Consider the following 57671-nt stretch of genomic DNA (forward strand, 5'->3'; position numbering starts at 1 on the left):
CGATTCGAGCACGGTTTCAATGATTGACGGTGAGTTAGATGATCTCGGCCGAGCGGTACAAGAGGTACTGGAGGGCTACCTCGAACGGAACGACGAAGCGTCAGACTATGGTTGGGGTGAGGAAACGTACAGTAAACGCGAGGAGTGACTCCAGTCACTCCACCCTGTTCGACGGCGTCCGAGATACAGATTTTCTCGGTAGTAAGCAATCGGCTCTGCTCCTCGATTGCGATCGGAACGTGCTGACTATGCGCTCTGTATCTTGGACGGTCGCTCCTGACCTACCCGGCTCCTTCACTATAGTGTGACTGGTGAAAATCCGCAGCAATACCCGAATGTTATCTGAATGACGCCAAAATCGACTCGGTATATTGCCTCAACTCCTGCTCAATATCCGACGTACGCCACCCAAGCGGTGATAACACACTCGCCGCAGCACGAATCAGCAACTCCCGATAAAATCCAGTATCATACTCGTCTAGCTCCTCACTCGCCAACCTCACCCGCTCTCGCGACTGCTTTGCATCGTCAACCACAACATACGACACACTCTGACCAGGGGCACGCCCCAATCCCAAATCAGCCGCTCGCTCTAGTGCTGCCACACTCCGCGTCGACTGCGTGTAGTCCTCCTTCTTTTTCGAAACGCGATTCGTGATCACCAACTCATTTGGATCGACCGCCCCACGCTCAAGCCGATCGACCCACGACCGCAATTCCTCACAAACTGCTTCCGGATCCCGATACGCATCCACCGTTCGAATCAACGCTTTCTGCGCCTCATCGATATACGACGGCGTGCTTCGCTGCCGACACTCGATGCCCCGATACTTGTACTCATCTTCCCCAGCGACCTTCCCGAAGTACTTCGTCAACGCACCAGCATCCGAATCACGTAACGGCACAAACGATATCCAGTCGTAGTGGGCTTCAAGCTCAAGCCGAATCTCTACCTCTTCAGAAATCTCTGAGACAAGCTCGGACAGTGACGTCTGCTCCTCCCCTTCGATCGGCGTCACCCACACGCTATCGACGATACCATGTACAATCCGCCACCCATGCTCCTCGAGCACTGCTTTCGTCTCCAACAAAATCTCCCGAGCATACGCGTTGATCGCTTCGTGGCACTCAATTCGTCCGAACTTCGCATTCGAGAATCCCTGGTAGCCGAAACAGGAGACTAAAATCCACTTGATCGCGCTCGATTGGCCTTCCAATTCTTCGCGATTCTCTTCATCCTCAGTCTCCCGTATCTCGGCTTTGATCGCATCACGGTCCTCGATCAACGGCTCAAGCACGTCTGGCAGATAGCCACGCTCGTCACAAATCGAATACCCAATGCCCGGCACATCCTCCCTCTCAGCGTGACACTCACATCGAATCTTTTCCGGACTCACGTTCCGCGTGACGATGATATTCGGATACAACGATGAGAAGTCGAGTTCGTGCACGTCCTCGTGCAATCCGACGTCCGGGGCAAAGGTGAACCCACCTCGGTCGGCATCGTGCAGCTGGCGCATCGTTTTGAACTCCTCGTGCCGCCACGAACGCCAGGGCACAAGCACGTCTCGCTTCCGTGCTTCCTGTATCTGAATCCCAGTCAAAATGTTCCCGATCGACGACCAGGCCAACTCTTGGAGTGGTTTCCCCGACTGTTCGACGAGATACAAACAGCCGTCGAGGTTCGTCTGGTTCCACATGAACGTATTCGAGCCGTCGATGATCACCCGACCCGGGAGATTGTACCGTGCCGGGGAGTACCCGACTTGGCCGTAGCTTTCGTAGGTTGATTCGCCCGCCAGTTGCTGCCATCCGGGTCGTCGTCCAAGCTGGAACTCTACGTCAAGTCGATCGGCCTGCTGGAACAGGACTGGAATGAGGTCGCTCGTATTCAAGGAGAGAACGTCAGGGTCAACCGACTCAACATGACTCGATAGTGTAGTTAACACGTCTTCCCCACTCCCGGTCACCGTCTCATCGTCGATCGTGAGTTCAGTAACCCTCTCACTCGCCAATTCTGTTTCCGAGACAGCAATCTGCATCTGTGAGAGTTCGCGGGTCGGGAGTGGGTCAATCCCCGTTTCGAGACAGTAGCGGAACTCACGCGAGAAGTCGACGTTGTAGCAGCGATACTCACCAGGCGAGCCCCACTTACTCACCATTCGGGCTACTGAATTCACCGCCTTGAGGTCAACCACACCAACCTGGAGTACTTGCTCGGGGTCGTGGCGAAAACTCACGCGTTCTTCGACGATAGCAACCCGAACAACGGCAGGATGGTCACGAAGTGCAGCACGCGCCGTCGAAAAATCGCCGTTACCATGCACCGACACGTAGATCGTCGGCGTATACGACTCATCGACTTCACACTCCACCCCCGTCTCAGTCACCGACCATCTGAGCACGTCGCCGTCGACGTAGTCGATTTTGTACACCAAGATCTCATCCCTGACCGTTCAAATCGTCCTCTAAGTGATCGAGCCGATCCACTAAGTCGTCGAGTTGTCGCTGCTGTTCGATTAGGATCGAGATTAGAATGGGCGTCTCAACGAACAGGGGCTTGTGAACCGTGCTGGGATCGGTATGTAACTGGGCATACTCGAAGAGCCGATCAAAGACTGCTTGGTCGGTCGGTCGAAGTGCTCGGCGATACTCGTCCCATCCCGTCTTGATTTGGCTGCTTTGCATCATTGCAAGTAAACACGACCACCAAGATCCTCTTAGGCAAGCCAGGGTCGCTTCCGAATATTCCAATAGATGAAATGTCGATGGAAATCAGTGTGAGTACTGGTCATACTGGCCACCAACTATGAAGTAAGACTCGAGGTTCTGCTATCGTCAGTTTGGAGCGAATCAGTACGTCTCTCTCCAGAACGTTCTCTACGAGATGAGTCTCAAAAAGCTCCGAGAGAATCGGTCGTCAGTAGCCCGATCAGATTGTTTCCGATTGAATTTTCCGAAAACGCAGTTCCTACTCACGTTCACTGGGAGAAAGGCAAGGAAAGCCGATCGCAGGCTCCCACAGCCAGCCAGTCGCAGGAGCGTCGCATGATGGCGTCTGAAATCCACCTTGCCCAGCTGTGAGAGTTCGGCTAGAATATTAGATGCGGGATAAAACGCGTTCCGATAACACAAATGCTGACTGTAGTAACCCACATACGCAACTGATGGCATCAGGTCGCGCCTCCCGACAGCTGCTCATTTTGAGATCAACCACGACTACCTGGACTCAATAAGTTATAGGTAGCATTTTTAGTTATTATATGGTTATAATAGAGAACCTCTAAAGTAGCTATGCAGAACTCTTATGTGCCTACGCCCCATTTTATAGGATAGATTATGACAGGATATTATGATCTCATTCTCGGTTTGATCCCACTCGCATTGATCGGTGTCACCGGCGCGGTCAGTGCTGCTGGGCTTTCGATGACAGCTGCAGTTCCTGTCGGTGCAACTGTCTCCGTCCTCCTGATCGGGCATGCACTCTTCGTGAATGGGCCTGTTGGTTCTGCTCCTGAATCGACATCCACGACTCCATCTCCTCAGATAAACTCGGCGGACTAAGTGCGCATCTCTGCGGTCTAGCTTTCGGCATAAATATTCACAACCTGCTTGGAGGGCAGCATGATAACAGCAGAAAACTCATGCTCGGCTAATTAATTAAGAGAAGCAAGTCAACTGATAGGGCATATCAATCAGAATCCCAACAGTTCTAGTGGGCCCCGACACACTCTATCAGTTCCCGAAGTTTTAGTTCCGACAGACAAGTCATCGAACGAGACCGAGTTAGTATATTATACTAACCAGCGTAATGCTGCTTGATTCCTAAGAGAAGCCAGACATGATTCGTAGTCTGGAGTCTATAGTGACCATCTAGCAAATCTTTTTGGTCTAGTAGACTAATAGAGTAGTGGGCATCATGAGTGATTCTCCACGAGACTTAGCATCGGAGTGGGAAGCCGAGCTCGAGAGTCGGACGACTGTCGAGAAGGTCTACGATGTGCTCCTCCAGTTGAACGATCCACTTCGGGTCTCCGAGATCGCAGACCGAGCAGGAGTTGCGCCAGATACCGCACGGAAATATCTGGAGATCCTTGGAGAGATGGGAGTCGCGAAGAAGATCGGCAATGAGCCAGTGACGTATGGTCGGAACGACTCGTATCTCGAATGGCGGAATATCGATCGCCTTCAACGAGAGTACACCATCGAGGAGCTAAACAATCGACTATCGGAACTCAGTGACACTATCTCGTCATTCCAAGAGACCTATGAGGCCGAAACACCTGGTGAGGTTATCCCGCAGGAGCACGGCTACGAGAAGCTTGATGAGACGATGGACGATCTTCGGCAGTGGAACGCAGCGTGTGAAGAAGTCGATAGGCTCGTCGAGGCACTCGGGCACGGTACATCTGGCGCACAAACGGGGACGGTGAAAGTTGCAGATATGGTTCGGTTCTTCCAGCGACTTCAGTCCGGCCACTCAAATTCTCCTGCAGATACACGGTCAGAAAATCACTCGTGATTAGATGGACGGGACGTCGCCGAACAAGGGGATTCTGCGAAGAGTTGCACGGAAACTCGGGAATATAAGTCTCGTTTTACAAGTTAACCCGTTTCCATCGAACAAACCTGCGACCGTCGGGGTCGTCTTTGATGAGACTGCGTATCCTGAGCAGATCTCGCGTGTGTATGTCGATATCGAGTTACAGCTCAATGGCAATTTCTATATTCACTATGTGGAAGAGTGGGAAAATGACCGGGAAGAGTGTCGCTGGGATCGACACGAAAATCCACATAACGCTCGCGATCACTATCATCTGTTTCCAGCAGCGACTACTGATGATGCAGAAGATCGACGGTATCCCGAGGACTTCTTCGACGTAATTGGAGAGGTCATCGCAGATATTCAGGCACGATGGGGCGACACATTCGAAATCATTGACTGAACAATAAACCGTGTTCATCCTGTCGAAAAGGATGGATAGGGGGAAAGGGAACTCTCACAACCAGGCACGACGACACTGCCGGGTGATGGCGCCAGACAATGGCATCGTGCTGGCCTCTGTGAGAGCGTATCTCCACCAATGGTACGAAGAATCAAATAAGCTCGTCAGACATAGGTTGAGCTCATTATATAATCCTATTAAATAACCAGACAGCGTTCATCACACTCGTTTCATACTGCCGCTTTCTTTCAATACAATGGATTCTGGGGTAAGCGGCCGTTACTCAAGTTTCTGGAGAGCTAGCAGAAAGTATGAACAGCGACACAATGAGAACGAAAAGGATCAGCTGGTTCGGCTCCACCACAGAGCACTCTGGACCGAGTCCACCACCGCAATATGCATTGGTCGCCTCCGAGACAATTAACCGCGAAGCATCGGGTTCTGAGATCGTTACAGGTGTCGTTGATGTACTCATCGACGTGATTGAGCCGACTGGTGCTCAAACCACACTCTCGTTGTACGAATACGTGAACCCAGATGCGCTCGAAGACATCATCAAAGCAAGTGCGTCGAAAAAGAGTGACGTTGAGGTCCGATTCACAGTCGAGGACTATCTCGTCACTGTTCGGAGCGACAATACCATCCTCATCTACGAACCGCTCGGAGCACAACGCGATACTGGTGGAAATCCATGCTCGGCTAGCTGATCAATAAAATCGTTCCATACTTCGTGATGTAGTAATGACGCTTTCTTCTCCCGAGACTGACGTCGCTATTCAGAACCGTAATCGGTGAGCCGGAGCTTCCCCTCGACCTCGTAGAGATGGCCGTTCATGTAGAGTCGTTCGATGATATCTTCGGCAGCTGGTCGTCCAAGATCCTCTTCATCGTCTAAAATCGAATAGGCTTGCTCGTAGGTGAGCTCGCGCTCTTCTGGGAGATTTCTCGCGAGCGCGTCAAGCGCGTCTTGCGCAAGTGGGGAGAGTGGCGATTTCCCATTTGGAACCATTCGTACTCTCCAATTCACCTACCTCACAAGTAAACCCTCGGTCAGATTTTGTTCGTACCACTAGTTAGTGTAGTAAGGGGAATAAGCAGTCGATGTGGGAGTATGGGTTGGGATGAGTACGAGAACCCACGTCGCCTGCTGGGTTACGCTGACTGCACTTGGTGCTTGGTACCCGACGGATAAAGAATTCAGCCAACCAGAGTGGAAGTGAAACTGAAGACATGTGAGAGGATACGTGGCCCAACGCTTCTCACCAACAACGCCGAGTCGAGAGCGAATCCGCCGAGACGAATATTCTTGGGGTAGTATACGATACTAACCACTAATGCCCAACACAATCAAACGATCCGGCGATGGCCTTGCTCTCCAGGTCACAAAGCCTGCCCGATCCGCTGAACTCGTTGAAGAGACTGACGACGAACTCGCTCGTCTCGCCGACATCCGCGTGTTTGCATTCGACGGTCTCCTTCTTGTCGTCGACATCGACCGAATCACCGACGAGAACATCGTCGAACTCGCAACGTCAGCCGCTTTAGACACCGTCTCGATTCATCGAGTTGCAAACGCCTCACTCCAAATCGCAGGAAATGGCTATCAAGTACAACTCCCCGGTGCGGCAGATGCCGGTTTTCACGTCGGTGATCGAGCGCCTTGTACACCAGCACCGAACATGCTTGTAATTGCAGCAGAAGGATCGGGACGAGTAGCAGCGGATATCGTGACGATTCGAAAAGAGCAGATCTGAAAATGGTTGCGTCGTGTGTTAGTAACACATGCTAACAAAATCTCAACCTGTTTCGGTGCATGTCCTCACCGATACCCACGTCCCTAACCGAGTGGTTTCTATATAAAGTTTTTATAGTTGTGGTTACATAGGGTATCTATGAGGAGCGAAAGTAGCCAACAAGCGGTATCAACGGGAGGTGAAGAAACATCTGCAGCGACGATACAGGTGCCAGTGCCAGCAAACAATCCGAATCTCTATCGCCACAAAGCAACAGATAAATTACTCCAATTTTTAATCGATCGTCCTTTCAAGGAGTATACGATCCGAACACTGGCGTCCATTGTGGACGTAACACATCGGACCGTCGGAAAAGCAGTCGACGTGCTTGCATCAAATGACCTCGTCCACATTCGACACGAAGGGAACAAGAAGCTCGTCAGTATCAATCGAGAGCGGGTGACCATTCCAGACAATCCCTTGCTTCGTATCCCACAGGCAGAATTCCACGCACCGGTACGAACCGCTGTCGAGACACTCAATAGTGACCTCGATGATGTCCTCGGAATTCTCGTCTACGGAAGTGTCGCACGTGGTGAAGCAGATCGACAAAGTGACATTGATCTCTGGGTGCTCGTTCGCGAACACCGAGGACGAAACCAACGACGCGCAGCGCAAATCGGGAAAGAGCTCGCATCGGAGCAATTCAACGGTGAGCGATACGACTTTCATATCGTTGTTGAATCCCCTGCGTCTGTGCCCGCACATACAGAAGATATCGCTGAAACAGTCGTCTCTGGGATTACGCTTTCCAAGACCGAAGAGTTCGAGAAATTCCAATCGATAATGGAGGGCCTAGTCGATGAGTGACGATCCGAAGGTGGTCACAGATGTACTCGAAGAGGCCCATCGGTCTTTTGAGCGAGGGGGAACACCGGAAGAAGGACTTGCCGAACTGACTGAAGAGGAAGCACAGCTCAAGAAGGCATGCCGTCTGATTGCCGCTGCACAGACGCTTCAAGATCAAAACGGCTACCATACAGCGGTCGTCGAACTCGCGTTTGGGGCGATCGAACGCTCATTCGAATTCTACGCTATCGCGATGAGCGACGATGCAGTTCACGATTTTATGGACCATGAGTATGCGTATCAACGCGCGTTTGAACTAGGAGTAATCAGCGACCATTTGAAAGAAGACTTCCAAGCACTGTACAACGAGAACCGAGCGGCATCGTACTATTCTGGGCGGGCAGTTACCGCCGAGCAAGCGGATGCTATGTTCAAACTTGCGATAACGATACATGAGTTCCTGCGGGATCACCCACGAAACCACTTCAATTGTCTCTGTGACCGATGACGGTCAATTACCAGTTAGTCCGGGTAGAGCACTTGTAGAGAAAGAAAGGATGCCATCTTGGAACGCATTGACTTCATTGAGCACATTGAACTAATTGACGTCTTGGAACGCATTGAACAACAGGAACGATTGGAAGTCAATGTGATCTTTTAGTGGCTAAGGGATCTAGCACACGCTCAAGGGCTACAAAAGCACCTGAGTGATACTAGCGAATGGAAGTCACAGAAGAGAAAGCGTTCAAAGAACGCATTGAACGAGCCGAAGGTAAAGAAGGAATGGAAAAGTGATCAAACAAAGGGTGGGGTCAGAAGGCTACTCGTCAACTGACGAAAGGAAGTCACTGATGCGAGAATCTTGCTCAAGAACGGATTTGGCGATGTCGGGTTCTTCAAGGAGACGGTGCTTTGCGTGAACCCCTTGGCCACGCCCACGCCCTCGACGTTCTGATTGAATCACGTTCAGGAAATCATGCTCTTTCAAAATTTCTTGAGTACGGCGTTCAGAGAGCATATCGAGACCAGTACCACGCGCGATTTGCTGGTACCGGCGATAAATTTCCTTCGTGGAGAACTCATCGGCTTGCTGTGACTCGGTAAGATTGGTAAGCGCCAGCAGAATCGTCTTTGCTTGTGTCGGAGCACCAGCGATCAATTCGGCAAATCGGTCGGCTTCTGTCTTTTTCTTTGCTTGGCGAACGTGTTCATCGGTTACGGGCACAGTATCTGATTGAGTAGCGAGACGGCCAGCATTTCGAAGAATATCGATTGCTTTGCGAGCATCTCCGTGTTCCTGGGCCGCAAGAGCCGCGGTTAGTGGAATAACATCGCCTTCGAGGACATCCTCACGGAAGGCGTCACGGCGATTTTCGAGAATATCGACGAGCTGGGTCGCATCGTAGGCAGGAAAAACCAGTTCGTCGCGTGCAAAACTGGATTTGACGCGTTCACCGAGTTCGTCAGCGAAATTGATCTTGTTAGAAATGCCGATGATGCCAATGTTCGATTCGGAGATTTGCTGATTTTCACCTGCTCGCGAGAGCTTTCGGAGGACTTCATCGTCCTCGAGGAGGTCAATTTCATCGAGAATGAGAATTGCGACGTCACAACATGTATCGAGAACATTCCAGAGCCGACGATAATAATCACCGGTTGCAAGCCCTCGTTCAGGAATCGTAATATTGCTCTGTGCTGGATCGTTGATCTCACGTCCAATGGTTTTGACGACGCCTGCCTCGGTGTTCTGCTCGCCACAATCAACGTATGCAGCCTTCACCGTGATATCGTCTCGCCGAGCTTCGTCAATAACGCGCTCGGTCACACTTCGCGAAATCAAACTCTTTCCCGTTCCAGTTTCCCCGAAGATGAGAAGATGAGTCGGTTCACGGCCGAAAATAGCAGGGTTGAGTGCTTCTGCAACCTGTTTCATATGCTCATCTCGGCCAACGATACGGTCTGATCCGGGTATGTGCTTGATTTTCAAAAGCTCTTCCCGAGCGAAAACAGGATCGTCATACCGGAAGAGTGGGTCACGATTATCTGACTCATCGGATGTCATGCGATTGGCTACTACATATCCCCCATTCGTAATAAAGGGCAGGGGAGTCGCGGATGTAAGTCGGTGAAAATCGCCACTCAAAGCTGTCGAAATCGTTGTTTGTCTTATTCCGATGAATTGGGTGGTGTCGCGGATGAAGCAGCGGGAGACAGCTGGAAATTTCAGCGTCGGACACCCATGTCGCGAATGTAAAGATGGGAAAAACCGCCGGTAGAAGGCTCAAATCCATTGGCGGAGAAGTACTCAAGTCGACAAAGCAAGCTGAGGCACACACCATCGTCGCGGATGTAACGGATCCTGCAAAAGGGTAGGAGGTAGTCTCTACTCACGGGATTGGACAAATAAGAAGAACGAAGAGTGGTCGAAAAAGACGACCACTCTTTCAAGCAGTCGAAATTAACTTAGCGGACTTTACGTCTATAAGCTATAAATGTGTTTTGGGGATAATACAGAAAACGTATGAAAATTCGCCAAATGGCTGGGGGTTGATCAACAGTTACATCCGCGATGGTGGTGTGTCTCCTGTCGATCTGAACAAGCGACACACTCGTCTTCCCGTTACATCCGCGATGGTGGTGTGTCTGTACCTGGTTCTGGCACTTGCGATCGAGATCCCCCACAGAAAAACACAGCGAGAGTGCCTCGGGGTCAAGCCTCGAGGGTGAATCGCGTAAGTTTGATTCAGACATGCTCCGTGCGGTTGATATCCCGTTCCACATGCAGAATATGATTGAGTATCTGGGAGTTGATTTTGCCATAGTGCATCTGTCGGTGGATACTCCAAATCAATTCGTCTGACATAGATTTATTTTCTATGCGTTCTTGGAACGACTTGCGTTCCATGAGCGAAATACAAACCATTGGGATTACAAACCAGAAAGGTGGTGTGGCGAAGTCGACGAACACGATCAATCTCGCGGGCGCGTTAGCATACCGGGGCAATCGAGTGCTTGCGGCAGACCTTGACCCGCAAGGGTATCTCACGAACAAACTCAACTTACGAGACGCATACAAAGCTGATCCTCCCTCGTTGTTCGATGCGATGAAAGAACCGACTGAGCACGATGTAAATGACCTCGCTGTCGAGCATGCTGAGTTCGACGTCCTTCCTGGGAACATCGATATGTTCCGCCTAGAGCAGGATCTAATTGCATCAGGATGGCGACCGCGGGAACGACTTCAGATGCTTTTCGACGATCTGGAGGGCTATGATTTTGTTCTTGTCGATGCTCCGCCGAGTCTCGGCCCAATTAACGACAACGTCCTCCTTGCCTGTGGTGATATCATCGTGCCAGTCGAAGCTGAAGATACATCGATTCTTGCGCTTGACCACCTCCTCACACAGATTGAGACGCTAGAGAAACGATACGAAGTCACCGTCTCTGAGCGTGGGGTCATTATATCAAACGTCAACTATCCGCTTGACAACGAACAACGAGAAATGATTCAGTGGTTTGAGGATACCTTTGACAATCGATGTCCGGTATACGAAGTTCGGCATCGAGCCGCAATCAAACGAGCAATGAATGCTGGCGGTTCCATTTTCGCGCCAGATGCCGAGGAATGTGACATGATTGAGGTCTATGATCGAATTGCGGCAGACCTGGAGGAGAACCATGAGTGACCACCGTGACGACGCAACTAACCGGATCGCCGCACGTTTCGATGGGGAAGGGACAGAGAAGAACGACGAGAACGCAAAGAATGCAAAGACTAGTGGGAACGCACAGTCCGCTCAATCCGATGGGAAGGCAGATTCTTCTGGGAACGAAAAGAATGGTGGGAAAGCAAAGAACGTAAAGAAGGATTGGAACGCACGGAGTGTCTATCTATCTGATGACCTTGATCGGAAGGTATCGACTGGATACAAGCGTCTTGATTTAGAACTTGAGATGCAGTTTGGAGAGACGGTTAAGAAGACTCGCCATTTCTACCCACTGGTTTTCGAACTTGGATTGGAACGCATGGAAGAATTGGAACCACAAGAACTCAAAGAACGCATTGAACGAATGGAACTCTAAGCACGGCTGAAAACGTGCTCGTTGAACGGTGGTCCTTTGGAGAGAAGTTGATCAGGCAGTGTGAAGCTGTTCTAACTGGTTCAAAACGGTATTAATCTGGGTGTCCAATTCTTGCTGTAGCCACTCTGTGGTTTCTGCGAGTGGTTGAGCGACATGCAAATACTTGACACCTCCATTGGAGACGGTGCGCGGATACCGAGTGACCAACTCCTGGTCATACAGCGGTTGCAGTTGCTTTCCTACCGTACTCTGATCACGGTTGAGAATTTCAGCGATTTCAGCGATCGTGCTATGTGGAGAATCGAGTACGGTCAGATATACACAGAATGATGCTTTATGCACTCCACAGACCGTGGCCATCGTCTCTGTGAGCTCCAACTCGGATTTTTCATCCAGCAATTGCTCGAATCTCGCTACGCGTTCATCTGGGAGTACTGTCCCTTCTGTCAACTCACTACTTTCTGTCTTCATATATGAAGGGACTAGTGATTGACAATAGGTCTTTCTCACACACCGACCGAATCTACCGACAGAAGAGCCGACGAGTATACTTACCGTGGCCGAAGTTGCATCGGGAGCCCATTTTGTGTCTTCATCGTCATTTCTGGTTCGATTGAAACCGCCTCTTCTCCTATTCTCCCGTGAGAAGCGATAGCCACGCCGGAGGTCATTTCCCGACCCGCTGGTCTGGATGTCTCATCACTTGATGCTATCCGGGCGACGAAAGCGAATCGAATGGCTCTCGGGTCGGTATCACTGGTGCGCAAAGCAGCGAACGTACGTGGGCTCTAATCACTCGTTCGCAGGCGCACCGGCCATCTCTGGCACAGAACACACCCAAGCATCACGCTTAGATTATGTCCCAGAGTACCCAAAGCTTCGAAACGAGTTCTTGTAAAGGTTCCCCGCTACCGGACACGCAGTGCCGACTAGATCAGTGGACAGACACGACAGACAAGTGTAGTTCGAGTTCGTCCGACCAATCCGCCTCGCATTCTTCTGGCTTTCCAAAGTCGCTATCCTCGCTGACGACTGCTGACGAACTCAAGCAGCATCCGTACCGTGATCTAGATCGGTTGCGGACCACCTACGAGCAAGCAGGAACAATTGCGGGTACGGCCGCCCACCTCGACGTCTCAGAAACGGCAGTCCGCATGTGGCTGATCCATTACGAGATATATGACCCCGGGACTGAGGGGCTTTCCAACGCTGCTGACCGACTGGAGGAGCTGTCGCCCGAGGATCTCGGACTTCCCCCACTAGGTGAGCGTCGATGAGCACAACGGATACAACAAGCACAGCAACATGCGACTGCGCACGTGCAGTCGTCGAACTCCGTGAAGAACTAGCTACTCTCCGAGACGAAGTGGCCGACCTTCAACGAGAAAACGCTGCTCTCCATGACGCAAATGAGCGCAAAGCAGAGCGAATTGAGACACTTGAAACACACGTCACGCAAGAACTCGCACGACGTCTCTTGCTATCAATAGTGTTGATCAATGAGTGGGTTGCAGGTTGAATAAGGACCAATGAGTAGCCCATCTTGCTTATATTGCTGCTGGATTGAAGGGCTGTCGAAATTCATCGTCGGGATTCTAAGAATACGTATACGCCACTTCTCAAACTACAAAAATTAACAAGAAATACACCAATCACTGCTATATTGTTTTTAGACTGGATGTGAAGGGCGGTGGCAACAGTGTTTGGAATTCTAGTTTTTCAGAAATATCTTTTCCATCATTAATTGGATATATTAGGGGTATTCTCACTGGATGAAAACGCTAGTGGCGAACTATACCCCATCGCGGTCAACAGCCACTCATGAAGCCCAACTGGCAACGAATTGGACGCGTACTCCTCATACTGAGTATCGTCTTTCTGGTCGCTTCACCAGGCTTTGCAATGGCGAGTAGTGAAGACCATACGACAACGTCGACAACATCGAACCAAGACGATGGCCATCATGATGGGGGACAACATGGAACAGAGACGACAACTGAATCTGGACATAGCCATGGAACAGAGACCACTGTTGAATCGGGAGGCGGTCATGGAACCGAAACAACCACTGCATCAGGACATGATCATAATGGAGAGACTGACAAAGGGAATGATCACGCGGGGGAAAGCCAGACCGAATCAGGCCACAGCCACGAAGGAGAGGGCCACAGTGGGGATGAAGAAGGATTCGTGAATGGCTGGCTGATGATGGTCGGTGGACTGTTCCTGTTAGGGACAGTTGTAACGGCACCAGCGTATAGGTACACCAGTACACGCCGGCAGAATTTCACGGTCTCTCCGATTCACTTTGGCGTCGCGTTACTTGCACTCTTTACTGCTGCCGTGCACTTTTATCTCTATTTCGAACATGGCGAACAAATCATGGCTCTTGCCGGACTCGGATTTCTCGGTGGTATCGGTCTGTTCTTTATTGGCGTCAATCGATTGTATCTCTATGGCGTGGGAATTCTCTATACGGCTGTTCAAATCCTCTTGTGGCTCAATGATGGAATGCCCCACGTCGGAAGTTTCGGTCTGATCGATAAAGTGGTACAGGTGCTTCTCATCATCACTCTTGGTTTCCTAATTCTGCGTCACAGACAACGCGCCCAACACTGAGCTAAGTAATAGGTGAGTTTTCTTGCGACTGTTCAGCTTCTCAGTAGAGACTTGAACCGCTGTGAACAACTGATGTCATAGGTGATGTCGATCAAGGTCTCCAAATCAGCACTTATGAGCCTCCGTTGTTGCCACTTTTGTCTCCGTGGCCGTGATTATCGTTGTTACCTTGACCGCTTTCTCCACGATGATTCCCGCTGTCACCGCTTTGTTGTGTCATACTCACCTTGCCGACCATCGTTGTCGGATGAACGGTACAAAGATACTGATTAATATCACGGGTCGCTACGAATGCTAGCATCTGAACCGCCCCTTTCTTCGCAAGTTGAGGTGTGACTTTGATTGCATCCTTCGGAGGTGTCCCTCCGTTTTGGTGCTCACCCATCATCGGGCCGTTTTCCCCGCCCATCATGTGGCCATCCTGTCTCTCAATCATTGTTCCATTTTGGCCACCCATCATTGGACCACCGTTCTGCATTGTTCGAACATTCGGAAGTATTACGGGAAGATTCTTCCCGTTCGAATCTCGCAACGCGAATGTGTGCGGCTGTCCATCCAGATTCTGCCACATTACTCCGTATGTCCGGCCTGGTTCGAGTTGGAGTGTTGGATTCTTTTTTCCTGCGATGGATTGTGGACCTCGTCCTTGCCAGCCAGAGACTCGACCACCAAGAGCAAAGCAGCACATGCCTTGATGGTTATCTCCCGATGATGTTTCTTGTGCGGCCACGGTGGATGTCAATCCAATCGTAGCACCGCCCACAACACCGAGGAACTGTCTGCGTGTCTGTTTCGTAACTCGTGGTTCGTTGGGCATGGAAGTTCTCTCAGTGGGACAACAACCGAACTGACAATAAAACAAATTATTTGTTGATTATATGATCTCTATTATAAATCATTTTCCCAGAAACGATAAAAAGAGGGCACTCGTTGATTCAGTTCTGTCGGCCCTGTTTTCACACCGGAACTATTGCTGAACCTGTAACCTCACGCTCTTGTCGAGACTTATAGATTTGTCATACGGATTCGACACTCCGTCCAGAGGGCCCAGCATCTCGTTTTCAAACTCCACTCTTCAGCTCATCATATCGATCTCGAAAGAGAGATTCACATGACGTACAACAGAGATAGTATTGCTGCTCTTCGGTTTCAAGTGTTATACCATCTCCTTGGATTGGCTTTCCACATTCGATGCATTCGATCGCAAGATCAGATCGGTTGATCTGTGGCTTCCATACGGAATTCGCTATCTTTCGTATCTCGTAATTCTGAATGTGCTGATCATCAAGCGTTTCAGAGAAGAGTTGTTTGATTTCTTGATCGTTCATATACGCGTGAGAACTGATTCGCATATCGACTGCTTGCAGGATGCACTCGACTGCATCCACATTCGACAATGACTCTACAATAGCCTCTTCACTGCCCGGCTGTGCTTCGATTTCGATTAAGATATCATCACCCGTGGCCAGCATTGAGCGGTCGATATTCACAGTAAAGCCGTTGATTACCCCGAGTTCTTTAAGCTGGTTAATACGGTTCGAAACGCTCGGGGCTGACAGCCCAACTTGATCGCCGATGTCGGTGTACGAACGACGTGCATCGTCCATTAACAGTTGCAGAATATCGGTATCTGTTTGGTCGAGTTCTACCATGATCTCTAACGCTCCTGCTTAACATCCACTAGCGATTATGTAAAGCGTGTTGGCAACCCACGCCAAAAACGCTAGGTGCTTTTTATATTCCTTCTTTGCCTCTCTTTTCTTTCGGCGGTTCGTCCCTATACTCTGTTAGCAACAAATGGGGAAAAGAGAGACGTTGAAGTAATGAATGCGATGGCACTATCAGAACTCGAACTGAACGACACCGGAGAAAAGTGTATGAACGACTGCTTTGAGGCTATTCAGGCGTGCGAATGGTGCGCCGACGAATGTCTGGACGAAGAGATGGACATGTCGCGGTGTATTCGCCTGTGTCGAGATGTGGCCGACCTCGCCGCCGATCACGCTCGATTCATGGCGCGTAACTCCAACTATAGCCCGCAACTTGCCGAGGCCACTGCTGGTGCAGCCGAAGAATGTGCCGAAGAATGTTCCCGACACGATCACGAGCACTGTCAGGTCTGTGCCGAGGTTCTCGAAGAGTGTGCAGAGAGCTGCCGTGACATGGCATCCGCGTAAATCGGAATTCGAACGTTTCCCCGAAGCCCGATACGATTTTTTGGAGCGTGCATTCGTACGCAGGTAGAACAATTCGATGGGGAAGAACCAACCATACGTCCTTTACGCTCGATGACGTAGGTAACTCTTCGAGGTTCAGTTATGGATAAGCACGACGACTCGACAGAGGATGGAGAAAAAATTGAGGACCATACTAGTCACCACAGGCATCCAAATAACGAAGAGCAATCTAAGCAGGGACGGGAGGTGTCTCATGTAGAGCGTTCGCTCTTAGAGGAAGAAGCACGTGACGCGAAGGAACCAAAGCACGAAACTCACAATCAACACAAAGACGGAGACCAGGACCACGGTGGTCATGGAGGGATGCACGCTGGCCACGAGCAGATGTTCCGCCGGCGGTTTTTCGTATCGACGCTCCTTTCGATCCCAGTTCTCCTCTATAGTGAGGCCCTCCAGCAGTGGCTTGGGTTCTCGGTTCCCGCGTTTCCGGGGAGTGAATGGATCAATCCCGTGTTTGCCATAATTGTGTTCGCCTATGGTGGTGTCCCGTTCCTCAAAATGGCACTCCCGGAACTACGAGATCGTTCACCAGGCATGATGACGCTCATCTCGATGGCGATCACCGTTGCCTTCGTCTACAGTCTTGCGAGCGTCATTCTCCCGACAACATCAGCATTCTTCTGGGAGCTAGTGACACTGATCGACATCATGCTGTTGGGTCATTGGATTGAAATGCGGAGTGTCCGGCGCGCATCTGGTGCACTCAATGAGTTAGCAAAACTGCTCCCGGACACTGCAGAACGTATTCTAAACGATGGCACTACCGAAGAAGTCCCTGTCAGTGACCTCCAGACCGACGACCGTGTTCTTGTCCGTCCGGGTGCTAATGTTCCTGCAGACGGTGTTGTAGCAGAAGGGCACTCTGAGGTCAACGAATCGATGATCACAGGTGAATCCCGTCCTGTTGTCAAGGAGTCCGGTGATGAGGTTATCGGTGGGACGATCAATGGTGATGGCAGCCTTCGCGTTCAAATCACGGCTACTGGCGATGATACAGCACTTGCTGGTATTATGCGACTCGTTGAGGAGGCCCAACAGAGTAAGTCTCGAACACAGGTTCTTGCTGATCGAGCCGCAGGATGGCTATTCTATGCAGCAGTCGCCGCAGCGGTCATCACGGCTATCGGGTGGACCATTGCCATCTCTTTTAACGCGATGGTGATTGAACGAGTTGTCACAGTCCTCGTTATCGCGTGTCCCCATGCACTTGGTCTGGCAGTGCCGCTTGTCGTCGCTATCAACACGTCGCTTGCGGCTCGAAATGGGATGCTGGTCCGTGATCGGATTGCTATGGAACAAGCGCGTGAAGTCGATATTGTCGTTTTCGATAAAACGGGGACTCTCACGAAAGGTGAGCAGGGTGTCGTTGACGTTATGACCGTCGGTGAAATCAACGAGGATGAAGCTGTCGCAATGGCTGCTGCTGTCGAACGCGATTCAGAGCATATGATTGCCCAAGCACTCCGTGACGCAGCAGCCAATCAGGGACTGTCTGTTCCACAAGCAAGCGATTTCGAAGCCATCAAAGGCCGTGGTGTCCGCGCGACCATCGATGAGGATCCTGTATTTGTTGGCGGTCCAAATCTCATCGAACAGGAGGCTATTGAACTAGCTCCTGAACTAACGGAGTTCGCGAATGTTGCTGGTAAAAACGCACAGACAGTCGTTTATCTGCTGCGGGACGATGAAGCCATAGCCGCATTTGCGCTTGCAGATGTAATTCGGGAAGAAAGCCGACAGACGATCGAAGCACTTCATGAGTTAGATATCGAGGTTGCGATGCTGACCGGCGACAGCGAAGGCGTTGCACGAGCCGTGGCAGACGATCTTGGTATTGACACATACTTTGCTGAGGTGCTTCCTGAAGACAAGGATTCGAAAATCACTACGTTACAAGAACAGGGAAAACTCGTCGCCATGGTCGGCGATGGAGTTAATGACGCCCCGGCACTTACTCGCGCCGATATTGGTATTGCAATCGGGAGTGGTACAGATGTTGCAGTCCAGTCTGCGGATCTCATCCTCGTTCAGAACAATCCCCTTGATGTCGTACGACTCGTTAAACTCAGTCGAGCGAGCTACCGAAAGATGCAGGAAAATCTCGTCTGGGCAGCCGGTTACAACGTCTTTGCCATTCCACTTGCAGCAGGGATCCTTGCTCCAATTGGAATTCTTTTGTCCCCTGCCGTCGGTGCCCTTTTAATGTCTCTCTCTACCGTCGTTGTCGCTGTCAACGCACAGTTCCTCCGAAGAGTCGATCTGGATCTTCCGAATTTACCTGGTCTTCCCTTGCCGCAGGAACCACAGTCAGCAGATTAGCTGTTCTACCCAATCGCTATTTAGTTTTGATCAAATACCTAAACATGATAAAAAGCGAGCCGAGAGTAGCTTAGTTTTCGATTCGCACGTCAAACGAGGTCGTAATAAGATTGCCCTCTGGCTTTGCTTGGAGAAACAGCCGATACCGACCTAGTGTCGGGAATGTTGCATCGAACTCAACACGACCCGGCTGAGATGTTGTTTCTTTCGGATGCACGTGGAGATATGCGAGGTCTCCCTCACGAAGGGCAACCAAATGGCCGAGTGCCCCAAGATACGGTTCTAGGTCTGCCACGGATCCATCATCGCGATGCACGTCAAATAGCAATCGCGTAGCTCCACTGGCAGTAACGTTGTCTGTGAGTAGGTCGATCACGTACCCCTCACAAGTGGCCTGCCGTGACGTGTCAGGGCGCTCTTCTACAGTTGCAGTCCCAGGTGCGAAGAGGTCAAATCCAAGCGTCATCGAATGGCCCTCAATGACTACATCGACAAATGCACGGTACACGCCTGGCTCTGGCAACGAAAAGTCTCCAACACTGCATGTTCCGTCCGATTTAACGTCAGGATGGAGATGCTGAAAATAGGTCAGATCCCGTCGGAGGACGATTAGGTGGAGTAATTCTCCATGTGCTTCCTCAAATTCCGTTACTGCTCGCCCATCCTCAGTCACGATCTGAAACGACCAATCGACTGTTTTACCCTGCTCGAATCGTGTTTCTGATGGTACCAATTGGAACCCTTCGCTGTGGAGTGATAATCCTTCTATTGAAGGGTGACCTCCTGGTTCTTGCCCAAGTGATTCTCTAGTTGACTCGGTATTGTGTTCCCCATGTTTCGAATGTTCCCCCATATCTTGTGGTTCGCCAGCAACAATCTTACTGGTTTCTCTAATTCGGTCACCCTGAACACTCGATAATTGCTTAAATGCGATCTCCGTAAGGCTGCCTATCGTTAAGAATTTCCGAGGTCAGACCCTCCAAGAGACGTTCACAAGTATACGTCCATACGACAGATAGCATTCTATCGCCGATATCGGGCAGAAAATATTTATACAAGCACTGAAATTTAAATATTTGTATATATGGTTTAATTTAAACTAAGCAGATACCGAATAGGAACCACGACGCGGTTCGATATAGGTGACATACACCTGTGCGAGGAATAGGGGTGTGAACAATACATTCAGTACAAGTGTGTATGTCCCAGACACAGCGCCGCCAGTGGTGGCCTGGGGAACAAGGTTGAGCCCGACAAATAGATAGTGGATGAGTATTCCGCTTACGAAGGCGACCAGGAAAATGGAAACAAAGAGAGTGATGGCCATCCGGAGCCCGTAGTACTTCCGATAAATGTTGACAATTTGAGGCACGATTAAATCAGCGAAAATAAACGACAAAACCCCGCCGAACGGAATCCCTGCGCTCCAGAGGACGAGCGCGAAAGGGACATTTGCGACCGAACAAATAAACGTCACGATACCCACAATCACGCCAATGAGACTGCCAAGCGCAACCCACGCAAACGTTCCCTGTGGGGCGAGAGCAAACAGCTGTGTCCACGTCGACTGTGGAACGTATGCGGCGATAAAACCAGCAATGACGAATCCAACAATGATATCACTCCAGACCATCTTCCATTCGTGAATCGCCCGACGGAATGCATATCTCCATCCAATCCTCGATGGCATCTGGTTGTGTTCGGTGTGAGCCTCGTGGTGATGTTCGTGCGTGTGTTTGTGCTCGTGCGATGATGTAGTGGTTGAGGGTGATCTTGGTGAAAAACTCGAGAGTAGTCGTTTAGGGACTCGCAAGAGCAACGAAAGAATCGTGTCCATTTGCATTCCACCGCCCGTTTCGTCCGGATGGTCACGAGCACTCTCGAACCACGAATTCGGGATAAGGTACTTCGTTATCACCGCAAATAAGAAGATGAGAAAAACACCACCGAGGAAGTCGGCAACCACAAACTGCCATCCAAGCAGAATCCACATCACTAAACCAATCTCGATAACCAGGTTTGTGGATGCGAACTGGAATGCAGCAAGCGATGCTTCTGGCGACGCCCCCTTTTTGAAAATCGTTCTCGTGGTTGCGATTGCAGCGAACGAACAACTGGACGAGAGAAATCCGAAGAAAGATCCGAGACCGATTTCACGGAACCCACGACCACCGAGGAGTTCGACCATACGTTCTTGTGAGACATAGGCTTGAATGGCACCCGAAATTGTAAATCCGAGAACAAGCGCCCACCAAATATCCCACGCCCACTCGGCGACGAATTGTGCGACTTCGCGAAGAGATCCAGTCGCTAATACGATACCACTAACCTGACTACTCATCATGTAGATTTCTATAACGCCCATTTTCCTTCCCCCGATATCTTCTATGACAGAGGTATTCAAGCCAACTTCGGTCAATTCTCTGGATATCTACTGTGAGAAGTCGTTTCTGATTCGTACCAAAGACAAAATAGTTACATTTTTAGCAATAGCTGTGTCTCACTACAAAAAGGATACCTTGTCTCAACAAGACAAAATATTGATAGATATCGTCGTTGCTGTTCAGACCCGCCTATTACGACGGCCGCGTGTTTCGGGAGGATTCTGAGTGTTCTATGCACTTCGTGATTGTCGGGTAGAGTAACTACCTGGTGACGACCATTTGTCTTTGGAGTGGATTTGTTTTACTCATATATGTGGCTGTAGCAATATCCTCACAAGAGTCTTCTTCGTATCTCTTTTAAGTACAAACCGGATTTCATTATAAACCTATAGCCGTAATAGAATTTGTATCCGTTCCGGATTGTGACACTGAACTCGTAGCTTCTCCACTTAGTATAATATTATACGGTATTCTATTTCTTGGAATTTGCGTTTCTGGCGGTTTTCAGACCGCAAACATTACTTCGGAAGATTAAGCTAGTAGTATATGAATGAACTCGGATCGAGACGTTATCCGATTAGTGGTGTAAGACAATGATTAGACGTCGTTGGCTCGTTTCGTTAGCTCCTGTAGATATTAGCGGAGATCATTTTTAACCGTGGTATCGAACCAACAGACAACTCAATGATGGTCGCTCACGTAGCAGACTAACGATGTACATGACCGATGAGGCGGTGATCGACATCAATGCTACGCCCGAAGAGATCTGGGAATACGTGACCGACCCCGTCCACTGGACGGCATCGAATCCCGAGGAACACTATGGACTCGAATACGATACACCCGACAACCGACCTCGTGAGGGAGCGACATTTCATCAGCGCGAGGAGGTCGCCGGAATGTACGCCGACCTACACGGTCTGTTCACCTATATCGACTACCCGTCGGTCGCAGTTTGGACGGGAACAGCGTACTATCCATTACTTCACGGTCTTGTCACCGTTCGGATCTCGGAAGGTGGAACAATTCGCGTTGAGGAAAAGGACGAGACAACCCGAATGTCGCATGCAGTCTGGATGGATTTCCCGAACAATCGCCGGGGCTGGGTGCTGAAGTGGCTGTTCACCACCGTCCTTGATGGTCAGGCGAAGCTCTACGATCACACCAACAAAGAGCTCGTCTTTTTCAAAGAGCAACTTGAAGCTCGGTCGAGTACTCCATCGAAAGATGAGTATACCAACAAGTAACAAAATCAAGGAAATGGTCGAATCATATATACTAACATCCTCATTCCCCACAGATGGGAGCGACAGCGTAGAGCCGGCGACCCATCACGGTCTTAGACTCGCGCAGCGATACGATGGTTTGTTGGGAGTGTAACCGAACGGGCTCTTCGGAGTTCGAACGTACCAGTGCTTACTCTCAAGGGCAACGGGAAATCATGAAAATTCTGAATGATTGATCTCGAGGGGGCCGGACTATTTGACGACGAGAGCTCCCACGAGGTTCATATAGGGGTGACCATAGCCACAGTATGTCGTACAGCTAAGGGTGTATTCACCACGCTGAGATGCAGAGAGTCGAGCAGTCGTGGGGGAAGTCGCGTCTGCTGGGAGCGGGATCGGATGAAGCATCATTCCTCCCCGCATGTGATTACGGCCTGCGGGCATCACGGCAAGACTGTGATTCGGATATTGTTGGTTTGCATTCTCAAGCAATTCATGCAGATCTCCTTTGGACGGTTCTGGAATCCGTCCCTCGTTTCGTTTCTCGAGTGCTTCGTGACTCGGAATCGCGTCACGAATATTGGCGGGTAAGTCCTCCAAAGCACCCCTCGCGTTGGTGTTGAACGCGACGATTTTGATAGAACTCCCCAAGTCGAATACTATCTTTTCCTGCATATCTCCGCTTTCATCGAGCAGAATGAATCCCCAATGATAGGAACCGATGTAGAGTGTCACATCGACCTTTCCTCCACTTCCAGGAAAACGGGGGCAGCGCACCCCGACAATGATGCCGTCGCTCCCCCGATTGCCAGCAGAAATTCGCGACGGCGCGAATACGTCATCTTGGAACTCACTCCTTTGATTGGAGCCTCGACCGTCGTGCTTCGAATTCTTCGTCGGAAAGGTCGCCCCGAGCGTAGGCGCGACGAGCCTCTTCCAGGGCTGCATCGTGTGACTCGTGGTGGTCGAACACCCGACGGACAAGGAGGTAGCCACCACCGAGAATGATGAGTAGGAAAATCAGCTGGAGACCTATTCCGACCCATCCGTACATCCCATTGCCACCTCCATATGGTCCACTCGTCATCCCACCATAACCCATCATCCCCATTCCCCCGAATGCCATCATGAGAATGGGCCAGAGAACGAGGATGCCTACAATGATGAGTACGATCGTGGTAAGGTCACGCCGGTTGGTCTCCGACATCGTCACTCTCCTCCGTTCGTTTCGATATCGGACAAAACGCGTTCAAATCGTTTCTGGACCTCGTTGGCGACCGAATCGAGTTTGGAATTGTCTGCAACCCCCACCAACTGTTCCGGGTCGACGGCGCTCACAGTTACACTACCATCATCGGTTTCGTAGACGATCACGTTACAAGGGAGGAGGGCACCAAGCTCAATCTCTTCCTCTAATGCCCGGTGTGCTAACTGAGGATTGCAGGCACCCAGAATTCGATAGTTCCGGAAATCCTCATCGAGCTTTTCTTTGAGTGTTTTCTGGACATCGATGTCACAGAGGACACCAAATCCTTCCTTTTCGAGCGAGTTGATAGTCAGCTCTACGACAGCGTCGAAATCGCCATCGATTTTCTCGTGCAGTGTATAGGGCATACAGTACAATATTGTCTTGAGTAGCATAAAGAGGTTGTGGAGAATCTAAAAACACGTGATGCGAACCACCTCACTACTTGTTATTCGATATAGTCTTCACAACTATCCGACTCTCTCACGATCAATCAAACTTCCCAAAGGGCCCAGTTTAAATCCAGCACGGACGTACGTCTCCGAGTACAACGTCGTCCAAGTCGGTGACGCTGCGGGAATCGCAAACCGTTTCTCCGGTAAGGGGATGTCGCAGTCGATTCACTCGTCATATCTCATGGCCTCATTAGCAGCTCAAGATTGACTTGCGGAGTATCCTGAGCGACTCTATGCGATGATGCGGCCAGAATATCGCCTCGCGTATCTCGTGCGTGGGATCCTCGAATCAAAGAACCCAGAGTTACTTGGTGACATTCTCACAGCAGTCACTAGTCTCGATGCCGAGGATGCTGACAGATCGCCCCATGCAGTGGTCAACCGATTGATCCGTCACCCGATTTTGCTTGGCCGGCTCATCGCCCAGCCAGAAGTTCGACGGCGGGGATACAATGCGTATATCAACCGCTGGAAGTAGCAACTGGGGCGCGGTTATGGTGTGCGAACTGTGAAGACTGGAACATCACCGTTTTACACGTCTACAGAATTCTGGGATCAAAATCACGAGTCTCGGGCTGCGCTCGTGTCAGGGGTGACAGCACTCCGACTGCTTCTCTCCCGACTCAACCAGAGCGTCGACATGACGTACACTTCGACGCCACGCGGTGAGAACACGAGCGGCTCGGAGACGGAGGAGACAGAGAATTAAGACCAACCACATTCTTTCAGGCCCATATATGATGGTGTGATCTGCGTTCGTTAGCAGTGTATTCGAGTTACTGCCGAAAACCGATTATCATAGTGTTGTCTTAGCTGATCACGTCGTAAAGTAGTGAAAAACGAAATAACCAAGAATGACGAGCCCGCCAACAATGACGCTTCCGAGTACGTAGTTCGCCCACCGCCGTTCGTCGAAGTTCCGTTCAGGCGTGACGAGAACGAGGAATCCGAAGACGAGCAGCGTCAAAACGCTCTTGCCAAGCCAGTGGTGGAGAAACACTCCCTCAATCAAATCTTTAAGATCAGGGATTAGTTCCGTCGCAAGCGTGATCGCAGTGACAAACCAGATAGTACCGACCGCCCCGACATAGTACCGATACAAAGAGGCATTCGCCATGTTAGATACTCCCTCCGAGGAGCGTCGTCGGGCCCGTTGCCGCACGGAAGCCGCTCGATATCAGGTACCCCATCCCGGCCATTGCGAAGGCAGTGAGGATAAGAAGAACTGTAATAACAAGGAGTGCGTACCGTGCATCGCCAGTAAATTCGTCGCGTGTCCGCAATGCCCCCGCCTGAAGAAGCGCTAAGCCAGGAAGGAATAGGAAAATATGTTCCTTTGCTTCCATGAAGATTTCGTGACTCCACGGTTGGGGGCCACTGACGATGACGTCTTTTATTTGCTGATAGCCGGTTAAGTAGTAGTTGCCACCAACGATCCACGCCACCGCCAATGAACCAAGTGCCACAAGCGAAATACGCCGTACGCGTGCTACGTTTGTCTGGTCAACGCCACGATAGAATTCGACGAACGTCCAGAGAAACAACACCGCCGATAACTCGCCGAAAATGGCGTGTACCCCAATCCCCGGATGTGGCATGAAAAGAGTGTTCAACGGTCTCTAAGATAAACTTCAGCCGTTTGATTCACCAGAACTGACCGCCAACGATTGTCGTCTGTTGAAGCCTGATATCCACAGTTCTTGGCCGAGATCCGGAGAGACGGGGAAAAACATAGCACTACGAGGAACGTAAGTAGTAAAATGGCACGACGTGGTGACGTGCAAGCATCAGTAAATCAGCCAACGGTTGCAGTGCTTGGAGGGGCTGTCGCAGGACTCGCTGCCGCAGAGCGTTTTCGAGAGTTTGCGGATGTAACCATGTTCGAGCGCCAGTCATACGACGATAAGCGAGTCAACTGTGGTGAGGCAATCAACGAGGCTTCGCTTGTTCCCCTCGAAAAAATCGCCGAAAACGGATTCGTAAACCGTGTCAAGCAGTTCGAAATCGAGATCTATGGCTCTACGAATCACGCAAACAAACCACCACTCGCCAGATCAAGTATTGACCCAAAATGCGGCTACATCACGGACAGAAATGTCGTGGAGTGCCGATGGGCCACACGACTTGCCACCGGTGAGGATGGCCCTGCGGTGGATGTCCGTGATGACACAAACGTCTCGATTGGCCAGTATTGGGAACTCGTCGAAGCTTACGACTACGTGGTTGACGCGACAGGCCACCCATCACTCACGACCAAAGCAGCAGGTGAAACGAACCAGTACACTGGCGATATGATTGCGCTTAACGCTGACGTCGAAGGTGAGTTTGCTGAGTATCTTCATCTGCCACGAATCGTCTTTGAGGGATACGTCGGATACTGGTGGTGCTTTCCGAAAACTGAGACCCGAGCAAACGTTGGAATCGGGTGGGCCGGCACCGAGCGCCCCACCAACTACATAGAAGCGCTTTGGAGCGCCTGTGACCGGATGGACATTCCACGACCTAATCGTGAGGATGTTAACGCTGCCACGATTCCCCAGGGCCCGAGCCTCGATCTAGAACGTCTCCATCCTGAACAGGGTGTGTTTCTCGTTGGTGATGCTGCTGGAATCGCCAACCGCTATCAGGGTGAAGGAATCTGTCAGGCAATTCGTTCATCGAATCTTCTTGCACGACTGGTTCGAGAGAATCGTGAGTCCAACTATCCACGACACCTCCATAAGCAGATGAAGGCAGAATACCGGCTCGCAACACTGATGCGAAGCGTGTTAGAGGATACGGATGACGTGCAGCTCGTTGCCCATGTCGCAACGGCTATTGATGGACTGACCGTCAACGACGTGACCCGGCGACCGTGGCGCGTCTATACGCGAATTGTTCAGCGTCCGAGATTACTCGCTCGTCTCGCCGGAACCCCAGCGATGCGACGGCGCCTGGTCAGGGCGTACACCGATTGTTGGGAGTACAACAGTGTCACATAGCACTGAGAGCGAACATTTATATTTGAGGTGCCTTAGTAACTGAAGCAACGTGTCTAAGGATCTAAATGGGATACTCTCGGTTTTCTTGGCATTCATGATAGAAATCAAATTGAGTCTGCTTAACGAACTATCGAATCTATGCCCAGAATCGCGATTGAACCGTTGTTCATTACATCTATAGTCTCGTAATGCAAGAGGGAAAGTGTTTAAAGATGGGTGGCGATGGGAAGTTAGGAGACAGTCAAGTTTTGTCCTAACTACCTCTCTAACAAACGCTATATAAATCCATGGATTGTTCGCTGCCAGAATTAACAACGTATCCTTAACACTCACAAAACGGGTATCACTTCTGAAGTACTACACGATACTATGACGACATCAGATGTCGATAGTGGGCTTGCCCGAAGCATCGTTGCAATATTGGCCGTATTAGTTCTCCTTCCGGTATTGACGATGGTTGTTATGTTTCCGATGATGGGCTGGGGAGGTGGATGGATGATGGGTGGCAGATTTTCCGGGAGCGTCTCACCATGGTGGGGATTGGGGATGATACTGATTTGGCTTGTCATCCTCCTCGGGATCGGGTACGCGCTCTACCGAACCCTTCTTCGCACTCCGTCGAGCGAAATGGACAGTGCACTTGAGGAATTACGACATTCGTATGCTCGTGGTGAACTTTCGGATGACAAATTCGAAACACGTCGCGAGTTACTCGGTCAAAAGCGGTGACGGGGTGTTTCGTGTAGTCAGATACTTCCTTGCGATACAAATTTGTTTTTCGAAATCGTATCAGACGTCAACTGCTGCGGATGTTCTATCGTGGAAAAGAATCAAGCGTGATGGAGACGTCCACTATGACGAGTATGATGGGGGGTGCGAGCGTCTGGGTGGTTGAGTCGGGGATGGTATTTTTCGTCGTATTTGGCTTGCTCATCGGAATTCTCTTCGGATTCTTCGGTCTCGGTGGGAGCTTCTTCGTCACGCCAGCACTCCTTGTCTTAGGCCACCCAGCGAAGGCAGCAGTTGGTTCAGGATTGGTGTTCGTCTTCGGCACATCAATCGCTGCCGTCGTTACACATCGTGGGTTAGGTCATATTGATTACAAGCTCGGGTTCTTACTCGTTCTGGGATGACGATGGGGATCGAAGTGGGGAAACGGATCCTATTCGCGTTAGCTACTGCCGGCGTCGCAAATTTCGTAATCAGCATCGTGTACGTAGGGTTATTAGCAGCTGTCGGACTCTACACATTGCACGATGTTCAGACGGGTCGATCTGAAGCAGCTTCAGATATCGATTCGTCATTGATTCGCCGGATTAGCACCTTCCCCGCTCCACCAATGATGACGTTTAAAAGTAATGTTTCTGCTTCAGCGGCGGTGATAGTAGTGCTCGCCTTCTTAACGGGTATCCTAGCGGGTGTGCTTGGAGTGGGGGGAGGGTTTCTTGTCCTGCCTGGTTTGATGTACGGATTGGCACTCCCAGAAGCAGTCGCAGTTGGGACTGATATCTTCCAGATCGCAATCTCAAGCGGATACGGAGCTTTTCGTTACACCCAAGCGGGTGCCGTTCACCTGTCAGTCGTGGTTCCGTTACTCGGAGGAAGCATTTTTGGGGCGTATATCGGCTCGCGATTAACGGAGTACGTCGATTTGACGATGTTCAAGCAATACTTTGCGGCGATGCTACTCGTCGATAGCGTTGCGGTGATGAGCAAAATAGTCAGTCATACCTACGGTATCGCTGCTCTCCATGTATTGAGTCTCATTCTTCTCTTCGGAACGGCACTCATCATGAGCCTCGTCGTCGTCTCCTTCGGAACTCGAAACTTCTTATGGCACGAACACCAACTGTTAGAAGACAACTGAGGCGACTCCGTTTGTAAGCGAAATATCGTCCATTTTTTCTCGAAATTTTAGATCGCCATCGACGCGAGCGGATCTACCTTTTGTGCTCGGCTCTGCACGTTTATAAACTACCCTCAGAATGGAAAAAAGTGGTCGATTTCTTCCATCAGTCCGTCAAGATCGCGGTCTGGTTGCTCCCGAACCCACGAGAAAAGGTTATAGACAGCCTCTTTGAGGCCGTGTTCAAGCTGTGATCGGAGTGAGGACGCTTTCGACTTGAGTCTCTCCGAGACGCTCGACCCAGAATTGAGACGGAGGAGGCTGTAGGTCATCATCTGAAGGTGCCAGTGGCGACTGGCACCTTCAGAATCGCGCATCTCGCAGTCTACAAGGCCAAGATCCTGCTTCGAGTCCTCGAAGAACGTCTCGATGCGCCAGCGATACGAATACGTCCGAATGATGTGTGACGAAGGTGCGTCGACCTTGTTCGTGACGAGGTACCTCACGGGATTGTCCTCGTCATCGTCATCAGTGACTTTCTCCGCGATCGCAAGCTGCACATCGCCTAACTCTGAGACAGACAGCGTTTTTGTCCAAATATTGTACGTTTCGTCGTCGATTTCTCGCTCAATCTTGTCGATTCGCTCTTCCAGCGCATCGACGCGCATCTCCTCGCCGTCGTAGGTTAGTTGCCGATTGCTCCGGAGCGGTCCTACCCAGTCCTTGTCGTAGGACTCGGCGTGCTCAATGAGATCCGAATCGTGAGCAAACCCGGAATCGAAGAGGTAGGTTTCCGCAGGAACACCTACCTCTTCTTCCAGTTGCGTCACCATCTCGCGAGAGAGATCGTACTTCGTCTGGTGGTCATCGGCTGGATCATCGTCGGTATCTTTCTTGTACTGGCGAAACACGAGCGAATAGGACGTTTTGTCGTCAGTGTAGGTTCACTTTATTCGATTTCGACTTTCTGTTGGTTCACGATCTTTTCTATGCCATATAACATATGACGTTTGGCCATGCCAAGAATATTTTTCGACATCCTTTTGTTAAGGATGTGATTCTCTACGTCCTCCCTCTCTGAAGAAGGCAATGACATCATAGAACGAGAGCCAGCCTATTGACGGATATAGATAGATATCAGAAGGAAGAGATTGGTGCGACAAGCGGTTTTCTCCTCTGACACCCCTCCCGTCAATGTGACAAAAGAGTATTTAAGTTCGACTGCAGCAGATCAACTAGATTAACGAAGGTACCTCAATGGGTTCTGTCCGCTTCGAAGCAGAAAATTTGCATCGAGAACCACCTCTCGCTGGTAGTAGTTGGTGTCATGTTTCCTTGAGGTCGATGACCCGTCCGCTTACACTGTAGCATACAAGCATTAGGTCTCCAGAATGTATCGTTATGCAGTGACTGTGACTGATACCCACCCACTTGGCCCACTTGGGAAGGGTGACTGCTCATTACGTGGTTGAAGCTTGCCATCACCATCGGTTGCCCGAACGGTAACCGTGTGTTCACCTGGAGGCGGTGTCCAAGTGTACTTCCACTGTCGCCACGCGTCATATTCTCCCAAAACGTCTCTCTTGTCCAGTGGGCCGCTTAACGTCGCATCTTCCCACGTAGTTTCTCCGTCCATTGAAACTTCAACGCGCTCAATACCACGTGTTCCAGCATAGGCGTGGCCGGCGACCCGGATCGATCCATCTTCTAGAGTATCGACCGCCCAGATTTTGGCGACGGTGTTCACCGGTCCCGTCCCATGCCATCCTCTCTTCTCCCAATATCCGTTCGTCCGTTTGTTCAGTATTTCGATCTCGGTGAGCCATTTCACGTTGATTTCGCCCCAGTGTCCAGGAATCAGCGCCCGAACCGGGTAGCCGTGCTTTCGCGGGAGCACCTCCCCGTTCATGCCATATGCGAGGAATCCAGTCTCGAGTGCAGCAAGGGGGAACTCCTCGAAATAGCCGTCCTCGGCTCGAAGCATCACGCACTCACATCCGCCCTGCGGGCTCGCCCGGTTGATGATATCTACGATTGGGACGCCAATCCAGATGGCATTGTCCATGAGGTTCGCGTTCAGTTGCTCGCCGACACAGCGTAGTGTCTTGAACTTCATTTCGGACCGCATGGCGCGTAACTCGTCGTAGGTGAGTACAAATTTGTTGTCGACGGCGCCAGTCACCGAGAGTTCCCACTGGGCAGAATCAATTGTTGGATTGATCGAGTTGATATCGACTTCGTAGAACTTGTCGGTAGCGCTGACGAGGCCGGGTATGCTGGCGATGTCGAACTGTTTCGACCGTGCCTGTTCTGCGAGTTTCGTCGCCGAGGGTAGCGGCATCGATTCACTGGCGGGTATCGTTCGTTGACGCCCAACAAGGTAAGCAATAATGCTGAACCCAAGTCCTGCACTGACAGTCCTAATAAACCGTCGTCGCACTATCGAAACCGGCGGCCGTTCAGGTTCTCCACTACCGTAAGTGATGAGTTCGACGACGACAATGGAGGGGACAGCCGCTGCGACCGCACCCACTGGCACCCCAGTCAACTGTACGGTAACCATCCAAACGAAAATCCCAGCCCCGATCGCTGATGCAAATCGGATTCCTAGCCAGCTACCGATTTCGGATCCAACCCAGGTTGCGACCGCAAGTAGTGCTACGGTCAGTACGAATGAAAGCGCGAAGGCGAGTTGAGTACCGAGATAACCAAGCGTTTGAATCGAAAAAGTCACAAGTTCTGCAGGTGAATTATTAACAACGAACGTGTTTACAGGAGTCACAACGAACTCAGGAGTGCTTCCAGAGACCGCAAAAGAACCCGCGACGGAGACGATACCTCCAAGAATTGCTGCTCCAACCCGGAGGTATCGATCGAGTGTAAGCACAACTATAGATAGGTCTAGTATGTATTTCCAACTTTCTTCAATCATCCTATCAATACTTAGCAAATCTATCAGGGGCCACATCACGAGAAATGATCGCGTATACGAGTGGTGAACCCCATGGATTTCGATTGCTGTTAGTATAATATTTCAATCAATACACTCGGCTAACCATTCTCTCTCCGAATCAAGAGTTCTCGATAGAAAATCAGTCTCTCGTTGGCAGGGACAGGTTTTCGTGCTTCCTCGAGGGCATCAACCCAGTGATAGTCACTGCCGCTTATGATTTTAGGCGGCAAGAGATCAACTATACGTGGGATAGATAGCACTCACTCATCGATATTCCCATGTACGCAAACGATTCTCCCAAACGTAGTCAGACATCTTTCGCTTCGACTGGTTCAGATGAGTTCGAATGGAATCACAGTACGTGAAGGGTTTATACGAGTTACCCGTATCATCACATGGTGAGTTGGGAATGGGACAGAACCACCATGCAGTGAGGTGTTTGGAGTGTGAGCAAGTCTATTCTGCTCGTTTGCATGACGGTGATGTCATCCGTCCGACCGAAACAGGGGTCTGTAAGTGTGGGACAACACAAGTCGTTGACCTGACGGTAGAAAAAGTGCGTAACGTACGTGCGACTGCCGTAGATAGGGCTGGCAAAGAAGATGAATACGTGGAGTAACACCGTCGGGCCCCTTAATCCCCCACTGAGACTTGCAGGCAGGGTTGCAATACGCACCACGGATTGCGCACAGATTGATTCGGGGGTCCCGGGACGGTTACACTTCCGCTTAGACGATTAATAGGTCTTCTATAGCTCATCCTTCTCTCTTCATTTGTACTAACGAGCCCGTCAAATAATGCTGACATGCTTGATCCGTCCATGAACTACGACGGGTGCAGCGACGCAACAGATTGTGGTGAATGCCAGTTTCGACCAAGCATGCCAGTGGCTCCGTTCGCCACAATTCTTCATCTTCAGCGACAAAAATAATCATTTGCTTAGGTATGAAATTTGCCAGACAAACTATACAATGGCGAGATGGTCGTCATCGCTCTGCTCCAACACCCTGTGTGGGTATGTAGTTATATACATTAACCAACAAATCTATTCCATCTCGCAACCTAATGTTGGTTAATGAGAACAACACTGATGCCGGAATCACCTAAACCGCAACCCTCTGATCGGCTGCCCAAGTACATTGTCGAAGGCTTGCAGGAACAAGACAGTGAGACGTTACGAGCGGTTGCGGACTATGCACAAGAGCTTCATGTATATCGTGCCGCACAGGCGGAAGCCGACCGTACAACCGCCGCTGACACTCATCTAATGAAACAGGCGACAGCTGACGAACTCGCTGCTAGAGCCCATATAAAAGAGATTCCTGATAATGTCCAGATCGGAACACGATTTTCGAAAGCGGTGTTCCAGCAAAGGCATCGATCGTGACGAAGACAATCAATGACTGCCAGTATTACTATTTCCAGTGGCGAGAAAGCAATCGGATCAAATCGGAATATCTCGCTCCTGTGAGCCCACAATAGTGGTTTTGATTGTCATATTTTCCTCTCGTAGTACTAAGAAGGGATCATCTATTAACCAACATACAAAATTAGTCATTGTGTTGGTTAAAATCGAGTGACAGCGTACGAATATACCCCGCAGTTGTGAATTCTCGTCTCAGCCTCACCTCTATCGATTTGTTCTATATGCCTGCAGTCAGCCGAATACGGTACTATTTGGATATATAAATATCGAGGTTATCAAAGGACGATTTCTGGTAAGTTATTCTCTCGTGGATTCCCTGTAATTGACCTCCTCCCTCCGTCCTTTTTCACCAGAACAAATCGATAGGGGTGTGAGTGTGGTCCTGTGGATTGCCGTCAGGATATATTCGCCCATCACATCTGGAGAGCTGCTGTTTTCAGTTTCGACATTTTCTTTTCATTGAATCTATAGCATCCGTCCATGGATTCCTCCTCGATGAACAAATCGATAGAGGTGACTCTCCGTATGTAGGGGATTCGGTGAACAAGTCGATAGGGGTGCGTCTTTCCTGTGTTTGGTCGATCGTTCTCGGATAGTATACTATACTAACACTCAGCACCTGCTACGTCGTGTATTTTCCCTACATCATCAGGCCACCAATGAGGCGAGCGTGTGTCATTTTGTCCCAAGGCTTTACGTCGGTAGTGGGTGTTTTTGATTATATCGATGATTTCGAATCGGCGATCACCACTCACACCACTTGCGCAAGAATCGCTCGAGACACTCGCAAACGCACTGCCGAGTGAGGGAGAACTCACGTACGAGCAAGCGTACACAACCCTCAAAGATCGTGAGGAGCTCGAGCAGCCTGCTGCCGAAGATATCATCGAACGACTCTACATGCGGGGCCACATCTACGAAGTTGAAGGAAAGCTCCGGCTGACGGATTATCGACCTGAATAGCAAGGATAGGCTCGGTGATAACGTCACATTTGGCACTCGGATTCGACGGTTTCAGACTTCTCACGTCTTGTTTCGGCTCCCTCAACGACCTGCTCGCTTCTCAAACTGGCTTAACTAGACAGTGATTGCTAGCGAGTCGTATTCCTGACCTACGCTATCCATTTCTACCAGCAACAGGCGCGTCCATACTGTTTAGATCTCTCCAATCGACTTATCTATCTGTTGCCATTCAAAAAATTATAGAAATATGTTTAAAAGAGCAGTGCTCGTAACCACAGAGATCCAGCTGGCTCACCGTTCTTGCGATCCTCTCCTTGCATGGATTCCTGTTTCGATAACACGATGCGAAAATTCGATAGTGGTGTCCATACCATATGGCGCGCAGTCTCAGGGGACGTGGGTTTGGGGTATCTCACACCCTGATAAGAGGGTGAAAATAATCCGGGTCTTGGCAATAAATAGAGAGATGATTACGACGTCATGGCGCTATCTCCAGTCCCGACAGACAAAGTTTGCATGCCTGCAGTGAACCCAATTGCTACTTTCGATGGATGCCTACACAATAGCGGTGAGTGAAAAATGTGAAAGCCGTTCGAATCAGTTGAATAAATTAGAAAAATGATTATTATCATGGTCGATTACTGATGAGCTGAGGTATGGGACACCAAACCACGCTCGACCGGCGTACATTCATTCAAACGACTGGAGCAGCGGGCGCAGCCACTATGCTGCCGTTCAGCGGAACGGCGGCCGCGGCCGACACGCACAGGATCATCGACGATTCATTTAACCTGAACGTGAGCGGGTTGAAGGAGGCGCTGGTCGTGTTCTCCTCGACCAACCAGGTCGACCGGCTCCGCCATCTTGATCTCGCAAACGGCTACCACAAGTTCGAGGTGCTCCCCATCGGCTACACGGAACTGACGAGCACTCAGATTCGCACCGTCGCAGATTGGCCGGAGGTTCGATACGTCCAGAAGAACGTCGAACTGGAATATTACAACGACGACGCCCGCGAGGCGACAAAGGCTGGGTCGGTGCAGTCGAACCTCGGCTACACCGGCGCCAGCGTTCACTCGGTCGTTATCGACAGCGGCGTTGACGGTGACCACCCAGATCTCGAAGACGATCTCGTCGCCAACTGGCGATACGTCAATCCGCTCTCCAGCAGCGAGGACACCACCTGGAAGAACGTCGGGAGTCTGGACAGCGACGATAACGGCCACGGCACCCACTGCTCGGGTTCTATTACGGGGTCGGGTAAGGAGAGCGACGGGCAGTACAAGGGCATGGCGCCGGACGCCGACCTCACGGTCTACTCTGCGGGGCTGACCCTCCTCATCGTCAAACCGGTTGCCGCCTACGACCACCTGCTCGCGCGCCAGCAGGCAGGCGACGTCGATGTGCAAGTCGTCAGCAACTCGTGGGGCGGCGGTGACGGAACCGACTTCAATCCGGACGACGCAGTCAATGTCGCCACGTGGCATGCCTACAACAAGGGCATCCTCCCCGTATTCGCGGCGAGCAACAGCGGACCGAGTACAAACACGCTTAACCAGTACGCGACCGCGCCTCACGTCCTCGGCGTGGCTGCAACGAAAGATGACAAGACCGTCACCGACTTCTCTTCGCGCGGGCGCACACCGAGCTACGACGGGCCGACGAACTACGACCGCAAGAAAGCACTGCGGAACCTCGAAGAGTACTATGCCGCCGATAAGACCGAAACCCAGGTCGATTCCGGGTCGTACTCGGGAACGGTGACGGCCACGACTAGCGAGTACCACCGATGGGACGCCCCGAAGAAAGCGGGGTACGTGGACGCCAGGCTGTCGTGGACGCCGAGCGCGGAAGACGTTGACTTCTACCTCCACGAGGAGAGCACGGATGGCCGGGTGGTCGCCAGCGGCGCGACGCTGAACGAACCCGAGGAGCTGGCAGCCACCATCGATGGCGGAACGACCTACTACTTCGAGATTCGACCGTTCGCGGATGTCGCGGCGGACTACACCGTCGAGTTCACGGCGTACGAGGGGATCAAACGCAACGTGACACCGACGGGAATCTACCGCCCTGGCGTTGCGGCACCGGGGAACTACGTGATGAGCACGCTCGCACCGGAAGACCCGCTGCAGGCCTATGCCGCCGGCACCGAGCACCAAGACACCGAGGTGTACTACGGCGCGATCAGTGGTACCTCGATGTCTTGTCCGGTTACGGCTGGCATCGCCACCCTCGTCGTCGACGCCTACCAGCAGAACTTCGGCGAATCCCCCGACCCCATCGATGTGCTGAACACCATCGAAATGGAGGCCGAGGACGTCCATGACAGCTACACGCCGTGGAACGTCGGCGCAGGCTTCGTCGACGCCTACGACGCCGTAAAGCGGGCAGAGTCGGGCGACTGGGGTACTTTCGGCACTGTAAAACTCGCCGATTACTGAGCACAGGAACGCCCACCACGAATCGGTTCACGAACACACGATATCACGGTACGAATCCATGACCAACGATCGCACCTCACTGACGGACACGACACGACGCACAGTGCTAAAGACGCTCGGTGGCGCCGCCGCGCTCACGGCCGCGCCGACCGCGAGCGCCCATGAGTTCAACGGTGACTCCGCCGGCGATGGTACCTCGTCGGATCATGACCACACGGACGCCAGCCTTCACGGTTCATCGAGCAATGTCGAACTCCTCGACTATCACAGTCTCGGCCAGCGAGGCCCGTCGAGCTCTAACTCGGCCGACAGCCCTCACTACGGCGGCATTTCCGAGATGCGCATCGTCGGCGACTACGCGTACGTCTGTTTCTTCTCCTCGAAGGATCCGACCAACAACCGGGGCATGGGCGTCATCGACATCTCGGAGTTCAACGCCGCCAACAACGCTAGCGACCTCCGGGACGCCGAGATGAACTTCGTCGCGTTCGTCCGCAACGACAACGACGCGGCGGCGGTAATGGATCTCAAAACGAGCGCCAACGGCGACTATGTGTTCTACGCGAAACAACCCGTCTCGGCTCTGTTCGACGATCCCGATCCAACGCCAAGCACGAAGGAAGATTCGACCGGAACACTGGCGGGAGCCATCACGGCCGTCGACGTGACCGACCCTAAGAACCCATCGATTGCCGGAACTTTCGCCCACGACACCGGCTTCCACAACTGTTGGCACCACGAAATCGGCGGCACCGACTACGTCTTCGCGATCAAAGACATCGAATTGGACGGCACCTCCGGGGTGTACGTGTTCGAGTTCGACCGGACGACAGGCGTTTTTGAGCTGGTCAACACGTGGAACCAGCAAGGGAACTTTGAGGACGGCAACGTCACTGGCGGGGATAAGTACATCCACGACATCGTCGTACAGGACGATCCCCGTCTGGAGAAGCCCGTAGGATACCTCTCGTACTGGAACGCCGGCGTGTACGTGCTCGACCTCTCGAACCCGACGGACATCTCCGTGCTCGGGCACTTCACGATGTCGAACGCCCACTACGCCGAACCCGCGCCGACCTACTTCGACGGCAAGCGGATTCTCATTGCTGGCCACGAGTACCCGAGCGATAAGAATGGTCATTCCGGACACGTAAAACTCCTCGACGCCGACGGCCTTGACGACGGATACACGAAGGGCGAAGATAATATCGTCGAACTCGACTACTGGGAGTGGCGCGACGACGTGTCCTACGACGGTACATACACTTTTAGCCCGCACAACTTCACTGTCACTGAAGCGAAATGGGTTCACGTCGGCCACTACCACGGTGGGACCCGCTTTTTGCGCATCGACACTGGGGACTGGTCGCTCACCGAGAAGGGCTACTTCCAGGCCGCCAAAGACGTCCCGGAGGAATCGAAGGTAGTCGGTCTGAACCACGCCGCACCGCTCACCTGGACGGCCGTGACCCAGAACGGCGTCACCTATGCCGCCGACATCAACACCGGCGTCTACGCCCTGCAGTACAAACCTGACAGTACTGTTAAGGGTGCAAGCATTGGCGCGGCGGGTGTCGTCGGCTCTGTTGGACTATTGGCACGGCGATACGGTGACGCCCTACGGACGGCGCTTGACACTTTGCTTTCCACGTAAGTTGTCTTCATCCACGACGACACGGACGTCGCCTATTCGTCTTATTTCGCGCCCGTGACCTGCAGGTCACTGTCGCAAACGATGGAGTGGCGGCGATCGAGTCACCGACCGATGGCACTGGACGTGGTACCGACGGGGGTGAACCACGGCAGGTGAAAATCTGATGGTGTCCTGAATCGAATCCTGAATATCCGTTCTATCGATTAAACAACCTCGATCCGATTCGTAACGCGGGTTGTAAATACAGGTATCTGTTTAATCCAAAGATATCAAATATGATATTTATAATGATCACTTTTCGAGAAGTCACGATAGCGCTGACCTGGGAAGCCTACAAACAACACGGGTGGGAGCAATTCAGTGCGACCGTACGCCACGAACTCATCCACGCCTGGCAGTACCACGAGTTCGGCGACGCGGATCACGGCGCAACGTTCACCCAGTGGACAGACACTCTTGACACAACCCAGAACTGCGAACGCTTTGCTGCTCCAAAATGGTGGCTCATGTTCGAGGACTGCGGCGGTCGGAGTGCCCGGTACCGTCACTCGAAAACAGTGCGCAAACCCGAGCAGTACAGCTGTAGTGAGTGCGGTGGGTCACTCCATGTCGAGGAGGGCGACAGTCACTGACCAACTCTCGTTTAAGTAGTTCTCGCGATAAGGAGTAGATACGAGGAAGATTTTCGCGGGCTGCAGATTCTGCTTGAGTCTTTGCTATCGCTTTTGCCTCGGATTGAGCGCGCTTTCATTAGTATCGCATACTAACAAACCGTGCTCATTCTGACGACGAGTCAGCTTCAGACGTACCCACGTTTCTGTTCGACTACCTCGATAATCGTCGCTGCCGTCGTCCGGATTCGTCCGAGTCGATCTTGAATCGCGTCCGAATCATCGTCCTGCCATGCTGCGAGGTAGAACACTGAACCACTCGTGTCCAACCCAACGTACCGACCGACGATGTACGCGACGGCTTCTGCTTCGACCTCACGTTTCGCTCGCTCACACTTATCCTCAACATCGAAGTGCAGCAGTGCGTGCGCGTATTCGTGAATCAGCGTCACAGCGAGATCCGCCTGATTTGCCCGTGCTTTCACTTCGACGATGGGTTGGAGGTCGTATAGACTCCGCTGTTTGCAGACACCCTTCGCCTTGCCGTGTTCCCACTCGTCGGCGTTGACGATACGAACCGTCACACCGAGTTCATCAGCTGCATCTTGGAGGGGGGACACGAGATTTTCGGCATTTCCGGTTGCTTCGGTCTCCAATTCGGGAAGTGGTTCACCCTCCGTCTGAGACACATCGAACACAGCCGTGGGTTTGAATCCGACCAGTCCTTTCGACCACGCTTCAGGTAGTGTCTTGTCATATTCACACTCACTTTGCTCGTGGTAGCTCGGTGAGTTCTCACATTCGGGACACTGTTTCGTGATGATGGGTGCCCAGATCCAGATTCCGTTCTCACCTTCCTTCACGTGGCGGTCGAACTCGGTTCGCCACGTGTTGTATCCTGCAACTTTCGTTGCGTTCGGACATTGGAGCGTGATCAAGAGTGTGTTCCGATGGGAGTAGTCGTGGAACGTCGACTGGACATCTAGCCACTCTTGGAACTGTTGACTTGCTCTCGCCTCGTCAGTCAAGGCAGTGAGGTCGTCGACCCAGTGTTCGATCGTGCTGTGCATCTCGTCACGTCGGGTGTCGAAGTCGTCGAACGACACCGCTGAGAAGTCACTCGTCGCCATGAGTTCGTACTGGAGCACTCCACTTCGGACTGCCCCGCACCCTTTCGGGGCCAAAAAACTGCTGTGTCCGAACGAGATACATCGGGCTTCGATCGCTTCTTCAGCACAGACGTGCGTCGGGTTTACAGACGTCATCCGCCGGTTCGGCGCCGCTGTTCGCCGGGAGAATCTACTCAGTGATGCGCAATTCGTCGTCGACGGCGTAGAGATACCCGCGGAGCAACAACGTTTCGAGCAGATTGTCAGTCTACCTACCCAAGTGAGTGGCTGGTGGACAGGACACCCCACTCATCGCGTCACCCGGGTGGGAAATACACGCTCTGGTCACCGGCGACCTCCTCCAACTGGTTTTGATGCCGATGCGTGAAGTAACAGTCATAGCTGCAGTACCCACAAATCATTCCCGTATCGTACTCAGCGACAAACGGCCCACGTTTGGTCGTCCAGACATTCGTCCCGCACTCGGTACAAGCTGAGTTCTCGAGATCATCCGGTGTCGGTCCATGATATTCGAGGCCGAATTCATCCGCCTGTAGCGTCGACTCAGGCCAGATGCTGTGTGCTTGCCAAAAGTCACGGACTCGCCCAAGACTATGGCGGACGGTCTTTCGGATCGTCACATGATGGGCATTGCGACCACTGTCGTCCCAGCCATCGGCCGTCCAGAACTCGCCGAACTGCGCTCCTCGATGCAAGCCGTTCCAATCCATGCCGACGATGTCAGCTGGTGGGTCACCCGATAGCGTCGGTTGCGTGAGTTGGTCGATAACGGCCAACTGTTTGGGTGGACTCCCCCCGAGGATGTGGACACGGCGTCCCCGCCAGTCAATTGGATCGGAAAACTCGTAGGCGAGTTTGTCGGCGTACCCGCGAGAGTAGCCGAGGACGATGTCGTCTGGAATTGCGTCGATTGCCGCTCGGCATTTCGGGACGATGACGAACTCCGTGTTGGGAACGCTCGCTTCCAGCTCTCGAATCGTGCGAACGTACGACCGTGCTTCCGCAGCGTCGTAGGCATCTCCGATTACGGCAATCTCGGGTTCGTATTCGAAGACACGGTCGATGTATCGGTTGAGATCCGGGTTTCGGAAATCGTTGTCGAGCATTCCCACTGGCAGATTGAGGTTGAGGAATTGCTCTTGTTGGTATGTACAGTCTTCGCGAAATCCAGGGAGAAATCCGAGGGTCAATGCGTCGATGGCAAAGGGCACGCGATGGAGGAACGCCACGTATTTGGCTTGTCGAGCAGTCGCATGTGTTTTCGTCGTACTATCACTGGCTGTCGCTGGAAGGTCGTACGTTGACACCAGGAGTCACCGACGGGACGACGTCGCCCCGCAGCTCTCCTGGGGGCGAAAAAATAGGTCTGTGCCTTGTTCCCAACCTCGGTTTGAGCATCAGCAGAATGGTGTTACTCTTCGTACAGACAGCGAGTGTTCGCGTTGTTTCCTGCCAGTGTTTGTTGGTCGGCGGCCGTCTCGGCAAACAGTGTCGACTGATCACTCGCAGCCGATTGTGCCACGTTTGGCCGGTCGTCGCTGCCGAACTGACTTGCCACTAGTCAATCAAGCCGCGAATCGCTGTCGCAATAATCGACCGTCGCATCGAAGTCCTCGAGAGAGATTTCAACGCTTGTTTGGTCACTTTGAGCTGACCATCATCGCCGAAGGCTGTTCGATGCTGTACTGTGATCTCTGGTTGATTGCTCATCTGGATCAAGCCTTCACCCTTTTAGAGAAGTGACATACTGCTCTGTTTCACACGTGGAATTCATACGATCGATTCTTCAAATCGGAGTCGCCGAAAACTGGCTATCGAGGATATTACTCCGGTTTGCCGTCCGGTTGGATCTACCGCACGTCATCGGTTAGGTCGGTGACGTATGTCCGAAGTGTCTCCATGTCTTCACGCGCCTCGTCAAGCATTGTCGCTTTCACTTTGGTTGTGACCTTATCTTGATCGCAGGTGCTGGTACTTCGTGTGAGCTTTACTGTGAATGAGACACCGACATCGGTCCATTCGACATATTGTTTCTGTTGATGACTCGGATTCTGTACCGGGTACATTGTTGGCCTCCTTCATATGTGATTGACGAAATACTTGACAACTAGATTTAGTGTCGGTGCCGTAATTGTGAATTCAGCGTTGGTTTGTTCGTATTTCGAAAAATATGGTCGATTTCCGCAGATTCAAGAAAGTGTTTTGAATCCGTTTTCGGTGGGGACAGTTCGGCTTGTAGGAGGTGTTGTCGGGCTAGTTTATTCACGATGACTTCAGCTCTCCTAAGCCAACTTGAAACAAACCGATCACTCCTCTTAGAAATTCAATATTTCGTGGTAATATCTACCACGGTTTTATCGGTAATCGGCTGTTCACAATTCACCATTTCTTCGAATTTAACAATCGTCGTTCGATATTGTGAACTGCGTTGAATCCTTTCCTTTCGGTCGCTTATAGACGACATGAATTTCTCCGGGGAGGCTATTCTTTGTCTTCAGTCGTATCTGGTAGTTGTATTTCGCCCCCGCACAATTCACCTGCTTTGGAGATTTTGGGTTATCCCATTTTGGGTATAAGACAAGTACCGCTCGGTCTTTCTCCTCATTGTATGAGAGCGATTTGATGTGGACAGTCCGGCAACTGCTCGTAAACAACCAGCCGGTAAGCAATGCCGTCTTGTTAGTACAGTCGAATGTTGCGGTTGCTGTCTCGCGGTAGTCTCCATTGTCATCTCTGGGTGGTGTTGGCCCATCATTTTGTTGAGGCTTGTCATATCGAACCTTGATTATTTTCGCAGAGAGCATCTGAGACTGGCTCTGGGATGACGTGACAGTACTATTTTGGTGTCCAATAGACGAATTGGTTTTAACGCATCCTGTTGCAAGCAGACTGATGGGAATGCTTAGGAGCAGTTGTCGGCGGTTCATACATGGTAATGGTGCCCAGCTTAATTAGCGATTTTCCTGACTCAAATGGTCACTTTAGCGTGGCAAATGACTAAAGCATCCCAGTTCATCTTCCAAAGCGAATGTAAATGCCAGACGAAGTTCAACATGAGGAAGGGAGGCATGTCTTTCCTATTCGGTGGCCGGTGGCACCTAATGATAACCGACCTGCGCGTATTCATGAACTCACAGATGACGAAGCGACAGAGGTCTTTGAGAGTCTTTCGTCTGAAACTGCACGAACTCTCTTATCCCACCTCCATGAAAATCCACAGACAGCCTCTGACCTTGCAGAATGTGTAGGAACGTCAGTACAAAATGTACAATATCATCTCCGAAAGTTCCAGGAGGCTGGATTGGTCGAAGTCGTTGATAATTGGTTTTCGTCACGTGGTACAGAAATGAAAGTGTATTGTCCTACACACCAGTCGCTCGTGCTCTATACAGGTGATGAGCCCGAAAAAACTCGATTGGGAACTATGCTCTCGCGGTTGGGTGGAGCCATTGCTATACTTAGCATCATGAGCGTCGTGTTCGATCGGATAATTCGAAGCCTTGGAAGCCGGTCTGTAGATCATGGCGGAAATCCATTACCTGGAAAGGGTCCATCTCCTAGTCCCGATCCAAATACAATGAAAATTTTTGACATATATGTTCCCCCGGGAGTTGTTTTCTTTTTTGGTGGTCTATTTATATTGACGCTCGGAATTGGCTGGTGGTATTGGCGACAATAATATGGGAAAATAACCAGTTGTTTTTATCAATTCTCTTTATGTACTTTTTGGGATCCGTTATTCACTTAGCCATTTATAATTATGATGGTTATTTTCTATAATCCAGAACACCAATTCTGATATAGGATTCATTATATATATGAAAATTTATAAAATTTAAGATAAATATAGAAATAATAAATTTAAAGATGAGTTTCTTCTCCCTTTATCTCTTTGAACTGTAATCTATATGTCTGTGGTTCACTGATGTGATATCATTAATATCTAATCAAAATAATAATTGTCTGTCTCTTTTTTCATTTTTTTTTTAAATTAAGATATCCTATGTATATTTCCTAAATATTTATGATGTATGTGTATCCTTGCATAGTACGCTACGCCATTGTAGCATGAAATAACATGACCGAAGACAAGAAAAGAAAGGTAACCGATGTAAATCGGAGAAAATTCCTTCAGAACACTAGTATTGCAGGAATTGGAATTGTTGGGTACGGATCCACTAATTCAGATGCAATAAGTGTAGATCAAAATATTCAATTTGTGATGGGAGGATTTGATCACATAATTCGAGAGTCAGAGGACGAATTGAAAAATTGTATTGATATAACAATGGATATGCCTCGTGAACACAGTGTGTCTCCTGACGGAAAACAAATCACATTTACTCAATTCACTCACTCATCTACAAAAACCACATTCAATATGAACAATAAAATATTTTATGACACTACTCCTAATTCTAGTACTTATTTGGGTTATACTGCCACTCCCACTACAGTAGTTCACGAACCGTCTCAAAATTTTGTCACTAAACTTGCGTCATATTATCCAATTGAAGGATTCATTTCTACAAAATCCACTACCACTCCTAAATACGATATAGAATATGATCAAGAAGCTGTGTTAGTCTCGATCGAGGGACAGCAACACGAAATTCTTCCTGGAGATGAAGCAGTCATTGAACTATCTGAAAAGTCGGTAGCAATCCAATCTGATACCAATACAGTAGGAGAATACTCCTCAAAACAAGTGACTGCAATTCCAAGACTTCAAATCCAAAATTATGGCCAACTAAAGTTGGCAGGAATTAATTAATAAACAATCAGGAGGTCAAAAATATGTCAGATTACACGATACAAGATACGAAGAAGTATGGCAACTGGGACGCAGGTCACAACATGGAGATCTGGGTCTTAGGATGTAAAAATGTCTCCCAGTCTGCACTCGATTCTGCATATGCAGGGGTGAAAGATGCACTTGGTCAGATCAATAATAGATCGTCAAAAATACCAGGGTCTGTTGTACGGAAGGTTGACACTTCGAAGGCAATTGATTGTAATAATCATTGGGACTCTGGGAATAATTGGTTGGATTCTCATGGGTTCGGGGCTGGGGTATATCTTTGGGTAACTGGATGCCAAATTGCTGTAGCAGCTGGTGGTGGTGGCTGGGAAAAACGTCGTCAAGCATTTGTCAGTACTTCATGGTACGGTTCTGGATATTATTTAAGTGTCATGGCGATCCAGGAGTCTTTCCATCCATTCATTTTACATGGTTCTTGTGCGTATGTACAAGACTTAACTAATGGTACAAATGAACACGCTTTGGGACAAGATATTGATACTCCTAACGGAGATAAAGCTTCTCCCATGGTCACATCATATGAAGATGATTCCGAAAACTACGAATCAAAAGGTGAGTGCAATAGAGATGTTATCACTAGTAATGTGACAAGAGGATTAACAAATTGCACTGTTGAAGCAATCGAATGGTCTAAGGACCATGCTTACTGGAACGGCGTTCATTAATCCCAAACTCTTATTTTTTAATCATTTTATCTATATTTGAATGTATGTCTGGTATAGCTTATCTAATATAGCTATTTATCGAAGGAATCACTGTCAATATAAGGAAAACCAAGCGAGTGCGATACGATTGACGAAGTTCTTCGCACTGTTCGAAAGTAATTGATCATTGACCATGAAGTCAGCTGTACCGTGAGACGACGAAATTCGACTGCTTCCCCAAAAATCGAGATTAAATGAGATGAAGTGATTCGTTCGACACTCACGTTAGAGACATTGAAATCCACTCTACAACAGACTTGCTTAACTAGACCGTTCTTGGGAGACTGATAGATAAATTATGTATGGTGAATGTTTTCCGACTCACGCATCACTATCTAAGACGAGTGGCTGGATCTATTTTTGGGATTAGTCCTTCTATTCGAAACCTAAATCAATTGCTTCCGTGGAGACAATACGCTATTTATCTTAATCGCTGAATTCAACACATCAGGGATCAATTATGCATGTGTGATTGATAACTATCTCATTCCTTATTAATAATGAACATCCGTTGGAATGATCCACAGCTGCTCATCAGCACTGAGTACATGATCGAGGTGTTCACGATTTCGAATCGCGTCGCCGAATTCAGTGTATAGGTAAAGCGACGGGCCACGATACGCGCCGAGATTGTAACAGGCGTGTCGGGCGAGATCTTTATGTTGCATGAGTTCATCATCACTGAACTCGGTGACCGCAGTTCTTACCCGTTCGAGATTGCGTTCGAACTCTTGCCTGGTTGCCTCCCAGCCACGTTCTAAGAGTTTTTCGCCGTCGTCTGAGTCGACTGGTGCAACGACCGGAAGTTCGCCCCACCGAGCCTTCCCGGCGACGGACGACCGCTCGTCATCGAACATCACATAGTAATCAAAGATGGCAGCATTGTCGGGCCCCGCTCCAACAAGCCGATCGAACGCTGCTTTTCCGCATGCAAGTGCCGTTTTTTCGGTCGATGCCTCTACGAGTGCGTAAATTACCTGGTGCATTTTGGTCACCTTGCCGACGCACTGATTCGACACAACTCTACCATGCAACATTTCATCTGTGCGCCGGCACCCATCGCCGGCGCTAATAAAACCCTCCTGCAAGAAGCGCAGACTCCCACTGGGTTCGTGCTATTCCTCTGGGAGATCGCGACGCCCGGCTCGCACACAAGGCCAACACGGAAACCCACCAAGCCCGTTACAGTCACAGTCTGCTGGCTGGTCACTGTCGCTGTTGTCTGTATGGGTTTCAGCTTCCTTCTCGATCTGTGTCCCACCGTCTGCGACGAGGGAATGGTCTGTCGCTGCCTGCAGGAGTGGCGTTCGAATTGCAACTCCGACGCGGTGTTTACACGCACCGTCGTAGCGGTCATCTGCAGGGCACTCACAAGCGATAGGGATACCATCGTGAACGGTGACGAGATATTCATGATCGGTTGGTTTTGCGTGACTCGTATTCCGAACGAGGACACCCCTCGTTTCGAGTGAAAATTCGAGGGCTTCGTACTGGGCGCGCTTTGCAACTCGCTTCGTGAACGTCAGGCGGGATAGGACGTTGTTATTGGACATACTTGCTCCACGAGGCACATCTGATTAGCCCCGCACCCCTTAGGGGCACAAAAGCAGGGTTGCTGATCGTCTAATACGTCCAATCAGTGATCTACGCATCGCCGAATTCGTCTTCGTAGTGGTCGAGAAACGCGTCTATCAGTCGATAACTCAACTATCCTTGACCGATGGAAAAAGAGCGCTTGGAGATACTGCTTTGCCGCGAATACCATCTAGTTAGATGGGTGATGAACAACTGTTTCGAGTTCGTCTAGATCTTCGAAGTCGCTATCTCCGGTATGAAGGGTTTCACAGTCGGTGAGAACAGCTGTTGCGAGGTGAATGGCATCTGCATAGGACAGCTCGCGCTCCCGGCGCTGGTAGTATTTCGTGCGGAGTCGTGATGCGTATAATGCGATTTCACTCGTGACAGGAACGACGTGGATCTGCTCGAAATCCTCGATCGCACTGGTTACAAGATCTGCTGTTTCACTCCCAACCTCGCGATTGAGGATATAATCAACCTCTGTCAAGGTGATCGTTGAAACGATGCCACCAGCGTCCCGCGCCTCGTAAATCGTCTCTTCGGCGATGTCCGACAGCGTCCCATCAAGACCATATTCGAGCCAGACCCACGAATCGAGATAGATCACGCGTGTCTGCTCCACTCGCGACGTTCACGCTCTAACAACTCTGCTGCGTCGAGTTCGAGTGGGGCAGCACGCTCCCGGGCAGTTTTGAGACGAACCATTGGGTCATTTGGAACGCCAATCATTCGGACTCCACCATCCTCATCGAACCGAAAGAGAACCTTTTGCCCTTCTGTGAGCTGGAGTCGCTCCCGAACTTTCTTTGGGATGGTGATCTGTCCCTTGCTGGTAATCGTTGCTTCGTACGACATCGTCTATCCTCCTTACAATATCTTTGGTTGTAATGCGTATATCTGTTTCGCATACTCTGTATTATCGCCTGACTACGGTTCAAACCAATATCGACGATCACCGTTCATTCGAATTGTTGACATCTTCAACGCCGTAAACGACGTGGAGGATGTCAATACGTTGTATATGGGGATATAGTATCGCCATATACCTTGTTTACATCAATAGCTCTTTGAGTTGGTTGAATATAGTTGCTATTCCCGACTCACTGGTCGGGTTGGCCGGCGGTGGTGGAACTCATAACCGACAGTTCCTCCAAGACCATAGCGCTCGAGTTCGTCGGCGATGGCAGTCACGTCGCGTGAATCAGCGAAGCCAAAGAGCCCGTCGATCGAGCGCCGAGCAGCCACCATCCCCCGGCATGTCGGTTCATACTCGTCAGCCGCAGCCAACGGATTCAACCAGACAATTGCGGCCGCCCGATTGGCTACCCACGCCATTCCGTCCGCGAGTGCTGACACGTCACCGGTTTCGAGTCCATCACTCACGAAGATAACGGTTGTTCGGCGATCCACCGCGTCGAGGTGGTCGGTTCTGAGCGTGCTTACCGCGTGTCCGATACGCGTACCGCCACCCCACTCCATCTCCGCCGCCGCGAGTGCAGTTACGACGTCGTCAGCTGTCGGCGCATCGAGAGCAACAGTTACCTCCTCGACGTCGGTGTCGAACAGGAACGTCCGGACATTGCGCCACCTCGAGTGAATGGTACGGAGGAATGTCACGAGGAACTCACGGTTGATGCTGTCGAGCACTGACCGGCTGACGTCGACGAGTAACGTCGCTCGAACCGCGTCGACCCGCTTCGAACGCGTCGGGATGTCGAATACGCATCCACCGGTTGACAGGCTCTGTCGCAGGGCACGGCGGGTGTCCGGGCGGCCGTGGGGACCGTCAACGCGACGGCGTCTGGTAAGCGTGGCCAGTACCTCCCCGAGTCGATCTACCGCGGGGACTAACTCCGCAGTCGAGAGTTGACCGGCTGCGATTTCGAGCGGTTCGCCCCGACCGATGGGGCTGTATCGGGCTGCCATCCTGTCTGTGCCATTGCCAGCGTCTGACCGAACGAGGCGGCACGAACTGCGTGCTCGGCGGACTGTCTCTTCGGGGGTCGGGTCTCGAGCCGGTACATCGGAATTCTCGGCTGACGTGTCGGCTGTCGCAGATCTGTTCTGATGTTTCTCACCGAGTCGTCGCGGGTCGTCCGCCCGTTCGTCGCGGTCATCGGCAACGCCGAAGAGACGTGCCCAAAATGCCGGGAAGTGCTCGCGAAACGTGTCGATATCGGCTGACCGGGAGACGAAAACCGACTGAAGCGCCGTCCGTGCGGTCGTCGAGTCGTTGAGTCCGACGGTTACCAGCGCTTGTGCGGCCATAATACTCGCGTTAGCGGAAACATCGACGCCCGCGTCCCGAAGGTCGCGCTCGAACGTGACGAGCGCATCGGCGACATGAGCACCGACTGCACCGGAGCAGAGTTCACGCTCAGCCATCGCCGTCTCCCATCTCCAGACGGGCGGACTCGGCCGCGTCAAGGAGCGACGCAAGTATAGCTTCGTCGACGTGCTCGATGTCCTCCGCTTCCTTGAGCAGACAACCGACGGTGCGTTCTATCTCTGCCGGGGAGAGCAACTGATTCTCGCTGTCGTCCCGGCCACGGAGGATGGTAATCGCCTGCGCCCAATCGAGTGTTTCGGCGACACCCGGGCGTTTTCGGAGCGGTTCCTCGCGCAATCGCGCCGTCACCGCACACAGGTCGACGGTCGCCATTTCGCTTAGTTCAGGGACTTTTCGACGCACAATAGCTCGTTCTTTCTCAGGGGACGGCGGTTCGAGGTGGAGGTACAGGCAACGGCGCTTTAGGGCATCGCTTAGCCCCCGTGTCCGGTTTGACGTTATAACGACAACAGGTGGCTTCGTAGCTTCGATGGTGCCAAACTCGGGGATAGAGAGCTGGAAGTCCGAAAGGAGTTCAAGTAACAGTGCTTCGAATTCCTCATCGGCACGGTCTATCTCGTCCACGAGGAGTACCGGCGGGTAGTCGCCGTCACCCCGAACGGCGCGCAGGAGTGGCCGTTCGAGGAGATACTCCTCGTCAAAGACCGATCGATCCGCGTTGACGCTTCCCTCGTCTGATTGAATGGCGAGCAGTTGCTTCGCGTAGTTCCATTCATAGAGGGCATTCTCAGCGGTTAGCCCTTCATAGCACTGCAAACGGACGAGCTCCGTCTCGAAACCGGCGGCGAGAACTTTCGCTAGTTCGGTCTTTCCGGCACCAGGATCGCCCTCGACAAGGAGTGGCCGACCCAGTCGGAGGGCGAGGAAAACGGTCGTTACGAGTTCATCTTCGGCCACGTAGTCCTGCGACTCGAAGATAGCACTGAGGTCGTCTTCGCTTACGCCGGTGAACGGATGATCTGCCTTGGGCATCGTGAATTGGTATCACCTATCCTATGCGGTCACGAATTAAAAGAATATCCTACTCAAACGGGATTCGTCGCGGACGAGATCACTCCCATTCCGTTGTCACCCAACCGCTGGGTGAGCTAGGTTACTCGCCGGCGTCGATTCGCTCCAGTACCCGCGTTAGTGTCCGCTCGGTGTAGATGCCGAGGAGGTGGGCGCGGTACTCACCTGATGCTTGTACATCCGACTGCAAGTCGTCTGGATCGAAATCCTCGGCTGCGTCTTCGGCAGCGTTGCCGATGGCCTCCTCGTCAAGTATGACACCGTCGAGTGCGTCCTCAACGCCATGGAGTCGAACCGTGTGCTCGGTCGCACCAGTCGCCGCGACTCGCACGTCGGTCACCGTATCAGCATCGGTGTGAATTCGCGCAGCGACGCCGACCATCGCGTACCCCGAAAGGGGGTTTCGGTGCCGGGTGTAGGCACTCACAGCTGCCTCGTCGACGGGCAATTCGACTGCCGTCACGACTTCGTTGTCGCCCACGTCGGTGTCAAACTCGCCCCGAAACAACGCATCGGCGTCAATGGTTCGCTCGCCCTCCGGGCCACGGGCGAGAAGCGACCCTCCCAACGCGAGCAGCGACGCCGGCGGATCCGCCCGCGGATCCCCATGAGCAAGGTTCCCTCCAATAGTTCCGCCGTTGCGCACCTGCAGGTCGCCCAGTTCAGCGGTGGCGTCGGCCAGCGCTGTCGCGTGCTGTCCCACTGCATCCGATTTTGCAACGGTGGCGTGTGGGGTGAGCGCGCCAATAGTGAGTGTATTGCCGTCTTCCTCGATCCCATCGAGCCCCTCAATATTTCCGATGTCGACGAGAACCGGGACGGTCACCTCGCCTATCTTAAGAAGGGGGAGGATGCCATGACCGCCTGCGAGGAGCTCGGCCCCATCGTGTTCGTCGAGGAGGTCGATCGCCTCATCTACGCTCGTAGGGCGATAGTAGTCAAATTCAGATGCGTACATTAATCACCACCTCCCATGGCCCGCCAGACAGTCTCCGGCGTCAGCGGCATGTCGAGATGGTCGACTCCGAACGGTTCGAGGGCGTCGACCACCGCCGAAACCAGCGTCGGCGTCGCCGCTATTGTCGCGGACTCACCGACTCCCTTTACTCCGAGTGGGTTGTGCGGACTCGGCGTGGTGGTGCTATCTGTCTCGATGTCGGGGAGCTGTGTTGAGTGCGGAACTGCGTACTCGTCCATGCGCCGAGTCTGCAGGTGCCCGTCGTCATCGTAGACAGCCCCCTCGTAGAGTGCCGCTCCGATTCCCTGTGCGACGCCGCCATGAACTTGTCCCTCGACGATCATCGGGTTGATTATCTCTCCACAGTCATCGACCGCAACGTATCGCTGAATCTCAATTTCACCTGTGTCGGGCGCAATCTCGACGACGGCGGCATGAGTGCCAAAAGGGAATGTGAAGTTCTCCGGGTCGTAGAAGTTTGTAACCTCGAGTCCGGGATCCATCCCTTCCGGAAGGTCGTGGCCGAGGTATGCCTCGTGAGCCACCTCTTTGATATGAATCGCGCGGTCGGGCGCACCGGTGACGTGGAACTCGCCATTCTCGAATTCAACATCGTTCACGCTCGCCTCAAGGTGGTGGGCGGCAATACGGCGGGCCTTCTCGCGCACCTCTCGAGCGCCACGGGCAATGGATCCGCCGCCGACCGAGGCGCTCCGACTCCCATATGTGCCGAGTCCCTGCGGAATTCGGTCGGTATCGCCCTCGACGACCTCGATATCGTCCAGCGACAGGCCGAGTTCCTCGGCAACGATCTGAGCATAGGTTGTCCGGTGACCCTGCCCCTGGTCGGCAGTTCCCGCGAAAACGCTGACGGTTCCGGTCGAATCGAAGCGGACGATAGAGCTCTCCCAGCCGCCGGCCTGCGCGCCGAGTTCGCCCGCGACTTTTGACGGTGAGAGACCGGCAGATTCCACGAAGTTGGCGATACCGATGCCGATATACCGCCCCTCGTCGCGGAGGTTGGTCTGCCGTTCGCGAAGAGCCTCATAGTCGATGTGATCAAGCAATGTGTCCATCGTACGCTCGTACTCACCGCTGTCGTAGACGACAGCCACGCTCGTTTCGAACGGAAAGGCGTCCGACGGGATGAGGTTCTGCCGCCTGAATTCAACGGGATCGCTTCCCAGTTCTCGAGCCGCGACGTCCATTAGCCGTTCGATGACATAAATTCCCTCGGCACGTCCCGCTCCGCGGTATGCGTCAACCGGGGTCGTGTTCGTGAACGCGCCGACGACGCGACAGTGGATCGCGGGGATGTCGTACTCTCCCGAGAGGATAGTCGCATAGAGATACGACGGTGTCGCAGTTGCAAACTGCGAGAGCTGTGCTCCCAGGCCAGCGTGGGTCTCCACGCGGACGCCGAGAACGTTTTCGTCGTCGTCAATGGCGATCTCGGCAGTGGTAGTGTGATCACGGCCATGACAGTCGGTCTGATATGCTTCTGACCGGGTCGCCTGCCACTTCACCGGACGGTCAAGTTGCATTGAACACCACGCCGTTACCGCCTCATCGGGATAGTGGTAGATTTTGCTTCCGAATCCCCCACCGACCTCCGGCGCGATAACCTGGATATTGTTCTCCGGGAGACCAAGTGTCCCGGCCGAGAGAAGCATCCGGTGCAGATGTGGGTTCTGGCTCGTCATCCAGAGTCTAAGTTTCTCAGTTGCATCATTCCAGTCCGCAACGGCCGCTCGTGGCTCCATCGCGTTCGGAATGATACGCTGTTGCCGGAGGTCGACGCTAGCAGTATGTGTAGCCTCCGCGAACGCATCGTCAACAGCATCTCCGTCACCGATCTCGAAGTCGAACGCGACGTTGTTCTCGGCGGCGTCGTGGATCGACGGGACATCGTCTTCGATAGCCGCAACTGGGTCCGTTACTACAGGTAGACGTTCGTACTCGACGTGAACCTTGTCAAGCGCGTCGCGGGCGGCATGGCGCGTTTCAGCGACAACCGCGGCGATTCCGTCACCCTCGTGGCGTACCTTGTCCACCGCGAGCATGCGGTATTGTGGGGTGATGAGGCCAGGCAACATCCACGCGGTCGGGATGGTATTGGGGACGCCACTATCCTCGACATCCTGCCCTGTAAAAACCGCCACGACGTTGTCCATCGCCTCTGCCTCGCTGGTGTCTACGTCGACAATACGGGCGTGAGCGTGGTCGCTCCTGCGGATGGCGAGGTGGGCCATCCCGGCTAACGACACGTCGTCTGTGTACGTCGCTTCACCTTGCAACAGCGGAACGTCCTCGCGTCGCTCGACAGCACTGCCAAAAACATCGCCGGCCGTGACGTCGTCACTCATTGATCCGCCTCTCTCCGTTCGGCCGCCAGCTCGACCGCGTCGACGATGTTATGATAGCCGGTGCATCGACAGAGGTTTCCCTCAAGTGCCTCCCGAATCTCCTCCCGTGAGGGATCCGAAGCTGTCTGCAGGAACGCGTCTGCTGTCATGAGCATCCCCGGTGTACAGTAGCCACACTGAAGTCCGTGAGTCTCCTGAAAACTCTTCTGTAGGGGGTTGAGCTTACCCTCCTCGCCGAGTGCGCCGACGGTCTCGATGCTTGCGCCGTCCATTTGAACGGCGAGCCGGGTACAGGATTTGATAGGTGTTCCATCAACTTGAACGGTGCAGGCACCACACCGGCTGGACTCGCACCCGACGTTCGTATCAGTATATCCGAGTTGTTCGCGGAGCGCAGTCACCAGAAGTGTTCGTGATTCGACTTTTAGTTCATGTAAAGTGCCGTTAACGGTTACTGAAATCTCGTGTTCTGTCATTTCGAGGTGTCCTCCGACGTGCGAATGCGCTTGATGACGACTGCCACGGGAGTTGTTACCAAAGGCACTCGCTACTATGTACTCTTCGTAGTCGATAAAAAAAGTTTGTACTCTTTTTCAGCCCTCATTCACGTTTCGTCACAGGGGATAGCATTTTGCTCTCGGTCGTCATCAAGAGACCCATGACACAAAACGGCGAACGAACAGCCACTCATGCCGATAAGAGTCGATGGTCGATGCCAGCGAGTCGCCATGGGGAGTCTACCCGCCCACACCCGGATGTCCAACCCGAGCGTTCTTCTGTCAAGCAGATACTTCGGTCACACCAATGGTATCGATCTCGTCTATATTCCCCCGAACGCTACCGCAATAGCCGCGCTAATCCGCACTTCTTCGAGTAAAATGACCGCTGGATCATTTCCGGTCGTTGACCAATCCGTCGATGAGATAGTGCAGCCCGAACTGACAGTGTGGGGAACGCTTCTCGCGGCGGGGACAAGCAGTCGGTATGGCGACCGAAACAAGTTACTGGTTGATATTGACGGTGAGCCGATGGTTCGCCACGCTACGGGTGTACTCAGTGAGAGCAGCGTCGATGGTGTGACGATTATTGTCGGCCACGAGGCTGACCGTGTTCGAACCGCGGTCGGCGATCTCAATGTCGAGATTCGTGAGAACAACGACTACGAGCGCGGACAGAGTACGTCCGTCCGCGCGGCAACCTTGGCGGCGCGTAAACACAACGCAGACGCCGTCGTCGTCGCACTGGGCGACATGCCGTATCTCTCGTCGTCTACCATCGACCGACTGATCGCGGCGTACGCGACGGGTAGCGGAGACGCCCTCGCCGCCGCCTACGAGGGTCGACGCGGCAATCCCGTGTTGTTCGACGCTCGTTTCTTCGACGATCTTCTGGCACTCGAAGGAGATATCGGTGGGCGAGAGATCCTCCTCCATTCGGATGCTGCAGCACTCGTCGAAACAGGAGATCCTGGCGTCGTCCGCGACGTGGACATACTGACGGATATGGAAAAGACGAACGGAACGTAGCTTCAAGGGAAAGTGGATGCCGACCGCACTCCCTGCGTGGGCATCAAGTAGTATCCATAGTCCGTTCGTGAATTGACCCCACTCGGTCTTTGAGGTGGCGCGGGGTGCGCTCGTTGTGAACGGCTAGAACCTCGGCGACGATGCTGTGGGCGATCTGGTATGGTGTTTCACTGCCGAGGTCGAGCCCGACCGGAGTGTATACCTTTGCAAGCTCCACCTCAGAGAGAGTGCGCCCTTCGGAGTCAAACTCACTGAGCATCTCTTCAAAACGCTTGTGCGGTCCCATTAGACCGACGTAGGGAACAGGCGTTCGAACCAATTCGTCCAATACGAGACGGTCGTCGACGAAATTGTGCGACATTACGACGACGTAGGTCTCTTCGTCGAAGTCGACTACCTCTCGAATGTTTCGTGGAGATGTGGAGACGGTCTCATCGGCGACAGCGATGCGGTCTTCGGTCACCACCGCACCCCGGAAACCGACGAGTACTGTTCGAAAGCCGTTTCGATTGGCTAGGTCGACGACTGGCCCGATGTCGTGACCGGTACCGATGGTGACGAACGTTGGTGGGGGTGTAATGCTGTCGATGAAAAGCCGTACGGAACCGTTAGGACCGTCGACGTCGACCGTCCCAGCCTGCCCTTCGTTAGTAAGAGCGGTCACTCGTTCCGAGATTGCGTCGATTAGCCATGGTGGAACTTGCTTCGAGTCTGCTGTGGGACTCCCATCTGGACGGAAGTATGTGCGTTGCCACGCGTCAACGTCGGAGGCCTCACTGTCGAGGACCGTGACGCTAACAATGGGTTGTTCCGCCTCGTGGGCGTCGAAAAGCGGCTCGTGCCTCTTGTCTACGGGTTCAACTAGGAGGTCGATGACACCGTTGCAGCCGATTCCGAGTCCCCAGACATCGTCGTCGTTTGTCAGGTCGAACGTCTCGAGACGCGGTCGCCCAGCCTCAAGCACACTGTTGGCGAGACGCACTACCTCATCTTCGAGACAGCCCGCCGTGATACTCCCGATCCCTCTACCATCTTCGGGGACGAGCATCTTTACTCCTGGCCGACGATAGGCACTTCCCTCGACGTCAACCACGCTTACCAGCACTCCCGCCTGGTCGCTCATCAGTAGCTCGCGCGTCCGCGAAAGCACTGTCGACTGTGGAACGCTCCAACTGTTCTCCATGCTATTTCGATTCGCTGGTACGCTATTCAAGATTTGCGTGTGAACCACACCCTCTGTTTCCACTCGTCGTTGAACACACTGATACCTGAACGACGAGTCTGTTCCCGATACGTCCAATGGTAACCCGCTCGGATTGACGATGGCGGGCGCTCCGAATATTTCTCGGTGGTGAGGTTGAGAGCATCAACCTCAGTCGCAACGTGTGAGGTACATATTGAACAGCTTAGAATTTTTGAGAGATGGCTAAGATACGCAGTTGATTCTCCACAACTATTTTTCGGATTGGGAAATTACTCGCTTTTCTGTTCAGTGTCGCTGTTGTCTACATGGGTTTCTGGTTCGTTCTCAATTTGTGTCCCACCGTCTGCGACGAGGGAATGGTCTGTCGCTGCCTGCAGGAGTGGCGTTCGAATTGCAACTCCGACGCGGTGTTTACACGCACCGTCGTAGCGGTCATCTGCAGGACACTCACAGGCGATGGGGATCCCATTGTGAACAGTGACCAGATATTCATGATCAGCTGGTTTTGCGTGACTCGTATTTCGAACGAGGACACCCCTCGTTTTGAGTGAAAATTCGAGGGCTTCGTACTGGGCGCGCTTTGCAACTCGGTTCGTGAACGTCAATTCGGAGAGAACGTTTTGACTGGACATACTCGCTCCACGAGGCACGCAGTGTGCCCCGCACCCTTCGGGGGCAACAAAAACACATTCTCGACGATGATTCTCAACTCAATGCCCAGAGATCTTTGGGCGGGATCTCTCTAGGCTCTCTCGCTCTCACACGTGAGTTGTCGGAGGGAATTGTATAGTCAATAGTGAATATGAGTGTGTGGGTAACTAGCCTAGCGGTGGTAGGTCGGAAGTATTTCCTCCAAGAGATTCTCAATAATTTCCCAGAGGATGAGTGATGGGGTCTCATGTTGAAACGTCACTGGCTGATGCGTCGTTTCCTCGTCAATCGAGTACTGAAAATGTGCTCGTCCGAGATCTTCGTGATCCTCGTCCTGGTGCCACCCAGCATGGAAGCCTGTGTTCGGGTCGCTATAGTTGATACGAAACCAATCAT

58 protein-coding genes and 3 pseudogenes (1 of these 61 running past the window's edge) are annotated in these 57671 nt (G+C 52.0%); 29 read left to right on the forward strand and 32 right to left on the reverse strand.

All coding sequences use genetic code 11. The annotated features are described in order from the left end of the window. Positions 1–338: 338 nt before the first annotated feature. Positions 339–2438, reverse strand: coding sequence for a type B DNA-directed DNA polymerase (locus tag ACN2TU_RS23765; RefSeq protein ID WP_435158982.1), 2100 nt, complete (start codon positions 2436–2438; stop codon positions 339–341). A 4-nt stretch (positions 2439–2442) separates the two neighbouring features. Continuing rightward, on the reverse strand, positions 2443–2691 hold the full coding sequence (locus ACN2TU_RS23770) for a DUF8156 family protein (protein WP_435158984.1): 249 nt from the start codon (positions 2689–2691) through the stop codon (positions 2443–2445). Between the two features lie 648 nt (positions 2692–3339). On the opposite strand from ACN2TU_RS23770, the gene ACN2TU_RS23775 reads away from it, so the two are divergent. The 4 genes from ACN2TU_RS23775 (at position 3340) to ACN2TU_RS23790 (ending at position 5653) form a co-directional block, all read left to right on the forward strand. After that, complete coding sequence (locus tag ACN2TU_RS23775; RefSeq protein ID WP_435158985.1) at positions 3340–3564, forward strand: DUF8015 family protein; 225 nt, start codon at positions 3340–3342, stop codon at positions 3562–3564. 355 nt (positions 3565–3919) lie between these two features. Next, positions 3920–4522, forward strand: coding sequence for a DUF7342 family protein (locus ACN2TU_RS23780; RefSeq protein WP_435158986.1), 603 nt, complete (start codon positions 3920–3922; stop codon positions 4520–4522). Positions 4523–4526: 4 nt separating this feature from the next. Continuing rightward, positions 4527–4946 carry a toxin-antitoxin system TumE family protein gene (locus ACN2TU_RS23785; protein ID WP_435158987.1) on the forward strand — a complete coding sequence of 140 codons (420 nt, stop codon included), beginning with the start codon at positions 4527–4529 and terminating at the stop codon, positions 4944–4946. Between the two features lie 479 nt (positions 4947–5425). Continuing rightward, positions 5426–5653, forward strand: coding sequence for a HalOD1 output domain-containing protein (locus ACN2TU_RS23790; protein ID WP_435158988.1), 228 nt, complete (start codon positions 5426–5428; stop codon positions 5651–5653). A gap of 65 nt (positions 5654–5718) precedes the next feature. On the opposite strand, the gene ACN2TU_RS23795 is transcribed toward ACN2TU_RS23790, so the two are convergent. Beyond that, complete coding sequence (locus ACN2TU_RS23795; protein ID WP_435158989.1) at positions 5719–5955, reverse strand: hypothetical protein; 237 nt, start codon at positions 5953–5955, stop codon at positions 5719–5721. Between the two features lie 325 nt (positions 5956–6280). Here ACN2TU_RS23795 and ACN2TU_RS23800 point away from each other — a divergent pair, with 325 nt between their 5' ends. From ACN2TU_RS23800 to ACN2TU_RS23810, 3 genes are all read left to right on the forward strand, one after another. Continuing rightward, positions 6281–6700, forward strand: coding sequence for a hypothetical protein (locus ACN2TU_RS23800; RefSeq protein WP_435158990.1), 420 nt, complete (start codon positions 6281–6283; stop codon positions 6698–6700). Positions 6701–6838: 138 nt separating this feature from the next. Continuing rightward, positions 6839–7549: a nucleotidyltransferase domain-containing protein gene (locus ACN2TU_RS23805; RefSeq protein WP_435158991.1), complete on the forward strand. Its 711-nt coding sequence runs from the start codon at positions 6839–6841 to the stop codon at positions 7547–7549. Beyond that, on the forward strand, positions 7542–8036 hold the full coding sequence (locus ACN2TU_RS23810) for a DUF8154 family protein (RefSeq protein ID WP_435158992.1): 495 nt from the start codon (positions 7542–7544) through the stop codon (positions 8034–8036). The genes ACN2TU_RS23805 and ACN2TU_RS23810 overlap by 8 nt, the downstream gene beginning before the upstream one ends. Before the next feature lie 312 nt (positions 8037–8348). Here the strand turns inward: ACN2TU_RS23810 and ACN2TU_RS23815 are convergent, their stop codons facing one another. Then, a complete protein-coding gene (locus tag ACN2TU_RS23815; protein WP_435158993.1) occupies positions 8349–9590 on the reverse strand; it encodes a Cdc6/Cdc18 family protein in 1242 nt (413 codons plus the stop codon). An 841-nt stretch (positions 9591–10431) separates the two neighbouring features. On the opposite strand from ACN2TU_RS23815, the gene ACN2TU_RS23820 reads away from it, so the two are divergent. Together ACN2TU_RS23820 and ACN2TU_RS23825 are read left to right on the forward strand one after the other, a co-directional pair. Continuing rightward, the gene (locus ACN2TU_RS23820) at positions 10432–11214 is read left to right on the forward strand and encodes a ParA family protein (protein WP_435158994.1); all 783 of its coding nucleotides are present in this window, start codon (positions 10432–10434) and stop codon (positions 11212–11214) included. Continuing rightward, entirely contained in the window at positions 11207–11611 is a 405-nt protein-coding gene (locus tag ACN2TU_RS23825) for a DUF8160 family protein (protein WP_435158995.1), read from the forward strand. Before ACN2TU_RS23820 ends, ACN2TU_RS23825 begins: the two co-directional genes overlap by 8 nt. 51 nt (positions 11612–11662) lie before the next feature. Here the strand turns inward: ACN2TU_RS23825 and ACN2TU_RS23830 are convergent, their stop codons facing one another. Then, positions 11663–12082 carry a helix-turn-helix domain-containing protein gene (locus tag ACN2TU_RS23830; protein ID WP_435158996.1) on the reverse strand — a complete coding sequence of 140 codons (420 nt, stop codon included), beginning with the start codon at positions 12080–12082 and terminating at the stop codon, positions 11663–11665. Between the two features lie 802 nt (positions 12083–12884). On the opposite strand from ACN2TU_RS23830, the gene ACN2TU_RS23835 reads away from it, so the two are divergent. Further along, the gene (locus ACN2TU_RS23835) at positions 12885–13130 is read left to right on the forward strand and encodes a hypothetical protein (protein ID WP_435158998.1); all 246 of its coding nucleotides are present in this window, start codon (positions 12885–12887) and stop codon (positions 13128–13130) included. Between the two features lie 383 nt (positions 13131–13513). Then, a complete protein-coding gene (locus ACN2TU_RS23840) occupies positions 13514–14230 on the forward strand; it encodes a hypothetical protein (protein ID WP_435159000.1) in 717 nt (238 codons plus the stop codon). 112 nt (positions 14231–14342) lie between these two features. Here ACN2TU_RS23840 and ACN2TU_RS23845 read toward each other — a convergent pair whose 3' ends face one another. Both ACN2TU_RS23845 and ACN2TU_RS23850 read right to left on the reverse strand, forming a co-directional pair. Beyond that, positions 14343–14666, reverse strand: a complete 324-nt coding sequence (locus tag ACN2TU_RS23845) for a hypothetical protein (protein WP_435159001.1) — start codon at positions 14664–14666, stop codon at positions 14343–14345. A gap of 625 nt (positions 14667–15291) precedes the next feature. Further along, complete coding sequence (locus ACN2TU_RS23850; protein ID WP_435159002.1) at positions 15292–15882, reverse strand: AsnC family transcriptional regulator; 591 nt, start codon at positions 15880–15882, stop codon at positions 15292–15294. 180 nt (positions 15883–16062) lie between these two features. On the opposite strand from ACN2TU_RS23850, the gene ACN2TU_RS23855 reads away from it, so the two are divergent. Further along, on the forward strand, positions 16063–16407 hold the full coding sequence (locus ACN2TU_RS23855; protein ID WP_435159003.1) for a four-helix bundle copper-binding protein: 345 nt from the start codon (positions 16063–16065) through the stop codon (positions 16405–16407). A 141-nt stretch (positions 16408–16548) separates the two neighbouring features. Continuing rightward, on the forward strand, positions 16549–18786 hold the full coding sequence (locus tag ACN2TU_RS23860; protein WP_435159004.1) for a copper-translocating P-type ATPase: 2238 nt from the start codon (positions 16549–16551) through the stop codon (positions 18784–18786). Positions 18787–18856: 70 nt separating this feature from the next. Here ACN2TU_RS23860 and ACN2TU_RS23865 read toward each other — a convergent pair whose 3' ends face one another. Next, positions 18857–19309 (reverse strand): hypothetical protein, encoded by a 453-nt coding sequence (locus ACN2TU_RS23865; RefSeq protein WP_435159005.1) that lies wholly within the window; start codon positions 19307–19309, stop codon positions 18857–18859. Positions 19310–19885: 576 nt separating this feature from the next. Beyond that, on the reverse strand, positions 19886–21205 hold the full coding sequence (locus tag ACN2TU_RS23870; RefSeq protein ID WP_435159007.1) for a permease: 1320 nt from the start codon (positions 21203–21205) through the stop codon (positions 19886–19888). A 684-nt stretch (positions 21206–21889) separates the two neighbouring features. Here ACN2TU_RS23870 and ACN2TU_RS23875 point away from each other — a divergent pair. Further along, positions 21890–22417 (forward strand): SRPBCC family protein, encoded by a 528-nt coding sequence (locus ACN2TU_RS23875; RefSeq protein ID WP_435159008.1) that lies wholly within the window; start codon positions 21890–21892, stop codon positions 22415–22417. Between the two features lie 231 nt (positions 22418–22648). Here the strand turns inward: ACN2TU_RS23875 and ACN2TU_RS23880 are convergent, their stop codons facing one another. From ACN2TU_RS23880 to ACN2TU_RS23890, 3 genes are all read right to left on the reverse strand, one after another. Further along, a complete protein-coding gene (locus tag ACN2TU_RS23880; protein ID WP_435159009.1) occupies positions 22649–23131 on the reverse strand; it encodes a cupredoxin domain-containing protein in 483 nt (160 codons plus the stop codon). Between the two features lie 115 nt (positions 23132–23246). Further along, complete coding sequence (locus tag ACN2TU_RS23885) at positions 23247–23603, reverse strand: SHOCT domain-containing protein (RefSeq protein WP_435159010.1); 357 nt, start codon at positions 23601–23603, stop codon at positions 23247–23249. A gap of 2 nt (positions 23604–23605) precedes the next feature. After that, the gene (locus tag ACN2TU_RS23890; RefSeq protein ID WP_435159012.1) at positions 23606–24010 is read right to left on the reverse strand and encodes a DUF302 domain-containing protein; all 405 of its coding nucleotides are present in this window, start codon (positions 24008–24010) and stop codon (positions 23606–23608) included. A 325-nt stretch (positions 24011–24335) separates the two neighbouring features. Between ACN2TU_RS23890 and ACN2TU_RS23895 the strand changes: the two genes are divergently transcribed. Both ACN2TU_RS23895 and ACN2TU_RS23900 read left to right on the forward strand, forming a co-directional pair. Next, on the forward strand, positions 24336–24575 hold the full coding sequence (locus ACN2TU_RS23895) for a hypothetical protein (protein ID WP_435159014.1): 240 nt from the start codon (positions 24336–24338) through the stop codon (positions 24573–24575). A 105-nt stretch (positions 24576–24680) separates the two neighbouring features. Beyond that, positions 24681–24806: a hypothetical protein gene (locus tag ACN2TU_RS23900; protein WP_435159016.1), complete on the forward strand. Its 126-nt coding sequence runs from the start codon at positions 24681–24683 to the stop codon at positions 24804–24806. Positions 24807–24914: 108 nt separating this feature from the next. On the opposite strand, the gene ACN2TU_RS23905 is transcribed toward ACN2TU_RS23900, so the two are convergent. Continuing rightward, positions 24915–25214 carry a hypothetical protein gene (locus tag ACN2TU_RS23905; RefSeq protein WP_435159017.1) on the reverse strand — a complete coding sequence of 100 codons (300 nt, stop codon included), beginning with the start codon at positions 25212–25214 and terminating at the stop codon, positions 24915–24917. 1 nt (position 25215) lies between these two features. After that, positions 25216–25695 carry a hypothetical protein gene (locus ACN2TU_RS23910; RefSeq protein WP_435159018.1) on the reverse strand — a complete coding sequence of 160 codons (480 nt, stop codon included), beginning with the start codon at positions 25693–25695 and terminating at the stop codon, positions 25216–25218. A 162-nt stretch (positions 25696–25857) separates the two neighbouring features. Here ACN2TU_RS23910 and ACN2TU_RS23915 point away from each other — a divergent pair, with 162 nt between their 5' ends. The 3 genes and pseudogenes from ACN2TU_RS23915 to ACN2TU_RS23925 all read left to right on the forward strand — a co-directional run bounded on the left by ACN2TU_RS23915 (position 25858) and on the right by ACN2TU_RS23925 (position 28945). Then, positions 25858–27078, forward strand: a complete 1221-nt coding sequence (locus tag ACN2TU_RS23915) for an NAD(P)/FAD-dependent oxidoreductase (protein ID WP_435159019.1) — start codon at positions 25858–25860, stop codon at positions 27076–27078. Positions 27079–27447: 369 nt separating this feature from the next. Next, positions 27448–27807 carry an SHOCT domain-containing protein gene (locus ACN2TU_RS23920; RefSeq protein ID WP_435159020.1) on the forward strand — a complete coding sequence of 120 codons (360 nt, stop codon included), beginning with the start codon at positions 27448–27450 and terminating at the stop codon, positions 27805–27807. A gap of 173 nt (positions 27808–27980) precedes the next feature. Next, positions 27981–28945: pseudogene (locus ACN2TU_RS23925) on the forward strand (sulfite exporter TauE/SafE family protein). 113 nt (positions 28946–29058) lie between these two features. Here ACN2TU_RS23925 and ACN2TU_RS23930 read toward each other — a convergent pair. Both ACN2TU_RS23930 and ACN2TU_RS23935 read right to left on the reverse strand, forming a co-directional pair. Beyond that, positions 29059–29865: pseudogene (locus ACN2TU_RS23930) on the reverse strand (transposase); the annotation flags it as partial. Positions 29866–30323: 458 nt separating this feature from the next. Then, positions 30324–31856 carry a molybdopterin-dependent oxidoreductase gene (locus ACN2TU_RS23935; protein WP_435159021.1) on the reverse strand — a complete coding sequence of 511 codons (1533 nt, stop codon included), beginning with the start codon at positions 31854–31856 and terminating at the stop codon, positions 30324–30326. 1096 nt (positions 31857–32952) lie between these two features. Here ACN2TU_RS23935 and ACN2TU_RS23940 point away from each other — a divergent pair. The 6 genes from ACN2TU_RS23940 (at position 32953) to ACN2TU_RS23960 (ending at position 38996) form a co-directional block, all read left to right on the forward strand. After that, entirely contained in the window at positions 32953–33264 is a 312-nt protein-coding gene (locus ACN2TU_RS23940; protein ID WP_435159022.1) for a hypothetical protein, read from the forward strand. Continuing rightward, positions 33261–33359 (forward strand): DUF6788 family protein, encoded by a 99-nt coding sequence (locus ACN2TU_RS27035; protein WP_472850225.1) that lies wholly within the window; start codon positions 33261–33263, stop codon positions 33357–33359. Before ACN2TU_RS23940 ends, ACN2TU_RS27035 begins: the two co-directional genes overlap by 4 nt. Before the next feature lie 670 nt (positions 33360–34029). Next, a complete protein-coding gene (locus ACN2TU_RS23945; RefSeq protein WP_435159023.1) occupies positions 34030–34266 on the forward strand; it encodes a hypothetical protein in 237 nt (78 codons plus the stop codon). A gap of 656 nt (positions 34267–34922) precedes the next feature. Further along, the gene (locus tag ACN2TU_RS23950; RefSeq protein ID WP_435159024.1) at positions 34923–36710 is read left to right on the forward strand and encodes a S8 family serine peptidase; all 1788 of its coding nucleotides are present in this window, start codon (positions 34923–34925) and stop codon (positions 36708–36710) included. 58 nt (positions 36711–36768) lie between these two features. Next, a complete protein-coding gene (locus tag ACN2TU_RS23955; RefSeq protein WP_435159026.1) occupies positions 36769–38364 on the forward strand; it encodes an LVIVD repeat-containing protein in 1596 nt (531 codons plus the stop codon). Positions 38365–38651: 287 nt separating this feature from the next. Continuing rightward, a complete protein-coding gene (locus ACN2TU_RS23960) occupies positions 38652–38996 on the forward strand; it encodes a SprT-like domain-containing protein (RefSeq protein ID WP_435159027.1) in 345 nt (114 codons plus the stop codon). 167 nt (positions 38997–39163) lie between these two features. Here ACN2TU_RS23960 and ACN2TU_RS23965 read toward each other — a convergent pair whose 3' ends face one another. The 4 genes and pseudogenes from ACN2TU_RS23965 to ACN2TU_RS23980 form a co-directional block, all read right to left on the reverse strand. Continuing rightward, positions 39164–40105 (reverse strand): ArdC-like ssDNA-binding domain-containing protein, encoded by a 942-nt coding sequence (locus tag ACN2TU_RS23965; RefSeq protein ID WP_435159293.1) that lies wholly within the window; start codon positions 40103–40105, stop codon positions 39164–39166. 296 nt (positions 40106–40401) lie between these two features. Continuing rightward, a complete protein-coding gene (locus ACN2TU_RS23970) occupies positions 40402–41412 on the reverse strand; it encodes a DUF6610 family protein (protein WP_435159028.1) in 1011 nt (336 codons plus the stop codon). 104 nt (positions 41413–41516) lie between these two features. Further along, positions 41517–41815: pseudogene (locus ACN2TU_RS23975) on the reverse strand (hypothetical protein). 140 nt (positions 41816–41955) lie between these two features. Continuing rightward, on the reverse strand, positions 41956–42171 hold the full coding sequence (locus ACN2TU_RS23980; RefSeq protein WP_435159029.1) for a DUF7389 domain-containing protein: 216 nt from the start codon (positions 42169–42171) through the stop codon (positions 41956–41958). Positions 42172–43139: 968 nt separating this feature from the next. Between ACN2TU_RS23980 and ACN2TU_RS23985 the strand changes: the two genes are divergently transcribed. The 3 genes from ACN2TU_RS23985 (at position 43140) to ACN2TU_RS23995 (ending at position 45592) form a co-directional block, all read left to right on the forward strand. After that, positions 43140–43784 (forward strand): ArsR/SmtB family transcription factor, encoded by a 645-nt coding sequence (locus tag ACN2TU_RS23985; RefSeq protein ID WP_435159030.1) that lies wholly within the window; start codon positions 43140–43142, stop codon positions 43782–43784. A gap of 399 nt (positions 43785–44183) precedes the next feature. After that, positions 44184–44879 (forward strand): hypothetical protein, encoded by a 696-nt coding sequence (locus tag ACN2TU_RS23990; protein ID WP_435159031.1) that lies wholly within the window; start codon positions 44184–44186, stop codon positions 44877–44879. Positions 44880–44902: 23 nt separating this feature from the next. Next, entirely contained in the window at positions 44903–45592 is a 690-nt protein-coding gene (locus ACN2TU_RS23995; RefSeq protein WP_435159032.1) for a hypothetical protein, read from the forward strand. Between the two features lie 533 nt (positions 45593–46125). Here the strand turns inward: ACN2TU_RS23995 and ACN2TU_RS24000 are convergent. The 9 genes from ACN2TU_RS24000 to ACN2TU_RS24040 form a co-directional block, all read right to left on the reverse strand. Next, the gene (locus tag ACN2TU_RS24000) at positions 46126–46617 is read right to left on the reverse strand and encodes a DUF7995 family protein (RefSeq protein WP_435159034.1); all 492 of its coding nucleotides are present in this window, start codon (positions 46615–46617) and stop codon (positions 46126–46128) included. 129 nt (positions 46618–46746) lie between these two features. Beyond that, the gene (locus tag ACN2TU_RS24005; RefSeq protein ID WP_435159036.1) at positions 46747–47184 is read right to left on the reverse strand and encodes an SWIM zinc finger family protein; all 438 of its coding nucleotides are present in this window, start codon (positions 47182–47184) and stop codon (positions 46747–46749) included. Positions 47185–47396: 212 nt separating this feature from the next. Next, the gene (locus ACN2TU_RS24010) at positions 47397–47831 is read right to left on the reverse strand and encodes a PIN domain-containing protein (RefSeq protein ID WP_435159038.1); all 435 of its coding nucleotides are present in this window, start codon (positions 47829–47831) and stop codon (positions 47397–47399) included. Next, positions 47813–48064 (reverse strand): AbrB/MazE/SpoVT family DNA-binding domain-containing protein, encoded by a 252-nt coding sequence (locus ACN2TU_RS24015; RefSeq protein WP_435159040.1) that lies wholly within the window; start codon positions 48062–48064, stop codon positions 47813–47815. The genes ACN2TU_RS24010 and ACN2TU_RS24015 overlap by 19 nt, the downstream gene beginning before the upstream one ends. Before the next feature lie 234 nt (positions 48065–48298). Further along, entirely contained in the window at positions 48299–49594 is a 1296-nt protein-coding gene (locus ACN2TU_RS24020; protein ID WP_435159042.1) for a VWA domain-containing protein, read from the reverse strand. Continuing rightward, positions 49587–50531: an AAA family ATPase gene (locus ACN2TU_RS24025; protein WP_435159044.1), complete on the reverse strand. Its 945-nt coding sequence runs from the start codon at positions 50529–50531 to the stop codon at positions 49587–49589. Before ACN2TU_RS24025 ends, ACN2TU_RS24020 begins: the two co-directional genes overlap by 8 nt. 121 nt (positions 50532–50652) lie before the next feature. After that, positions 50653–51528: an FAD binding domain-containing protein gene (locus ACN2TU_RS24030; RefSeq protein ID WP_435159045.1), complete on the reverse strand. Its 876-nt coding sequence runs from the start codon at positions 51526–51528 to the stop codon at positions 50653–50655. Beyond that, entirely contained in the window at positions 51528–53894 is a 2367-nt protein-coding gene (locus ACN2TU_RS24035) for a xanthine dehydrogenase family protein molybdopterin-binding subunit (protein WP_435159047.1), read from the reverse strand. Before ACN2TU_RS24035 ends, ACN2TU_RS24030 begins: the two co-directional genes overlap by 1 nt. Beyond that, the gene (locus tag ACN2TU_RS24040) at positions 53891–54370 is read right to left on the reverse strand and encodes a (2Fe-2S)-binding protein (protein WP_435159048.1); all 480 of its coding nucleotides are present in this window, start codon (positions 54368–54370) and stop codon (positions 53891–53893) included. The genes ACN2TU_RS24035 and ACN2TU_RS24040 overlap by 4 nt, the downstream gene beginning before the upstream one ends. A gap of 402 nt (positions 54371–54772) precedes the next feature. Here ACN2TU_RS24040 and ACN2TU_RS24045 point away from each other — a divergent pair, with 402 nt between their 5' ends. Continuing rightward, on the forward strand, positions 54773–55420 hold the full coding sequence (locus ACN2TU_RS24045; RefSeq protein WP_435159050.1) for a nucleotidyltransferase family protein: 648 nt from the start codon (positions 54773–54775) through the stop codon (positions 55418–55420). 43 nt (positions 55421–55463) lie between these two features. Here ACN2TU_RS24045 and ACN2TU_RS24050 read toward each other — a convergent pair whose 3' ends face one another. From ACN2TU_RS24050 to ACN2TU_RS24060, 3 genes are all read right to left on the reverse strand, one after another. Then, on the reverse strand, positions 55464–56603 hold the full coding sequence (locus ACN2TU_RS24050; protein WP_435159051.1) for an XdhC family protein: 1140 nt from the start codon (positions 56601–56603) through the stop codon (positions 55464–55466). 290 nt (positions 56604–56893) lie between these two features. Continuing rightward, positions 56894–57256 (reverse strand): SWIM zinc finger family protein, encoded by a 363-nt coding sequence (locus ACN2TU_RS24055; RefSeq protein ID WP_435159053.1) that lies wholly within the window; start codon positions 57254–57256, stop codon positions 56894–56896. A 191-nt stretch (positions 57257–57447) separates the two neighbouring features. Beyond that, on the reverse strand, positions 57448–57671 hold the 3' portion of the coding sequence (locus ACN2TU_RS24060) for a hypothetical protein (RefSeq protein WP_435159055.1). It continues 220 nt past the right edge of the window; 224 of the gene's 444 nt are visible here — the last part of the coding sequence; its start codon lies beyond the right edge, outside the window; its stop codon occupies positions 57448–57450.

The sequence above is a fragment of the Haladaptatus marinus genome (assembly GCF_051194195.1).

Coding starts and splice junctions, on each gene's coding strand:
- ACN2TU_RS24035 (WP_435159047.1), bottom strand. CDS start 53,894: ATGAGTGACGACGTCACGGCCGGCGATGTTTTTGGCAGTGCTGTCGAG.
- ACN2TU_RS23915 (WP_435159019.1), top strand. CDS start 25,858: ATGGCACGACGTGGTGACGTGCAAGCATCAGTAAATCAGCCAACGGTT.
- ACN2TU_RS24015 (WP_435159040.1), bottom strand. CDS start 48,064: ATGTCGTACGAAGCAACGATTACCAGCAAGGGACAGATCACCATCCCA.
- ACN2TU_RS23820 (WP_435158994.1), top strand. CDS start 10,432: ATGAGCGAAATACAAACCATTGGGATTACAAACCAGAAAGGTGGTGTG.
- ACN2TU_RS23950 (WP_435159024.1), top strand. CDS start 34,923: ATGGGACACCAAACCACGCTCGACCGGCGTACATTCATTCAAACGACT.
- ACN2TU_RS24005 (WP_435159036.1), bottom strand. CDS start 47,184: ATGTCCAATAACAACGTCCTATCCCGCCTGACGTTCACGAAGCGAGTT.
- ACN2TU_RS23780 (WP_435158986.1), top strand. CDS start 3,920: ATGAGTGATTCTCCACGAGACTTAGCATCGGAGTGGGAAGCCGAGCTC.
- ACN2TU_RS23805 (WP_435158991.1), top strand. CDS start 6,839: ATGAGGAGCGAAAGTAGCCAACAAGCGGTATCAACGGGAGGTGAAGAA.
- ACN2TU_RS23860 (WP_435159004.1), top strand. CDS start 16,549: ATGGATAAGCACGACGACTCGACAGAGGATGGAGAAAAAATTGAGGAC.
- ACN2TU_RS23945 (WP_435159023.1), top strand. CDS start 34,030: ATGATTTCGAATCGGCGATCACCACTCACACCACTTGCGCAAGAATCG.
- ACN2TU_RS23795 (WP_435158989.1), bottom strand. CDS start 5,955: ATGGTTCCAAATGGGAAATCGCCACTCTCCCCACTTGCGCAAGACGCG.
- ACN2TU_RS23985 (WP_435159030.1), top strand. CDS start 43,140: ATGCCAGACGAAGTTCAACATGAGGAAGGGAGGCATGTCTTTCCTATT.
- ACN2TU_RS23810 (WP_435158992.1), top strand. CDS start 7,542: ATGAGTGACGATCCGAAGGTGGTCACAGATGTACTCGAAGAGGCCCAT.
- ACN2TU_RS24000 (WP_435159034.1), bottom strand. CDS start 46,617: ATGCACCAGGTAATTTACGCACTCGTAGAGGCATCGACCGAAAAAACG.
- ACN2TU_RS23845 (WP_435159001.1), bottom strand. CDS start 14,666: ATGATTGAGAGACAGGATGGCCACATGATGGGCGGGGAAAACGGCCCG.
- ACN2TU_RS23815 (WP_435158993.1), bottom strand. CDS start 9,590: ATGACATCCGATGAGTCAGATAATCGTGACCCACTCTTCCGGTATGAC.
- ACN2TU_RS23890 (WP_435159012.1), bottom strand. CDS start 24,010: ATGCCCTATACACTGCACGAGAAAATCGATGGCGATTTCGACGCTGTC.
- ACN2TU_RS24055 (WP_435159053.1), bottom strand. CDS start 57,256: ATGTCCAGTCAAAACGTTCTCTCCGAATTGACGTTCACGAACCGAGTT.
- ACN2TU_RS24020 (WP_435159042.1), bottom strand. CDS start 49,594: ATGGCTGAGCGTGAACTCTGCTCCGGTGCAGTCGGTGCTCATGTCGCC.
- ACN2TU_RS23800 (WP_435158990.1), top strand. CDS start 6,281: ATGCCCAACACAATCAAACGATCCGGCGATGGCCTTGCTCTCCAGGTC.
- ACN2TU_RS24040 (WP_435159048.1), bottom strand. CDS start 54,370: ATGACAGAACACGAGATTTCAGTAACCGTTAACGGCACTTTACATGAA.
- ACN2TU_RS23910 (WP_435159018.1), bottom strand. CDS start 25,695: ATGCCACATCCGGGGATTGGGGTACACGCCATTTTCGGCGAGTTATCG.
- ACN2TU_RS23775 (WP_435158985.1), top strand. CDS start 3,340: ATGACAGGATATTATGATCTCATTCTCGGTTTGATCCCACTCGCATTG.
- ACN2TU_RS23920 (WP_435159020.1), top strand. CDS start 27,448: ATGACGACATCAGATGTCGATAGTGGGCTTGCCCGAAGCATCGTTGCA.
- ACN2TU_RS23855 (WP_435159003.1), top strand. CDS start 16,063: ATGGCACTATCAGAACTCGAACTGAACGACACCGGAGAAAAGTGTATG.
- ACN2TU_RS23960 (WP_435159027.1), top strand. CDS start 38,652: ATGATCACTTTTCGAGAAGTCACGATAGCGCTGACCTGGGAAGCCTAC.
- ACN2TU_RS23830 (WP_435158996.1), bottom strand. CDS start 12,082: ATGAAGACAGAAAGTAGTGAGTTGACAGAAGGGACAGTACTCCCAGAT.
- ACN2TU_RS24025 (WP_435159044.1), bottom strand. CDS start 50,531: ATGCCCAAGGCAGATCATCCGTTCACCGGCGTAAGCGAAGACGACCTC.
- ACN2TU_RS23875 (WP_435159008.1), top strand. CDS start 21,890: ATGACCGATGAGGCGGTGATCGACATCAATGCTACGCCCGAAGAGATC.
- ACN2TU_RS23825 (WP_435158995.1), top strand. CDS start 11,207: ATGAGTGACCACCGTGACGACGCAACTAACCGGATCGCCGCACGTTTC.
- ACN2TU_RS23785 (WP_435158987.1), top strand. CDS start 4,527: ATGGACGGGACGTCGCCGAACAAGGGGATTCTGCGAAGAGTTGCACGG.
- ACN2TU_RS23940 (WP_435159022.1), top strand. CDS start 32,953: ATGAGAACAACACTGATGCCGGAATCACCTAAACCGCAACCCTCTGAT.
- ACN2TU_RS23835 (WP_435158998.1), top strand. CDS start 12,885: ATGAGCACAACGGATACAACAAGCACAGCAACATGCGACTGCGCACGT.
- ACN2TU_RS23850 (WP_435159002.1), bottom strand. CDS start 15,882: ATGGTAGAACTCGACCAAACAGATACCGATATTCTGCAACTGTTAATG.
- ACN2TU_RS23980 (WP_435159029.1), bottom strand. CDS start 42,171: ATGTACCCGGTACAGAATCCGAGTCATCAACAGAAACAATATGTCGAA.
- ACN2TU_RS23840 (WP_435159000.1), top strand. CDS start 13,514: ATGGCGAGTAGTGAAGACCATACGACAACGTCGACAACATCGAACCAA.
- ACN2TU_RS24045 (WP_435159050.1), top strand. CDS start 54,773: ATGACCGCTGGATCATTTCCGGTCGTTGACCAATCCGTCGATGAGATA.
- ACN2TU_RS23770 (WP_435158984.1), bottom strand. CDS start 2,691: ATGATGCAAAGCAGCCAAATCAAGACGGGATGGGACGAGTATCGCCGA.
- ACN2TU_RS23895 (WP_435159014.1), top strand. CDS start 24,336: ATGATGCGGCCAGAATATCGCCTCGCGTATCTCGTGCGTGGGATCCTC.
- ACN2TU_RS23955 (WP_435159026.1), top strand. CDS start 36,769: ATGACCAACGATCGCACCTCACTGACGGACACGACACGACGCACAGTG.
- ACN2TU_RS23885 (WP_435159010.1), bottom strand. CDS start 23,603: ATGTCGGAGACCAACCGGCGTGACCTTACCACGATCGTACTCATCATT.
- ACN2TU_RS23905 (WP_435159017.1), bottom strand. CDS start 25,214: ATGGCGAATGCCTCTTTGTATCGGTACTATGTCGGGGCGGTCGGTACT.
- ACN2TU_RS23990 (WP_435159031.1), top strand. CDS start 44,184: ATGACCGAAGACAAGAAAAGAAAGGTAACCGATGTAAATCGGAGAAAA.
- ACN2TU_RS23965 (WP_435159293.1), bottom strand. CDS start 40,105: ATGGCGACGAGTGACTTCTCAGCGGTGTCGTTCGACGACTTCGACACC.
- ACN2TU_RS24050 (WP_435159051.1), bottom strand. CDS start 56,603: ATGGAGAACAGTTGGAGCGTTCCACAGTCGACAGTGCTTTCGCGGACG.
- ACN2TU_RS23995 (WP_435159032.1), top strand. CDS start 44,903: ATGTCAGATTACACGATACAAGATACGAAGAAGTATGGCAACTGGGAC.
- ACN2TU_RS23935 (WP_435159021.1), bottom strand. CDS start 31,856: ATGATTGAAGAAAGTTGGAAATACATACTAGACCTATCTATAGTTGTG.
- ACN2TU_RS24030 (WP_435159045.1), bottom strand. CDS start 51,528: ATGTACGCATCTGAATTTGACTACTATCGCCCTACGAGCGTAGATGAG.